The following is a 56904-nucleotide window of genomic DNA, read 5'->3' on the forward strand; positions in this document are numbered from 1 at the left end:
GGCTTCTCGCGCCCCCACGCACTGCCCCTCCGTGAGTGCCGGGGTGCTCCCACGTGCGGGCTGTCGGTTCTGGGCGAACGGGGACGGGGGGTAGTCGCACGTAGCTTGCAAGGCAACCTGACGCAGCAAGGCATCGTCGAGCAGGTCGGGGTGTAACAGATGAACGTGTCCCGGCCGCCTACCCGCGGGCCGGTCAAGCTGCGGATACAGCTCAGCGCCGTACCGGGAGGATCCGGTCGAGGGCACCCTCGCCGCACCTCACGGTAAGGCGCTGAGCTGGATCCTCAGCTTGGCCAGCGCGCGGGTCAGCAGCCGGGACACGTGCATCTGTGACACCCCGATCTGCTCGGCGATGCCCTGCTGGGTCAGGTTGCCGTGAAAGCGCAGTGCGACGACCCTCCGTTCCCGGTCGTCAAGGACCGCCAGCGCCGACGTGAGAGCCACCCTGAGCTCGGCGAGGGCGAGTTCGTTGTCGTCGCCGCCGAGAGTGTCGCCCAGTTCCCTGGAGGTGGTGCCATCGCCGAACGGGGTGGACAGCGAGACCGCGTTGTAGGCGCGGGCGCCTTCCAGCCCTTCGAGGATCTCCTCCTCGGTGAGGTCGAGATGTCGGGCGATGTCGGTGACGGTCGGTGAGCGGCCCAGCAGCTGGGTGAGGCTGTTGTTGGCCTCGCCGATGGCCATCCGCCGCTCCTGCAACCGTCGGGGAACGCGGACGTCCCAGGTGCGGTCACGGAAGTGGCGCTTGATCTCCCCCACGATGGTGGGGACCGCGTAGCTGACGAATTCGATCCCACGAGAAGGGTCGAACCTGTCGATCGCGTTGATCAACCCCAGTGCTGCCGTCTGGGTCAGGTCGTCGTTCGGCTCGCCGCGGCCGTTGTAGCGCCGGGCGAGGTGGTGGGCCAACGGAAGCCATGCCTCGATGGCCCGGGCGCGGGCGGCCGGCCTGGACGGATGGTCAGTCGGCAGCGCGACCATCACGGCGAGGAGGTGGCTGGCCGGCGACTCGGGCGTGGTGCTGCGGTCAGCCAAGCTGTTCGTGGGTGCGGGCCGGCCTGCAAAAGTGATGGACATGGGTTCCTCCGCTGTCCGGTGTGGGCATCGTCGCGACCCCTGCGTGGGGAGGCCGCGTCGTGCTCAGACCGGGCGGGTCGCCAGCCATCCGCAAACCTGTATCAATGGACATCAGGTGGGCCTTCACGGCCGCTGCGCTCGCTGGCTCGTCGGGTCACGTGCGGACCTCCCGAGACTCGGGATCGTGTCGGGCACGTGGCTTGACCCAGAGAAGAGCCTAGAACGGTCGGCAGGGTTCTGCCACTCGTCAGCAGCCGTGCAGGGGGCCGGCGCGGCCGCACCTGTTGGCGTCGTACCGGATGGCCCTTGGCGAATGGGTGTTCTTCGACCTCGACCCATTGTCGAACGTCCTCGGTCGTCGGCGGCCGACATGGCACGATGGCCGTGTCCTGCGCCGCCGGTGGCCGGGCATGTCACTGATGGAGTCGGGATGTCAGAGCTGGCCGGCCCGCCGGTGCCAGGGTTGGCGAAACTGTGGACGCACGACCCGGTCACCGCCGGCCCGTATCGCCTGGTCGGGCGGTTGGGCGCGGGTGGGCAGGGGGTCGTCTATCTCGGTGAGGACGACGCCGGTGACCGGGTCGCGGTCAAGATGGTCAACGTCGATCTGAGTGATCCACGGGCGCGGTCGCAGTTCGTGAAGGAGATCGCCGCCGCCCGCCGGGTCGCCCCTTTCTGCACCGCGCAGGTGCTCTTCGCGGAGGTGGACGGCGAGCGGCCCTACGTGGTCAGTGAGTTCATCGAGGGTTTGACCCTGCACCGGCACGTCCGCGAACGCGGTCCGGTGACCGGCAACGCCCTGCACCGGCTCGCGGTCGGCACCGTCACGGCGCTCGCCGCGATCCACAGTGCCGGGGTGGTGCACTGCGATCTGAAGCCGGACAACGTGGTGCTGGGCGAGGACGGTCCTCGGGTGATCGACTTCGGTATCGCCCGAGCGTTGGGCAACACGGAGACGGCGTCGAGCCGGGTCATGGGGACCACCGCGTACATGGCACCGGAGCGGTTCCGCAACGACGCGATCGGTCCACCCTGCGACGTCTTCGCCTGGGCGGCCACTATCGCCTTCGCCGCCGGTGGTCGGCCGCCTTTCGGCAACGACTCGCTCTTCGCCGTGATGCACCGGGTGCTGAACGATGCCCCCGACCTGCCGGCGTTGCCTCCCGTACTGGACGAGTTGATCCGGGAGTGCCTGGCCAAGGAGCCGGCGGACCGGCCGGCTGCCGAGCGCGTGCTGGTGCGGCTGCTCCGCCAGGACGGCAGGGTCACCGAGCCGCTACGTCGGGAGAGCCTGCTGGAGGTCGGCAACGAGACCGCGGGTGCCCCGACGCCGGACCACCCGCTCCCCCAGGTCACGCCGACGACACCGCAACCATCCTCGACGCAGCCGCAGACGCCGGCCCGACCGACGGTGCCAACCCAGGCCCGGCCGACCCAGCCGGCACACCTCCCGGTGCAGACGCAGCCGGCACACCTGCCGGCGACGAAGCACGGCGTTGCTGCTGCCGGCGACGGCGCCTTGCGGCGGCTGCGTCGTGAGGCACTTGACGCCTGGGGCATCTCGACAGCGCTCTTCCTCGGTTCGGTTGGCGCCGCCGCCGGCTACGTCGCGTCGAGCACGCTCGTCCCGGCCGCCGCGGTCGGGGCGGTCGCCTTCGTCGTGGTCTACCTGGTCCGGCTGCTGGTCGCGACGGCCCTGGGGAGACGGTCCGCCCGCGGGTGACCGGTGCGCCGGGGTCGGAGTCGCCGACTGGCACCGCATCGATAGGTTGACTGCCACCAGTCGCCCGCCGAGGAGGACGTCCCGATGGCCCCACCCGCTACGCGTACGCGGCAGTGGTTGCCGTACACCGCCGCCGTCACCGCCGGGCTGGTGGTCATCGCCGGAGCGTTCGTGTTCGTCCGGCAGCGCGAAGCGGGCACCGGAGACTGTGCCACCATCCTCCAGGTCAATTCCTCGACCGAGAAGGCAGCTCTGCTGGTCGACCTGGCCGAGCGGTACAACCGCAGCGACCGGTCGATCGAGGGCGGCGGCTGCGCCCAGGTGCACGTCAGCGCGTTGAACTCGGGCAAGGCGACCGAGGCGCTGGCTTCCGGCTGGACCCACACCGGTCTGCCGCAACCACAGGTGTGGCTGCCGACGTCGAGCCTGTGGACCGGCCAGCTCCGGCTGCTCGACGATGCCGCCGGGCGGGAGTTGCAGACTCCGGACCACTACCCGTCGATCGCCAACAGCCCACTGGTGATCGCGATGCCGCAGCCCAAGGCCGAGCTGATACGCAAGCGCGGGTCGCTGGGCTGGGGGGAGATCCTGGATCTGTCCGGACGGGACGGGTGGGCGGCCTTCGACAAGCCGGAGTGGGGCCGTTTCACCTTCGGCAAGGACAACCCGAACCTGTCCACCTCCGGGCTGGCGGCGACCATCGCCACCTACTACGCGGCGGTGCAACGGGCCAGCGACCTGACCCGGTCCGACCTGGCCGACCCGGACGTCACCCAGTTCGTCCGCCGGATCGAGGCCAACGTGTCGCACTACAGCGACGACTCGGTGGACCTGCTGCGCAGCCTCGCCGAGGCGGACCTGGCCGGCGGGGCGGGCAGTACGGACGACATGAGCGCCATCGTCCTTCAGGAGGAGTTGGTGGACCTCTACAACACGGGCGCGCTGAGCCCTCGGCAGGAGGGACAGGAGCGGGGCCGCCGGCCGAACGTCCCGCTGGTCGCCGTCCACCCCAGGGAGGGCACGTTCAACCTGGACCACCCGTTCGTGGTGCTGCCCTCCGCCGATGAGCGGCAGCGCGCGGCAGCTGCGGACTTCCAGGAGTTCCTGACCGAGGACGCCCAGCAGGAGAGCTTCGCCCGCCTCGGTTTCCGGGACCACGAGCGTCGCGCCTCGGCGGAGCTGCTCGCCAGTGTCGGTGCCGAGCCCAGCGGCGGGTTGACCTACTTCGAGCCGCCGGCACCGGAGGTGGTGAGCGCGATGCTGGACGGCTGGCGCACGCTCCGCAAGAAGGCCAACATCCTGATCGCCCTGGACACCTCGGGGTCGATGGAGGCCAAGGTCGGCACCCGTACCCGTTTCCAGGTGGCCTCGGCGGCGGCAGGCAAGGGCCTCGCGCTGCTCAACACCGAAGACCGGGTGGGGCTCTGGTCCTTCTCCTCGGAGACGCAGCAGCGGCCGAAGAACCCCTACCGGGAGGAGGTCCCGCTCGGCGGGTTCGACCAGAAGCGGATCAACAGCAAGATCGCCGGCCTGCGGGTCGAGGGCGGTACCGCGCTCTACGCGACGGTCCGGGCCGCACATCGAGAACTGCTCGACCGGTACGACCCGCAGCGGATCAACGCGATCGTGGTGCTGACCGACGGCAAGAACGAGTACAGCAAGGACAACGACCTGACCCGGTTGCTCGCCGAGGTCGCCCTGGACCCGCGGCGTCCGGTGAAGGTGTTCTGCATCGCCTTCGACCGGGAGTCGGACTTCGCCACACTGGACCGGATCGCCAAGGCATCGTCGGGCAAGGCCTTCGACGCCACCGATCCCGCCAAGATCGACGAGGCGTTCGTGAAGCTGGTCAGCAGCTTCTGAATCTCGACCAGAGGTCGAGCGGTCAACCCACAGAGGATCCCGCGCCTGGCTGATGCGCATCATCGGATCGCCGCCCACCTGAATCACCCCCGTGACCGGGTGGCACCACGGCGGGAGTACGCGCTGGTGCACGGTGAACTCGGATTTCGCCGAGCGGAACATCGCCAAGGCACTCGCCGCAATCTGATGCCTCCGGGGCAGATCGGCCAGGGTGTGTGCGGCCCAAGGTCTCGCACGCACCCTGGCCAATCCGGCGAAGGCCACCAGTGTCGTCAAGTTCGGCATGGCCCACCGGCTGTGCGGTCAGACCAGTCGGCGGCGGACCCACCAGAGGGAGAACAGGGACAGCACAACGGTCACCGCGATCAGCACGCCGAACTCCCGCCATTGCAGGCCCCAGAACTTGGAGCCGGGTACGTAGCTCACCTTCAGGCTGAGGTTCTGCTCGCCCAGCCATCTCTGGCACGTCTCACGCCCACCGGACGCATTCCGACCGCACTTGGTCATGTCGGCCGGACCGGTGAACTCCGCTCCGGTCGAGGTGATCGTGGTGCTCGACACGACCCAGTCACCCCTGCGGTCGGGCTCGACGTGGACCGTCATCCGCCCGGTGTCGGGGCTCATCGAGATCCCGAAATCACCGTCGAACGTCAGAGGGCTGACCGTGGTGACCGGCTGGGCCAGCCAGGGGCGCACCACGAACGGCGCGGCGATCTGGAGGCTGACCACCACCAGCAGGGTCACCGCCATCGCGCCCAGGGTGCGCCGCAGCAGCAGCCCGGTGGCGACACCCACCACGAAGGCCAGCGTCGCGTAGCCAACCGGGACGATACCCCGGGCCGCGAACACCAGCGGGTTCATCCGGTCCGCCGAGGCCCCGTCGATCGGCTGCGCCCATTCGGTCAGCACCAGGCTGAGCAGGCCGGCACCGAGCGCGGCGGCAGCGCCGCCGATCGCCAGTTTGACCAGCAGCCAGCGGCCGCGGCTGACGGACTGGCTGAAGACCATGCGGTACGTGCCGGACTCCAACTCCCGGGCCACCAGCGGCGCGCCCCAGAAGATGCCCACCAGGGCAGGCAGCAGGTAGAGGGCCCCGATGGCGGCGATGTGGACCTCACTCGCCCATCCCGGTTGCAGCGCCTGGAGGAACGACTCGGCGGCGGCGCGACAGGCATCGCCCTGGCAGCCGGCGTATCCGGTCTGCGTGGACAGCTCGGTCACCTCCGACCAGGTCAGCGCCAGAGCTACCAGCAGCGCCAGCAACAGGGTGCCGGTGGCCAGGGCCGGGGTGCGGAACTGCCGCCAGGTCATCCAGATCATCGCTGCCCCTCCAGAACCCGACCCGCACCGTCGCCGGTGGCACCGCTCATGTACGCCAGCACGATGTCCTCCAGGTCCAGCCGGTCGACCTGCCAGGACGGGTCGACGATCGGCGCGGTGCTGCGCACCACGAGGGTCGACTGCACCTCGGTGTGACTCTGCTCGACCAAGGCTCGCCCGGCGCCCAGGTCGGTGGTGTCGCGCCGCCGCCCGACCAGGCGGTGGTGGGTGGCGAGCAGGTCGTCCACGTCGCCGGCCACCCGCACCCGGGAGGCGACAAGCACTATCAGGTGGTCGCAGACCCGTTCCAGGTCGGCGACGAGGTGCGAGGACATCACGATGCTCATGCCCTGCTCGGCGGCCAGCTCCATCAGCCCTTGAAGGAAGTTGCGCCGGGCGAGCGGGTCGAGTGCCGCCACCGGCTCGTCGAGCAGCAGCAGATTGGGACGCTTCGCTGCGGCGACGGTCAGGGCCAGTTGGGCACGCTGGCCACCGGAGAGCTTGCCCGCCTTCTGTGCCGGGTCCAGACCGACCTGGGCGATGCGCCGCTCGGCGAGCGCACCGTCCCAGGACGGGTTGAGGTGCGCCCCCATCCGCAGGTGGTCGGCGACGGTCAGGCCGGCATAGACCGGGGTGTCCTGTGCGACGAACCCGACCCGCGGCGACCCGCTGACCGGCTGCGCGCCGAGCACCTCGATCCGCCCCGCGGTCGGATCGAGCAGCCCACAGGCCAGTTGCAGCAGCGTGGACTTACCGGCGCCGTTCGGCCCGACCAGGCCCACGACGTGGCCGGCCGGGATGTCCAGGGTGCAGTCCTTCAGTGCGGAGCGCCGCCCGTACCGCTTGGTCAGACAGTCAGTGATCAGTGCGCTAGTCATGCTCGGGCCTCCGAAAACGCCCGAAAGCTGCTGAGGAAGAGGGCCTCGATGCTCTCGTCGTCCAGGCCCGCCTCCCGTGCCTCGGTCAGCCAGCGCGCCAGGCCCTGCCGCAGCGGTTCGTGCTTGCTCAGCGAGTCGCCGACGAGCGTGCGGGTGACGAAGGTGCCCAGCCCGGGCCGAGCGGTGACCAGGCCCTCGTACTCCAGCTCGCGGTACGCCTTGGACACCGTGTTCGGGTTGATCGCGACCCGGGCCACCACCTCCTTGACGGTGGGCAGCTTGTCGCCTTCGTTGAGGACTCCGAGCCGGAGCGCGTGCCGTACCTGTCGGATGAGCTGCATGTACGGCGCGACCCCGGACCGTGCGTCCAGGTGAAACTCGATCACCTCGCCACCCCATTCCACTAGTTGCCTAGCACAATAGGGCCCCGGGTGGTCTGTTCGCTAGCGAATGGCGTCACCTCTCACCGACGTCATTACAGGCCCAGGCCCCGCAGGGTCGGCACGGTCTGGCCCACCCAGGCGAGGTCGGCGTCCTCGCGAGCACCCTGGGTGCGCTGTGTGCCGGCCAGGAACCACAGGAAGTAGGTGGTGTAGCCGGGCGCACTGACCACTGTGTGGTAACCCTCGGGCATCATCTGCATCACGTGGTCGCGGATGGTGACGTTCTCCTCGTACCCGTCGTCGGTGTAGACCCGGCTGATGCCGAACCCGTTCGCCGGGTTGACGCGGTAGTAGTACATCTCCTCGTGTGCGGCCTCGGCGGGCAGGTCGTCGACCTTGTGCCGGTGTGGCGGGTAGGTGCTCCAGTTGCCCGAGGGCGTGTAGGTCTCGCCGACGATGAGCCGGCGGGCGGGCAAGTCCGGCTGGGAGATCTCGGTGAGGATCTGGTGATAGGTACGGCCAAAGTTGGCCGCTCCCCAGCGGCCGCCCACGACCTGCTCCGGTGCGATGACATAGGGGTCCGTGGCCAGTTCGCTGGGTGCGCTGGGTAGGGCTATCTCCACGGCGGTGAGCGCCTCGACCCTCACCGAGGAGCCGGCCGGGATGTAGACGGAGTGCGGCTTGCCGGAGAAGACGTCCGGACGCTCGCCGACCTGCGGGAAGTGGCGGCCGGCGACGGTGAAGCTGGCCGTGCCACCGAGGATGACGGCCAGGATCTCCCGGTCACCGGACTCGCCGGTCCAGGACTCGCCGGCCGACAGCCGCAGCAGTGTGAAGTCCAGCAGCCGGCACGGATTGACGGGCAGCGTGTTCCGGCCGTCGGCGGCGGGAATGATGCAGTGGTAGCGGTAGTCCATGGTCACCTTTCGGGATGCGGGGCGGTGCGGGTCGGTGCGCTGTGGTCACCAAGGGCTGGTCCAGCCCGCAATGGTGGCGCGGGTCAGGGCTTCCAGGTAGAAGTAGTCGCCCCACAGGGTTCCCTCGTCGACGCCGACGCTCTTGGGTTTGTCGTAGACGCCATGCAGGATCAGCGCGTTCGAGACCGGATGGCCGTCGGTGGAGTAGTGGCCGATGAGTGAGCGCAGGATCTCGGCGGCGGCTGTCCGGTACCGGTCGGCGCTGGCCGGGTCGGTGAGGCCGTCCGCCAGTTCGACCAGACCGCAGGCGGCGATGGCGGCGGCCGAGCTGTCCCGCTCCTGGCCGCTGCCGTCGCCGAACTCCAGATCCCAGTACGCGACGTGGTCGTCGGGCAGGTGGGCGAGGAAGCGGTCGGCGCAGGTCCTCGCGGCGGCGAGCAGCGCCGGGTCGCCGATGTGCCGGTGGTTGAGGCTGAACCCGTAGATGCCCCAGGCCTGTCCGCGCGCCCAGCAGGAGTGGTCGGAGTGGCCCTGTTCAGTTTCCCCGCGTAGCGGCGCACCGCTGTCCGTGTCCCAGTAGAAGGTGTGGAAGGTCGTGCCGTCCGGCCGCAGGATGTGCTGGCGTAGCTGAGCGGTGTGCCGGCGGGCTGCGGCGGCGTAGCGGTCGTCGCCGGTGGTCTGGCTGGCCCAGAAGAGCAGCGGCGTGTTCATGAGGCTGTCGATGATCGTGCGCCCGCGTTGGCGAGGGTCGTTCAGGTCGCCCCAGGCCTGGATGATGCCGGCCGGTTCGAGGACGCGCGTCATCAGGTGGTCGGCGGCGGCGAGAGCCGCGTCTCGGGCCCGCGGGTCGCCGGTACGGCGGGCCGGGGTGACGCACGCGAGGGTGTAGAGGAACCCGAGGTCGTGGGTGTCCAGGTCGATGCCGTCGGTCACCCGGGCGGCGAAGCTGTCCACGTGGGAGAGCGCAGCCCGCAGGTAGCGATCGTCACCGGTCAGGTCGTGCGCCAGCCAGAGCATGCCCGGCCAGAAGCTGGTGGTCCAGCCGACGTTGGCGCCCTCGGGCTGGCCAGCACTCGGCGGCCGGAGCGGGTAGCGGTTGGCGTCGGTGGTGTCCGCGGGGTACCGGTCGCCGAAGGTGGCGATGTTCGCGTCGACGGTACGCAGCGCGGCGGCCACCGCGGCCGCCGAGCCTTCTGCGTCGGAGCTGGGACGGACGTCGGTCGCCGTCATGGATGCTGTTCTCCCTCGTGGGTCCGGTCCGGTGCCGGGCAGGTGTGTCATCGGCGTCCCGACTCGATGGCCGGGACGTGGTGTTCAGGTGCTCTGGGGTGCGGTCGTCGGCGGGTCGAGGGCGGCGCGCACTGTGAAGCGGCTGTTGGCCCACACGACGTAGAGCAGCGGCGCGGCGGCGAGGCCGAGCGCGATCGCGGGGCGGGCCGCCAAGATCTGGGCGAGCAGCACGAGCACGAGCAGGGACGCGGCGGTGAGGTACCACCGGCGTACCGCCAGATACACGCAGGCGCGGGCCACCTCGCGCAGCGGCGCGGTGGGTCGCTCGGCGACGGCCACCAACCCCAGCAGCGTGGTAGCGACGGTGAGGACGATCAGGGTCGCCAGCACCGGCAGGGCGAGTGCCCCGACCCGGTGGCCCCACGCGGCGCGGGCGTCGACGGCGAGCACGACCAGGGCAGCCATGGCCGCCGCCGTCCAGAGCATCGCGGGCCGGGCGGTGGCTCGCCAGGCGCGGCAGTAGGTGCGCAGCACGCCGCCGGAGTCGCCGGCCGAGTAGGCGGACATGACAGCGAAGGCCGCACAGAGCCCTGGCGCGCAGAGCGGGGCGGTCAGCGCGTACAACGGCCAGGACCGCGCCGCGTCGGTGGTGAGCGCGAGCGTCACCAGTGGCAGGCACCCGAGCACCAGCAGCACATTGGTGGCGAGCGCGGCGTAGATCCCGTCGAAGACGGCGGTGATGGTGTTGTGGCGCCAACGCATGGGCCTCAACCCTTCAGTCCGGTCGAGGCGACGCCCTCGATGAAGTAGCGCTGGCCGAGCAGGAAGATGACAGCGACGGGCAGCACTGACAGCACCGAGCCCGTCATGATCAGCGCGTACTCGGCGTTGTACTGGGAGATGAAGGTGTTCAGCCCCAGCTGGATGGTGCGCAGTTCCGGACTGCGCAGGTAGACGAGCGGGCCGAGGTAGTCGTTCCAGGTGGTGGTGAACATCAGCAGGGCCAGGCTGGCCAGCGCCGGCCGGGACAACGGCAGGATGATCCGCCGGTAGATGCCGTACTCGCTGAGCCCGTCGACCCGCGCCGCTTCGCTGAGTTCCTCGGGGATCGTCTCGTAGAACTGCTTCATCAGGAACACGCCGATCGCGCCGAACGCCTGGATCGCGACGATCGACCACAGCGTGTTCGACAGGTGCAGCTTCGACATGAGGATGAACTGCGGGATCATGTACGACTGCCAGGGCACCGCGATCGTCCCGACGTACGCCAGGAAGAGCAGGTTGCGGCCGGGGAAGCGGACCCGGGCGAAGCCGTAGGCCGCGAAGCTGCCGGTGAACACCTGCAGGAAGGTGACGATCACCGACAGCAGCAGGGTGTTCCACAGCCACGTCGTCATGTCCGAGCGCTGCCAGATGTCGAGGTAGTTTCGCCACACCACCGGATCCGGGAGCCAGGTGATCGGGATGGTGAAGACGTCGTTGTTGGTCTTCAACGACGCCACCACCATCCAGAAGAACGGCAGCAACAGCCCGGCCGCCGCCAGCGCGAGGGCGGCGTACCCGAGGATCCGCCCGCCCAGGGACCGGACCGGTCGACGGGGCGCGCGATTGCCGGGCGCGACGACGGCCGGGACGGGCGTGGAGAGGTCGGTCGCGGTCATCAGCTGTTCCTCCGCTTGTTGACCATGAACTGGATGACCGTGATGCCGAAGCAGATGGCGAACAGGACGATGGAGACCGCCGAGGCGTAGCCGAACTGGTTCTCCTCGAAGCCCTTCTGGTAGATGTACTGCGAGAGCACCAGTGTCGACTGGCCCGGTCCGCCGCCGGTCATCACGAGGATGAGGTCGAAGACCTTGAAGCTTTCGATGGTGAGCAGCACCGTGACGAAGAAGGTCGTGGTTCGTAACCCGGGGAGGGTCACGTGCACGAACCGCTGCCACGGTGAGGCGCCGTCGGTCTCGGCCGCCTCGTAGAGCTGGGCCGGGATGGTCTGCAGGCCGGCCAGGAACAACAGCATGTAGTAGCCCATGTACCGCCAGGTGCCGACGATGATGACCGCCGGCATCGACCAGGTCGCCGACGCGGTCCAGCCCGGGGGATCGTCCACCCCGACGGCACCGAGGAGAGCGTTGATCGGGCCGTACTCCGGGCTGAACAGCTGGTTCCAGACGACCGCGATCGCCACGATCGAGGTGATGTAGGGGAAGAAGGCGATGGTGCGGAAGAACCGCACGCCACGCAGTTTGCGGTTGAGTAGCAGCGCCAGCCCGAGTGCCGCCGCGAGGGTCAGCGGGATGTGGAAGGCGGCGTAGTAGACGGTGTTGCGCAGTGCGGTCCAGAAGCTCGAGTCGTCCCACATCCGCCGGAAGTTGGCGGTGCCGGTCCACTCGGCCACCCCGAAGACGTTCCAGTTGGTGAAGGCCACGTAGAACAGCACGACGACGGGTAGCAGGGTCAGCGCGGCGAAGCCGAGAAAGTTGGGAAGGATGAACGACCAGCCGGCGACCGTGTTGCGCGACACCAGCCGCCGGTTCCTGGGTCTTGTGCGCGGCAATGTTGCCATAGGGAGTCTCCGGAAGCGTTCGGCCTGGGGGCGGGACCGGCGTGCGGCGCAGGCGCGCCGGGCCCGCCATCAGCTCACTGGTTGAGGACTTCGTTCTTGGCGCGGTCCTGCGCCTTGCTCAGCTCCGCGTCGACGCCCTTGCTGTCGGAGAGGATCGCCGAGTGCGTCTCGTTGAGGAGGTTCTGCAGGCCGGCGGTGTGCTTCGACACCGGGTTCTCCGGCTTGATGGTGTGCTTGGCGTAGGCGAACTTCGACAGCTCGTCCTGCGGTACGCCGTCCAACCCGAACAGGCTCGCGGTGACCGCGTCGGTGACCTGGGCCGGAGTGATGCCGATCCCGGCCAGCGCCTTGCCGGCATCCGGGCCGGCGGCGTACTGGAGGAAGGCCTTGGCCGCGGCGGTCTTGGACTTGCTGATCTTCGGGTTGATCCCCAAGCCGGTCGGGTCACCGAAGGTGACAGGTGTGGCGGAGGTGCCGGTGGTGGACTTGTCGAACTGCGGCGCCGGGGCGATCCCCCACTGGAACTTGTCGGCGTCACCGCTCTGTCGCTGGTTGAGCAGCGTGGCCACGTACCAGGTGCCCATCAGCAGCATCGCCGACTGCTGCTTGCCGAACTGCGCCTGGTAGGTGAGTTTGTTGGTCTTCGCCGTGCCGAAGGTCGGCTGCGCGCCGGCCGCCTGCAGGTCCAGTGACCGCTCGTAGTACGGCTTCAGGTAGCCGAAGTCCCCGGAGAGCAGGTCCGCGTTGGGGGTCTGGGCGAGCGCGAATCCCTGCACTGTCGACTGGAAGGTGTGCTGGTAGGCGCCGGTCGCCTTCGAACCGGCCCCCTTCAGCCCGGTGTGCAGTCGCTTCGTCGCGTCGGTGTAGTCGTCCCAGGTCCAACTGCCGTCCGGCGGCGCCACCTTGGCCTTCGCGAACAAGTCCTTGTTGTAGAACAACACCCACGAGTCCTGCCGGTACGGCACCGCGTACGCCTTGCCATCCACCTGGTACGACGCGAGCGCCGGGCTCGAGCCGAGACCGGAGGTGGTGTCGGAGACGTCGAGCAGCTGACCACCGCTCTGGTACGTGTAGAAGTTCTTGAGGTTCTTCATGACGTAGACGTCCGGTGCGGTGCCGGCGGCCAGGTCAGTGATCATCTGGGTGTCGTAGTCGTTGCCTGGGGCGTACTCCTTGAGCTCCACAGTCACATTCGGGTGGCTCGCCTTGAAGCCGTCGGCGAGCGTCTTGAACTCGGGCGTGGACGACAGGCTCCAGCCGGCCAGCGTGATGGTCACCGGGGCGTTGGGGTCGACTGGCTCGTCTCCGCCGCCGCAACCGGCGAGAACAAGCGTCAGGGCCGTCGCAGCGCTGATGACGGCCGGTATCGCACGCTTCATCCCTCTCTCCTTAGGTCAAGGGGCCCGGACGGGCCCGCACTGCTACCAGGACGCCTGGGTGGGCCTGGCATGCTCCATGTCCAGACGGGTCGACGTGCTGATCCCGTCGGGCCAGTCGACCGCCACGTGGAGGCCTCGGCCGTCCTCGTCGACCACGGCCTGGCATGCCTGCCCGGCCGTGGCCACCGGCACCCTGGACAGCTCGGTGACTGTGGCGACCCATGCGCCCGGCCGGACGGGGTGGTCCAGCCAGGGCACGACCAGCCCGCCGTCCAGGGGCCCGCCGTACGGAACGGCGGTGACGCCGGCCGTTCCACCGCCGTGAACGCTTTCGAGCCGGCTGGTCAGGTCGGCCCCGGTTACGACCGCCACACCGCCGCCGGCGGTGGCCGTCGCATCCCCGGCAAGTGCCCAGCCGCCGATCCGTAGCCTCAGCGCAGCCGCCTCGACGCCGTCGGCGAGGCCGTCGACGCGGGTCAGACGTAGTTCCCAGGGGCCGCGGACCAGCGAATACACGGTGAGGTGCCCGGCCGCTCGGGACGGACCTTCGCGGCCGCCGCCGTGATCGCGCTGACCCGGATCCGGGTCGACCCAGTGGGCGAGGGCACGTGACCCGGCCACGCCCACGCCGTTGGCGTCGACGTGAACGGTCAGCAGGCGCATGCCGGCGCGGTGGGTGACCCGGCCCGCGTCGTCGACGAGAGTGACGGACTGGTCGAGCGGACCGGCCCAGCCGCTGTCGTCGAGGACCGGGGTGGTGGCTGTGGAGTAGCCCAGTCGGGCGTAGAGCGGGGAATCTGAGACGGTGGCACCCTCGACGGCGTGGTCGGTGCCGTGGTTGACGACGCGGACGATGCCGTCGGCACGGGTGCCAGAGATCAGCCAACCGGGCGCGTGCACCGCCCGCAGCGTGTCCCGCTCCTCGACCGGCAGCGGTTCCTCCGACGTCGTCCAGATCGGATGGTCGGCGGGTAGCGCGATGCCGAGCAGGCCCTTGCTGGCCCAGTACGGCGAGCCCGGCCCGGAGTACGACTGCGCCAGACGCGGCCACGGCCCGTGCCAGCCGACTGTGAGCAGGCCTCGTTCGTCCAGGGCGCCGTTGGCGACGAAGTGACGCACGATGCGGGTGGCCGCGCCGCGCAACCGGCCGAGGCTGACCGAGGGCACTCCGGCGATGGCGCCGACCCAGAACGGCGCCGCCGCGGCGAAGCGGTAGGTCAGACTTCGCCCCTGGATCAACGGTGATCCGTCGGCGCCCACGAGCGCTACCGCATCGCTCAGGAAACGGTCGAGGCCGGCCAGGTCCCGTTCGCGGCGCTGCTCGGCCAGGTCCGCGGCACCGGCCATCCGGGCCCACAACGTCGGGTACAGGTGCAGGGCCCAGCCCACGTAGTGGTCGTAGGCGCGGTGCGGCCCGTCGGACATCCAGCCGTCCGCGCGGGCGAAGCCGTCGTGCGTGCGCAGGTCCTCGGCCATCTCGTCGAGCGAGTGCGGCCCGCCAACCGAACGCAGGAACGTCTGTACGACCAGCCGGAACCAGACCCAGTTGATGCGTGGGTACGTGTCGTCGCCGACCGCCGGGCGCAGATAGTCCACTACCCGCTCCCGCACGGCGGACGGCAACCGGTCCCAGATCCACGGGCGGGTCAGGTCCAGGACCAGCGCGATGGAGGCAGCCTCCACCTTGGCCTGGGGATGCTCGTCCAGGCGCACCCAACGGTCCGGAGACCTCGGGTCGGTGCCGGCGGCGATACCAGCCGCGTACCGGTCCACGAGATCGTCCACGCCCACGCCCCGGGCACCGGCGATGCGGAAGCCGGCCAGCAGGAAGGTGCGAGCGAACCCCTCCAGGCCGTCGATGGCCCGCCCGTAACCGCCCTCTGGGCCGGGAAAGGTGACGAGGGCGTGGCCGGGCGACGCGAACGGCCGGGCCGCGGCGAGCATCCGGTCGGCGAGGGCCAGCCAGTCATCACGCTGCCAGGTCGCGGCTCCCGGGGCATCCGGGTTCGTCCCCGGTGCCAGCCGGTCGGCTGTCCCGAACGTCATCCGAGGTCCTGTCGCATCGGGCCGTCTCCGTGGAATGTGGCGAGCGGGGCGTTGCCCATGAATGTGACGTACAGACATCCGCCGGGTTTCCGAAGTAAAACGCTCACAACAGAGCAAGTCAATGCCGCTCTCAAACCAGTGTGGACACAACCGATCAAGAGAGCGCACAACACTGCCTTGATGCATCAAGCGCTCTGATACGATCACAATCGTTCACAGTCGCTCATCACCGCGTCCGGCCCAGCCGGCTAGCTCGCCCGCACCCTGCAAGAGCTCTCGCCGCACGAAGCGTTCCCCGGAGGCCCCCCATGACCAAGGACAGTCCTGTCGTCGCCACGGCGGAGGGGTCCCGAGGGCCGCTTCAGGTCGCCCGCCGCCAGCAACTGTTGGCAGCCCTGCAACGGGACGGCTCGATGCGCATCTCCGACCTGTCCCACGTGCTGGGCGCCGCGCCGGTCACCATCCGGCGCGACATCGCGGAGCTGGCCGCCGAAGGGTTGGTGCGCCGCGTCCACGGCGGCGTCTCCCTGATCCTGCCGGACGACGCCCCGGCAGCCGACGAGCCACCCGCCGCCGGCATCGGCCCGCTGGCCGGGCGCGTCCTCGGGATGCTCGTGCCCTCTCTGGACTACTACTGGCCGGACGTGGCTCGCGGTGTCGAGGGCGCCGCCCGTGAGCTCGACATGCGTGTCGTTCTGCGCGGCTCCTCCTACGACAGTGACGACGACCAGCCGCATCTGGCCCGCCTCGTGGAGCGGATGGGCGCCGACGCGCTGATCATCGCGCCGAGCATGGACACACCGAGCGCCGAACGCACCATCGAGTGGCTCGACCAGGTCGGCGTCCCGGTCGTCCTGCTGGAACGCACCGCCACGGTGGGCAGCCACCACGCGGTCATGGAGTCGGTGGTCACCGACCACGCGCTCGGCGCGGCCATGGCGGTGCGCCACCTCACCTCGCTCGGACACCGCAAGGTCGGCCTGGTGCTCGACGCGAACAGCCCCACCAGCCAGCACGTACGGCGCGGCTGGCTCGACGCCACTACCGAGTGCGGCCTCGACCCGGACGCGACGGTGGTGGCCGTGGCACCCGACGCACGGTCACCCGAGCGGGACACAGTGCTCAACAGCATCCTCGACCAGTGCCAGGCGACCAGGACGACGGCGCTGCTGGTGCACGCCGACGCGGAGGCGATCGCGCTGGTGCAGCACTGCGAGGAGCGGCACCTGTCGGTTCCCGGCGACCTCTCCATCGTGGCGTACGACGACGAGGTCGCCGGGCTCTTCAGCCCGCCGCTGACCGCGGTCCGACCGCCGCGACGCTCAATCGGGCGAGCCGCAGTGCGTCTCGTCGCCGACCGGCTCGCCGACCCCGACCGCCCCACCCACCGGGTCGTCATCAGCCCATCGCTGCGGATCCGAGGGTCGAGCGCGCCGCCACCGGCGTAGGCGGTCCTCCGCACCCTGTCGACGAGCGCGCACCTCACCGGATGCGATGACGTGAGCGCATCGCTACTATGGGTCAGCAGTCCAGAGGGAAGGGGTCGTGCCCGCGTGCGAAGTCCCGTCACCGAGACCGCGTCGGCGTCTGCGCCGGGCCGATCCGCGCCGCTTGTGGCCGGCCGGCTGCGCGGATTCGCCCGGCGGCTGGTGCTGATCGCCGCCGCCGTCGGGGCCGGTTTCGTCGTGGCCGCACTGTTTCAGGGCCCGGCCGCCGCCGACGGGTTGCGCAGCGGGTCCGGTGACGAGCCTCATCGGACGCTCGGCGGTCTGGTCGAGTCGGTCGCACGGTTCACTGTCGCCGAGCGCCCCAACCAGGGCCGCCACCGAGCCGCGGGCGCCGACGACAGTCGCCGCCACGGGCACCATACCCCGCTGGCAGGGCCGACCGGTGGCACCGTCGTCCCCCGCGACAGGCCCCTCTCGACGGAGTCTCGACGATTGACGGGTGCGTCGAGGGTCGGTGCACCCGTTCCCCCCGGCGCGGCGGCGGAGCGCAAAAGGCTCCGGCCGGCCTCCGTGGCTCGCGCGGCTCATCGTGTCGGGCTGTCGCGGCCGGCCGCCGATCCACCACGAAAGCCAGCCACCGCCGCACCCAAGCCGCCCGCGCTGCACGGACAAGGCGATCTGCCAGCGGTGGGCCTGATCACCGCCCCCCTGCCGTACGTCGTCGATGTCGTGAGCACCGTGCCGATCCGGCCCGTCGTCATGGCGCTCCTCCGGGTCGCCGATGCCGTTTTTCGACCCGCTGTCTGCCCCGTGACCGTTCCGGGGGCGACACCGCCACTGCCCTCTCCCCCAGCGCTCGGGCTGGCCGCCGTGCCGGTGACCCACCCGGCTCCCATACCGACAGTTCCGCCGCCACTGGGGGGTCCGGCGCTGACCCCCGTACCCGCCGCAGTGCCGCCGGCCCCGGCCACGCCACCGCGGTTGTCCGTCGTCGGTCCCACGCGTGCCACGGCCCCGACCGGGCGCCTCGCCGCACACCCGGCACCGGTGGAACCGGAGGGTGAGCATTCTGGCCAGCCGGTCGCGCCCGCCGACCAGGATGCCGCTGGTGTCGACAGTGGATCGACACCTGGACCAGGGCTGGTCCGCCCGCTCGATCGGCAGTCGCACCTCGCTGCCGGGCAGCCCTGCGAACTCGTGCCGCTTCTGGTCGAGAGCCGAACTCCGTCTGCGATCGCCCGCCCTGGCTGAGGCGGGTCGACCGACCCCGGTGGCTGGCCCGAGCGGCTGTTCCACCACTGGTCGGTCGATCAGTGTCCGCGCCCGTCCGCCGTGACGGTGCCGTGGGCCGACGCCCACCCGTCTGTAGCGCACGACCGCCCTGACCAACCCGTGGACGTTCCGGGGTCGGTGGCCGTCGTGACGCGTACCTGAGATCGGAGAAAACGTGGTGATCCACGTTGTCGTCGCCGAGGACATGGGTTTGCTCCGCGGGGCGCTCTGCGCCGCGCTGTCACGCGAGGAGGACATGGAGGTGGTCGCCGACGTCGAGGGAGTCGGCGAGTTGTTGACGGTGGTCCGGCGGTGCCGACCACAGGTAGTGGTGCTGGCCCTGACACCGGAGTTGCCCGACCCGGTGGAGATGGTCGCCCGGATCGACGTCGAGGCGCCGCACGCCGCCGTGTTGGCGATGAGCCCTCGGTGGAGTCCGGCGCTGGTGGAGGCGGCGCTGGCAGCCGGCGCACGCGGCCTGGTCGGCAAGGACAGCTCGCTGGCCGAGTTGGTGCGGGCGATCCGCGCGCTCGCGGCCGGGGAGCGGGCGATCGACCCGGCAGCGGCGGTCGCGGTGCTGAGTCCCCCGGAGATGCCGTTGACGCATCGGGAAATGGACGTGCTGCGGATGGCGGCCGAGGGTCTGCCCCTGAAGGAGATCGCCGTCCGCCTCTACCTGGCGCACGGGACGGTGCGCAATCACCTGTCGGTGATTCTGCGCAAGACCGGGGCTCGCAACCGGTTGGAGGCGGTGTCGCGCGCGCGGCGTAACGGCTGGTTGTGATCGTCGGGGCGGGTCCGGACATGTCCTCCGGACCCGCCCCCGTCGCCGTGCGGCCCCACCGGATGCGTGTTTGAATGTTGACGTTCTGTGATCACTCATCGGAGTGCGGGAAGGTTCATCGTGATCCGTACCCTGCTCGCCTTGGACGGCGCCCTGGTTCTGGGCGCGCTGTCGTTCGTCCTCGCCGCCGAGGAGGACATCCGTGTCGTGGCGGAGGTGGATCGCGGCGACGAGGTCTCCGCTGCCGTCCGCGCCCAACGCCCCGACGTGGTGGTGGCCGATCTCGATTTCGTCGAGGGAGTCGATCCCGACCGCCTCGGCCGGTGCCCCGTCCTGGTGCTGGCTCACCCACATCGGGCCCGGCGGCTGCGAGGCATGCTGTGCCCGACCAGGGCGGTCGGCATCCTGCGCAGTGACGCCGCCCCCCAGCGGGTCATCGACGGCATCCGTCGGCTCGCCCGCCGGGAGCCCGTCCTCGACGCGGATCTCGTCGTCGCGGCGCTGCGCTCGGACGGCCCCCTGACCAGCCGCGAGACGGAGGTGTTGCGGCTGACGGCAGCGGGGGCGCCGGTCGCGGAGGTGGCAGCGTCGCTCGGGCTCACTCGTGGCACCGTCCGCAACCATCTCGGTCGGATCGCCCGGAAGGTGGGCGCGCGTACCCGGGTGGAAGCCGTACGGATGGCCGGCGAGGCGGGCTGGATCTGACCGGCGCGGATGCGCGGGGTTCAGCCCTGCCGCGCCGCCGCCGCCGGGGACGGCACCGTCGAGTCGTCCCAGCAGCCGACGAGCGCCCGGTAGGTGGCCGAGCCGGCCAGCAACTGGTCGTGCGTCCCCACCACGGGCTCGTCGCCGTCGAGGACCAGCACCCGACCTGCCCGCAGCGCGGAACTGATCCGGTGTGCGATCACCACGAGGCTGCCGGGTCGCCGGGTGAAGGCGGTCTCGACAGTCGCTTCCAGCGCCGGGTCCAGGTGACAGGTCGCCTCGTCGAGGACCACCAGCGGGGCGGGTGCCAGCCAGGCCCGGACCGCCGCGATGAGTTGCCGCTCGCCGGCGGAGAGCAGGGCGGGCGCGACCGGCGCGCCCAGGCCGCCCAGTCGGGTCGCCAGGGGACGCGCGCCGAGCGTGTCGAGGGCGTCCTCCAGCGCGTGGTCATCGGCATCCGGGCGAAGGTAGCGGAGATTGTCGGCGAAACTGCCGGTGAAGACGTACGCCTCCTGGGGCACCAGCACTCGCATCCGGGCGAGAACGGCCGGCTCGACCTCGGCGACCGCCGTGCCGGCCAGGTGGACAGTGCCCGCCTGCGGCGGCACCAGACCGGCCACCAGGGCGGCCAGTGTGGACTTGCCCGCACCGCTCGGCCCCACCACGGCGAGATGCTCCCGATCGTCAAGTGTCAGCGAGAAGTTCCGCAGGACGGGCCGGGCGCGCGGGCCGTAGCCGAAGGTCAGTTCCCGGACCTCGACGGCTGGCGGGTTGCCGGCGGCACCGGTGGGTGGTCGGCAGCGGGGCATTCGGGCGGCGAGGGCTGACGGACGCTGGTCGTCGGAGACCGGATAGGCGCGCAGGATGTTCTCCAGTGTGACCGCGTAGCGGAGCCCGCCGCCGCCGAGGCCCTGCACCAGGGTGTGCAGCGCGGGTTGCAGACCGGTGGAGACGTAGATCAGCGCGCCCAGCACCGCGCCGGCGGTGAGACCACGCTCGACCAGCCACGGGGCGGTCACGACCAGCACCAGCAGTGGCAGCCAGCCGCCGATGCCGAGGCTGAGACTGCGGATCGCCGCCATCCGGGCGAGCATGCGTTCGGCGGCGGCCTGCGCCGACACCCAGCGTGCCACCTCCTCCGACACGCGTGTCTGCGCGCCGCAGGCCAGCACGTCACGGTGACCGGCCAGGGCGGTCGCGGCCGATTGGCCGAGCTGCTCACCGGCCCGGACGTATGCGCGCTGGTGCGTGACCATCGCCGGCAGCGCGGCGAGGAACACGACCAGACCGGCGACCAGCGGCGCGACCGCCAGCGCCGCCACCACCGGTGCCAGGGCGAACAGGCCGAGCAGGGCCGCGCCAGCGGAGAAGAGGAAACCGCGGGTCACCATCAGCAGACCGGCGAAGGTGTCGCGGATGATCTCCATCTGGTGCGTCAGCCGGGTCACGGCGGCGCTGTCCGGGCGGCCGCCCGCCCGGGTGGCGTCACGAAGCGCGCCCCGGATCACCTGGGCGGCCACGTCGTCGCGGAACGGCTCGACCACCCCGCCGAGGCTCCGGTACGTCCGACCGGTGGCCGCGGCGCCGACCAGGACGGCCACGGCGAGGACCCCCAACCAGGCCAGGCCGTTGAGCAGACGTCCGGCCAGGAAACCCTCGTCTACGGCGCGGGCGACCAGGTAGCCGGCGAGCAGCGCGGGCAGCGACTCGACGAGCGACCAGCCGCCGAGCCCGGCGAGCTCCCGCCGGCGGGCCCGCAGCGCCCGCCAGGTCACTCGGCGTACGCCGGGACGGCTCACGATCCACCGCCGGCCGGCTGGAAGACGGCACGGTAGTCCGCTTCGGCCCACAGGTGCCGGTGCGGCGCCACGCCGCGGAGCCGACCGCCGTCGAGCCAGGCGACGAGGTCGGCCGCCGCGGCCGCCGCGGTTCGGTGGGTGACCACCAGTCGGGTACGTCCCCCAGCGCGTCCGAGAACCGCCTCGGTGATCCGGTGTTCGGTAGCGGTGTCGAGGCTCGACGTAGCGTCGTCCAGGATGAGCAGCCGCTCAGCGGCGAACGCGCGGGCCAGGCCGAGGCGTTGGGTCTCGCCCCCGGAGAGCGGGGTGTCCACCAGCGGGGTGCGGTAGCCGCTGGGTAGACGGTCGATCACGTCGGCGACCGCCGCCATCCGGGCCGCCCGCAGAACGTCCGGCGTGGCCGGGCTCCGATCGGCCGGCGGTGCCGCCGAGTCGACCGGCAGCGCCAAGCCGATCGCGTCGTGGACTGTCGCGCCGATCAACACCGGCCGGTCGAAGGCGTAGCCGACGGCCCGGCGCAGCGTCGCCGCGTCCAGGTCCCGCAGCGGCACCCCGTCCAGTCGCACCTCACCGCCGTCGGGGTCGTACAGCCGTCCCGCCACGGCCGCCAGGGTCGACTTGCCGGCACCGGACGCGCCGACGACCGCCACTGTCGCGCCGGCCGGCACGTCCAGGTCGACGCCGTCCAGGATGGGCCGGCCGTCGTCGGCGTACACGCACACCCCCCGCAGCCGCAGAGCGCCGCCGCCGGGTGGAAGCCGGCGATCACCTGCCGGCGTGGCGGGCTGCGTCAGCAGTTCGGCGACCCGGTGCGCTCCCGCGCGGCTGCGGACCAGGTGGTTCAGGGTGGCGAGCACTGCACCGAGCCCGGCGCCGATGGCCGCGTACCGGACCGCGGCGACCAGTTCACCCGGCGTGAGCCAACCTGCGGTCAGGGCGTAGCCGCCGACCGCTATGACGCTCAGGTTCAGCAGCGGTGCCACGGCCGAGGTGCGCGCACTCGCGCGGGCCAGCAGTCGCCAGGTGCGCCGGCCGTGCCGGTCCAGCTCCGGTAGGGCCGCCAGCACCCGGTCCTCCTCGCGACGGGTGGTGCCGGCGGCGGCGATGGTGCGGGCACCGGTCAGCGACTCCAGTAGTCGGCCGGCGATGCTGCCGAGCACCCGTTGGTACCCGGCGGTCGCAGTCGAGGCGTCGGCCACGAAGGCGCGCATGAGGACGGCGAGCAGGCCGAGACCGGCGAGCAGGGTGACCCCGAGGACCGGTTCCATGATGGTGAGCGCGACGACGCTGCCGAGCGGCGGAAGCACCGCCACGATGGCCAGGACCACGGCGTTGCCGGCCTGTCCCGCGTCGGCGGCCTGGCCGACCAGTCGGCCGACGAGGTCACCCACCGGGTGTCGGCGGGTGGCGCGGACGTCCAGGGCGAACAGGTGACGCAGTAGCCGCCGGCGCAGCCCGGCGGTGGCGCGCGCCGCGCCGAACCCGCTGGCCAGGTCCGTCAGGGTATCGACGCAGATGAGGACGATGACGAGGGCGCAGGCGGACACCGCCCACCAGCCGGAGCCGCCGGTGAGGGCGGCGTCGACGGCGCGGCCCAGCGCCGCGGGTAGCAACAGTTCGGCGGCCGCACCGAGCAGCGCGACCGCCGCGAGTCCGGCGGTCCAGCCGCCGCCCGCCAGGACCGTCTGCCGCAGCAGCCTGTCCCCCACGGCGAACGTCGGCATCGGTCCTCCCGTTGGTACGCGGTTGCCCTGGGTCGGCACGTCTACCCACCCAGGGCCCCACGTGTGGTGGATCAGTTGCAGGTCGTGACGGAGAGCGAGCTGTCGCCGCAGAGCAGCAGGCTCGCCCGGCTACCGCCACCGGTGCGGTCGGCCGGAGCCATCTCCAGGCCCTGGAGGTCCAGAAGTGCCATGTCGTTCACCTCCCTTCCTTCCGTTCGCCGATCAGGTCGCCCCCGCTGTCGCGGGGGAGTCTCTTCGCGCCCGGAAGGGGCGCGAGGAAGGGCAGCACCGGCGGCCGGTCGTGTTGCGCGCTGGCCAGCGCGTACAGCACGCCGGCGGTGCCGGTGCCGAAGTCCATGGAGAGCCGCAGCAACTGCTCACCGGGGAATGCGATCCCCTCCCGGTACGGCAGCGCGTGCCAGGTCAGCCGGTCCAGCTGCGCGCGGAGTTCGCGGCGGTCGGCGTCGTCGGTCGAGGCGGCGAGGTAGGCGATGATCCCGGCGCGGCCGGCGAAGAGCCCGGACTGGGCGTAGAACGGTGAGCGCGCCGCGCGGCGGACCCCCGCGCTCGCCTCGGCGAACCGGTCGTCGGCGCGGTGGCGCAGGTACTGGTCGAGGACCAGCCCGATACCGACACTGCCGTGGGCCAGGTAGGGCATGGTGCGCCAGCCCTCATTGACCTCCAGGGCACCGTCCGGGCGCAGCACACACCGACGCAGATCCTGACGCAACGCCGTGGCGGCGTGCTCCAACAGCTCGTCGTCGCCGCTGAGCTCGTAGAGCCGCAACAGCATCAGCGCTGGTCCGGTCCGGCCCCGCAACAGCCCGGCGTACGGGTTGCGTCCGCCGCTGACGTCCGGGCCCGGGTCGTCGGCCAACCGCCCGATCACCTGTTCGGCGGCCCGCCACGCGGCGTCGCGCAGCGACACCTCCCCGGTACGCGCGGCCACCTCGGCCAGGTTGAGCGCGATCCCGGACAGGCCGCTGGCCAGGCTGTGGTCGAGCCCGTCCAAGGGTTCCCGCAGGCAGATGTCGAGAACGTCCAGCGCGTCCTGTCGGCGTCCGAGGTGGACGAGTGCGTAGGCGACGCCGTGCAGCCCGTCGTAGAAGCCGCAGCGGGTGCCGGACGGGGGCGATGTCGCCCGCCGCACCAGCCAGTCTTCGTGCTCGGGCCACCGGCCGGCACCGCTCTTGTCGAGCGCGTACAGCACTCCCGCCGCCCCGTGGGCGAGGTTGAGGCCGCCGCTGCGGAACTGCTCGATGTCACCGGGAAAGAGCCGGTCGTCGCGCTCGGGGGTGGCGCTGGCCACGATCGCCGTGGTCAGCCGATCCCGCATGGTGCGCCAGTCATCGGCGCCGAGAGTCCCTCGCGGGTCCGCTGTGACCCGCGGCTGACCGGTGATTTCCTCGACCGCCGGATCGAGGAAGGACCTCGGCACCGGAAAGTTCGCGGCGATGATGTCGGCCAGGTGAGTCACCTTCGCCGGGGCGAGCCGGACCAGTTGGGTCAGTGGCAGGAACAGCGCCAACCGCAGGCACGCCAGGGCGTACCGGTCGACCGCCGGCCCGCTGCGGTCCCTCGGTGCCGCGAAGCCCTGGTTGCGCAGCCCGGGTCGGCGGTGCCCGGCGATCGGAGCGGCCACCTCGAAGTCGACAAGGGCGACCCGGTCGTCCGGCCGAATCATGATGTTGAACAGGTGCAGGTCCCCGTAGACCAGACCGCGCTCGTGGATTGCCGCCACGACGGATTCGACCTGCTCGTAGATCTGGCGGGCCCATCGGGCGTACGCCGCCCGGTCGCCGTCGGTCGCGTCGGCGTCGATCAGCGGGTACCTGTCGACCAGCACCTTGTTCAGCGGTCGGCCCTCGATGAACTCGAGCGCGAGGAAGCGGTGCTCGCCGAGGACGAACTCGTCGTGCACCCGAGGCACCTGCGGCAGGTCGGCGAGTTGCCGCAGAGCCTGCGCCTCGCGGGCCAGCCGGGCGACGGCGTCGGTGCCGTCGGCGTCCAGGCCGGCGTCCGGTCGGGCCTCCTTCAGCACCACCTCGGTGTCGGTACGCAGGTCCCTGCCCACGTACAGCCCGCCGCCGTTCGAGAAGTGGATGACCCGCTCGATCCGGTACGGCACCTGGTTGGTGCTGGTGCCGCTCCGGGCGGCCAGGTGCGGGCCGAGGAAGTCGGGCACTGTGACCCAGGACGGTACGTGGAAGACGGGCTCCCGGCGGTCCGGCACCAGCGTGCCGCCGTCGTCCTCGATCGCCGGCACCACCTGGCCGTCGGGCGAGTGGCAGTAGCGGGCGGCGAAGCCGCCGTAACGCAGGTAGACCGGGCCGGCGCCGTAGCGGAGATCACTGAGGATGTACGGCCCGGTCTCGCCGGTGAGCAGTTCGTCGAGCTCCTTGCAGGCCAGCTCCAGCTCCGCATCGTCGCGCGGATAGACAGTGATGAACTTGCCGCTGGCGGCCCGGGCGGCGTACTTGGAATTGCGCAGCAGAAGCGTGCGCGGCCCGCGCAGGAACTTGAAGGACAGGCCGCGGGGGACGCAGTAGTTCCAGACCGTGTCCAGCACCCGCTCGGCGTTCGCCAGACCCGCCGACACATGAATCTTCCAGCCCTGCTGCGGCAGCGAGCCGCCGTCGGGCGCGTAGATCAGCCAGTCGTCGAGCGGCTCGCGGCGCCAGCCGGTCGGCGTCGGCCGGTCGGCGGCCGGGAAGACGGGCTGTGCGACGGCGCTGCCGAGCGAGTCGTAGAACAGCCGATCCGCGGCGCAGTAGCTGTCGTAGCGTTCGTCCACCGTCTCGCCGCCCCTCGAACTCGGCCGGCTGTTGTTCCGGCGTTGAATCGAGTCTCATCGACGGGACGTGGTGGGCTCCAGTGCGCTTAGTCACGACGTTCAATGCGGGGTGCACAGGTACTCATGACATTAGTCAGGCCCGCGCACCGTAGACGGCGGCTCCCATGGGCTTGTCGACGTCCAGGTCCGTGACCGCTGCGACCCGGGCGATCATCATGTACTGCCCGATCACCATCAGGAGTTCGACCACCTCGCGCGGGGAGAGCAGCCCGGTCAGTGCGGCGGTGGTGTCGTCGGGCGGGCAGACGTCACGGACGACCTCGGTGGTGAAACGCAGGACGATCCGCTGGTCTGACGTGAAGCATTCGTCCCCGATCTCGTCGCGCCCGAGCGCGTGGATCATCTCTTCCGTGGCGCCGACGGAGCGGGCGATGGGCTCGTGCTGAACCCACTCGTAGGTGACATCGCTCAGCTGGGCGACTCGCAGGATCGCTATTTCGCGCAGCAGTGGGTCGAGGGCAAGGTCCGTGAGCAGCGTGCCGCCCCAGCGCATCCAGTCCGGAAACGCCGTCTCGGCGTTCGCCATGACGCGGAAGAAGTTCAGGGGAAGCGCAGCCTGCAACGCGTCGCGGACCGGGGCCGGGGCATCGGCGGGGTTCACATAGGGCAAGCGGCTCATATTTTCCCCTCATGTACGGCAAGTAGGGTGTAACGGACCCTATCCGATCCCGGATGCGCTCGCCGCAGATCCGTTCGAGGAGGCCGGCGGCGGTGCGGCGATGAGCACTCGCGCGCGACGACGGTGCGGGCGGCCGGGTCAAATCCACGCTGATGCTTGTCGATGTTGCCAGAGCCGGCCCAGACGTGTTGGAATGGCTGATATCGCCGCAGCGCGGGGGCAACCGCGCTGGGAACGGCCAGCACGGGAGCATCGCAGCGCCGGCAGCGCGCCGCCCTTGGCGGACGCTCGCCTGCCGGATCGCCGGGCCATCTCTACGACGACGGGCGCCTTGCCGGGCAATCATCCTCGCCCGCCGTCGGTACACCCCGACACGTGTCCCCGACGACCGACGCGCTCGATGCCTGACCCGCCGGGGGGCGTCCGATTCGGCCTGCCAGCACCAGAACCGGCGACGAGGTGAGAAGCAATCATGATTTCCCGAGAGAACTTCGCGGGTTGGTACCGGAACCGCTTCGTGTGGGTGGCGGCGATCCTGCTGGTGGTGTCGGCCAGCGCGGTCGTACTGGTCAACCGGGCCGGCCCGGAGGCGCAGCCGGCGGATCTGCAAACGCAGATCACGGCCCGGATGCGCACCACGCTCGAGCAGGCGGACCCGGGGCAGCACAACCACACCGGACACGGAGCCCAGCAGGCGGCCACCACGGAGAAGCCGGCGGTGATCTGCGGGGTCCGCGTCTACGGCTACGAGCCGACCGGGGCCACCGCGCTCGCCGACGTGCAGACGGTCTACGGCTTCCACCTCTGCGGGGTCGCCGAACAGAAGCGCCCGTGGGACGTGGCGGTCAAACTGGCCGGTCCCGTGATCATGGACATGTCCACCGAGCCTGCGGGCATCCAGGTGGTCGAGGCGACCGAGGAGGTCATGTTCACCGACCGGGTGCGGCAGATGCTCCCGCCCAAGTACGCGGACCTGGCGCTCAAGGAGGCGCTGACCGAGTCGGAGATGGCCGACCAGCGCCGCCGATACGACGCCGCAGCAGGCCTGTGACCATTCCGGGCGGCCGATGGCGCGGTCGTCAGTCGCACCCGGATCCGAACCGGGCGGCTGCGGACACCCCGGTCACCTCGATCCACATCCGACCATAGATAGATAAGCATTGATATTTAATCCGATAGATGCAACAGTTGGTTTGGGAGCGTTCCCACACTGATCTGCAAGCCCGAAGAGCGGAGGATGAACAGTGCGTTCACTCAAGTCCGATCGATCCGGCGGACGATCCCGGTCACCAGTCCGTCGGTCCCTGCGAGCGTTCGTCATGGTGTTCGCCATCGTGGCCGGCATGCTGCCCTTCACCGGGGCGGCCCAGGCGCACGGCACGATCATCAACCCGATGAGTCGCGCCTACCAATGTTGGAAAGCCTGGGGCAACCAGCACATGAACCCCGCCATGCAGCAGCAGGACCCGATGTGTTGGCGGGCGTTCCAGGCCAACCCCGACACCATGTGGAACTGGATGAGCCAGCTGCGCGACGGCCTCGGCGGCCAGTACCAGGCTCGCACCCCGGACGGGCAACTGTGCAGCAACGCCCTGTCCAGGAACGACAGCGTGAACCAGCCCGGGGCGTGGAAGACGACCACCGTCAGCCGCAACCTCACGGTCCAGCTGTACGACCAGGCCAGCCACGGCGCTGACTACTTCCAGGTCTACGTCACCAAGCAGGGGTTCAACCCATCCACCCAGAAGCTCGGGTGGGGCAACCTCGATTTGATCACGACGACCGGGCGCTACGCGCCGGCGCAGAACATCTCGTTCAACGTCTCGCTCCCGTCGCGCAGCGGGAACCACATCCTGTTCGTGCTCTGGAGGGCGTCGCACCTGGACCAGACCTACATGTGGTGCAGCGACATCAACGTCACCTGACAGGCACGACCGACAGCTACAGAACAATCCGGCTCAGGGCGCCAACGCCCCGAGCCGGATTGTTCTGCCGGCCCTGCCCTCAATCCGCCGAGCTGTCATTCCGTTCAGGACCATCACCACGACTGCACCGTGCAGAAGGTGCGAAAGTTGAAGGAAAGGCCGAATCCCGACAGATGCTGCGGATCGCCTCTACATAGGCTCTGAGCAGGGAATTCATCCCTGCACCGTCGCCGGCAACGGCGTCGGATTCCGCCGAGGAGTCCGTCGGTGCATCTGATCAAGGAAGTGCCTCTCATGCACCGTACGCTTCGCCGAGGGCTGCTCGTAGCCGCCACGATGATGGTCGTCAGCATCGGGATCACCGCGACGCCAGTCACCGCCGCCCAACCAAGCCAGAGCACAGCAGCGAGCCTCCCGGGGCGCGGCCTGCCCGCATTGGCCAATGGGACCTGCACCCTGCTGTGGGACCTGCTGAACGCCGGAGGCCGCAACGGGCTCGTCGCCATCGGCCTCACCGACGGACAGCAGCTGATCAAGTTCGCCGCCAACCGCCCCGCCCTGGCCTGCACCATCGGCCCGGTCGACCTGCCCGGCAGCGAAGTCCTCATCGGCATCGACTTTCGCGTCCAGGACCGCCAGCTCTACGGCGTCGGCAACACCGGCGGCGTCTACGCGCTGAACACGCGCACCGCCGCGGCCACGAAGGTCAGCCAACTGACCGTCGCACTGAACGGCACCTCGTTCGGCGTCGACTTCAACCCCGCCGCCGACCGACTCCGGATCATCAGCGACACCGCCCAGAACCTGCGCCACAACATCAACCCCGGCGGCACGACAGTCGTCGACGGCCCCCTCACCTACCCGCCCAGCACCACCGCCGTCGGCGTCACCGGTGCGGCGTACACCAACAACGACCTCAACCCCGCCACCGCTACCACCCTGTTCGACATCGACACCACCCTCGACCAGGTTGCCCTGCAATCTCCCGCCAACTCCGGGCAACTGGCCGCCACCGGCGCGCTCGGAGTCAACGCGAACCTCCAAGCAGGCTTCGACATCCACAGCCAACTGAGTGGAGACCGCGCCGTGGCCAACAACGCCTACGCCGTCCTCAACGGCATCGCCGGCTCCCGGCTGTACCGGGTCGACCTGCTCACCGGCGCGGCTCAGACGACCGGCGCGTTCAACGGACACGTGGTCCTCGATCTCGCCCTGCTCCTGCGGCAGTGACCGGTCGCCGCCGCGTCAGTCAAGGCGAATGCTTGCGAGGGCCAGTCGTTGGAAGGGCTCGGTCTCGTTCCACTGGCTGTCCTGGGTGATCCAGGACAGGCTGTAGGCGCGGGCCCTGCTCTCGTTGACCAACAGCCGGCGGGCGTGCAGCCGCACCCCGCCGGCCTGCTCGCAGGTGTACTCCCACTCCGCAGCGCCGCCCGGGCGGATGACCGGCCCGATGCTGATCTTCTGGTAGCCGGCGAGCGCCCCGGAGGTCAGCGCGTCGCGCTCGGCGGCCTCCCACCGCTTCGACGGTACGGAAGACGCTGTGGCGGCGGGGTCGACGGCGATGGCCCGCACCTCGGCGGGGTCTCGGAAGCAGACCAGGACGCCCTCGGTGTGCCGGGTCCACCCCTCGGGCACCGCCAGCAGAAAGCCGGCGGGGTCCTGGTGCCACGCCCACCCGTTCGGCAGGGCATACGGCAGCGGCGTGCTGGGCTCCCGCAGAGGCTCGGCTTCGCTGGAGGCGGCATCGTCCAGGCAAGGGTGGGCCGGCGGTGCCGTCACGGTCGGCTCCACCACGCCGGCGGCCACACCGCCTGGTTCGGCCGCCGGAGGGCTGTCCTGGCCGCGCCAGCCGCCGATCACGGCGCCGGTTGCCGTGACGACGACGGCCACGACCCCCAGCAGGCCCACCACGGCGCCGGCGAATGCCCAGCCGGTCGTCCGATCGCGGGTGGTGGGCGCGAGGACCGGAATGACCATTGTGGTGATCGCGTCCGCAGCGACCGGAGCCGTCGGCGTGACGGCCCGGGGCCGACGGCGCGACGCAGCGCGTACCCGCGGCCAGCGGCGCGCTCGCGGTGCCGGCGCGGGCGTCGCCGCGGCCACCTGCTCCAGCTGGTCGCGGGCCTCCTGCGCGGAGAGACGTTGGCGGGGGTTGCGCAGCAGGAGACCAGTGATCGCGGGTTCGAGCGGCGCGACGGTCATCCGGTCCGGCGCCTCGGTGGCCAGGGCGGCGAGCATGGCCAGTGTCGACTGCCGACTCCACGGGGGGCGGCCCTCCGTGGCCAGGTAGAGCGTCGCGCCGAGGGCCCACAGGTCGGTGGCGGGGGTGGCCCTCCCGTCGCGGGCCCGCTCCGGCGCGGTGTACTGGACCGTCGACAGGCTCGCCGCGGTGACGGTCGCCGGATCCCGGGTGTCGAAGATCGACAGACCGAATCCGCCGAGCATGACCCGCCCATCGTCGGCGAGCAACACGTTCTGCGGCCGGATCTCCCGATGCGTCACTCCCCTCGCGTGGGCGGCACTCAGTGCGGCGATCAGGTGCAGGCCGACCCGCGCCACCTCCGCCGGTGCCAGCGGACCGTCGGTGGCAACCACCTCGGACAGGGACCGGGAGGGTACGTGCTCCATGACGAGCCACAGATATCCGTCGGTGCTCAGCACGTCCCACATCCCGAGCACACCTGGATGATCCAGAGCGGCCAGGCCGCCTACCTCCCCGAGCGTCCTGTCCCGCAGCCGGGACCGCTCGGCGTCGCTCACCCATCCCGGCAGGGTGATCTGCTTGAGCGCGACCTGCCGGTCGAGCACCTCGTCGCGTGCCAGCCAGACCCGCCCCGGGGTCGCGGTGTCCCCGATCAGCAGGAGCCTGCGGTACCGGCCGGCGAGCAACTCGTCATCCATGCGAGTGATTCGGAGCGGTCCGCCGTCCGGATGGGTGAGGGTGACCAGAAGCACCAAAGTTCGGGCAGCGGACAGGGCCGGGCCGGCTGCCGGTGTGACGGCAGCGCGGCCCAGCTCAGCTCAGCTTGACCGTACCCAGGATCCGCGTCGGCGTGACCGAGCCGCCGACGGGCTCATTGGACACCCCGAACGTGCCCGCCTCGCCGACCGGGCCGATGACAGTGGTCGACGCCGTGTCCCCCTCGGCGAGCTGTCCCACCTTGCGGGGCTCGCTACCACGGATGAGCCAGAGCTCGTAGATCCGCCCGGCACCGGGCGCGGGCAGGTCGCGCAGCAGCACCACACCGCGGTCCCGGTCGCGGGAGACCACCACTGTGGCAGCACCACCGGGCTGCAGCGACCGCTCGAACACCCGGGCGTCCGGGGCGTCCAGGACGGCCGCGATCTGCCGGGCCTGGTCGCTGCTTGCCTGCTCGTCACTGATCCGATCGTTGCTGACGGTCCAGGTGACCGCGCTCGCGCCGCCGGCCACGAGGACGGCCGCCGCGGCGGCCACGGTGAGCTGCCGCCACCTGCCTGCCCGCCGTCCGCCGCTGGCACCCGCGGCGCTGACGCGCAGCTGCGGGGTGCGGGCCGCCTGGGCGAGGGTCCGCTCCCGCAAGCCTGGCGGGGTCGCCTCGACGACGGTGTCGTCGGCGAGGCGTGCGACGGTCTCCCGCAACTCGGCCACCTCGACCCGACACGGCTCGCACTCGGCCAGGTGCCGCTCGAACGCAGCCCGCTCGACGTCGTCGACCGCGTCCAGGACGTACGCACCAGCGAGGGTGTGCACATCGGCGCTCATGCCCGTCCCTCCATCTCGATGCCCAGGCAGTCGCGCATCCGGATCAGTCCGTCGCGCATCCGCGTCTTCACCGTCGGCAGTGGCGTCTGCAACTTCTCGGCGACCTCTCGGTACGTGTGACCGCCGTAGTAGGCCAGGGTCACCGACTCCCGCTGCACCGGCGTCAACCGGTCCAGGCACCGGCGGACCTGTTCCCGCTCCAACCGGGCGGTCACATCCTCGACCACCTCGTCGTAGGGGACGTGTGTCTCGGTCGCGGCGACCTGCTGGGTGCGGTTGGTGTGGGCCTGTTCGGAGCGCACCCGGTCCACCGCGCGGCGGTGCGCCATGGTCAGGATCCACGCCGAGGCCGAGCCGCGGGCGGCGTCGAAGCGGCCGGCGGTGCGCCACACCTCGACCATCACCTCCTGCGTCACCTCCTCGGCCTGCGCCGGATCGCGGACGACCCGCCGGGCCAGCCCGAGGACCCGGCCCGCCATGGCGTCGTACAGCGTGGCGAACGCCGCCTCGTCACCCCGCGCCACCCGCTGCAGCAGCTCGTCGGCGGTCGGCGGGGTCGCGGTGTCCGGCGGCACCGAACGCAGCCGCCGCCCCTGTTCCGGGTCACCGCTCATTCTCGGCATGTCCTCTCCTGTGCTGGCGACGGTTCGGTGTGCCGCCGCACTCGTGCTTAGGCGGGATGAGCGTGGGCGAGGCGGGCGTAGACGATGACATTGTCGCGGTAGTGCTGGGTGGTGTCGTCGAACTCGCCGCCGCAGGTGATCAGGCGTAGCGCCGCGTGGTCGGTCGCCCCGTACACCCCAGCGGTGGGGAAGCGGTCCTTGGGATGCTGCTCGACCTTCGTGACGGTGAACATCGCGGTGCTGCCGTCCTGACGGTCGACGGTGATCCCGGCGCCGACGGTCAGCTTGCCCAGGTCGAAGAACGTCCCGCGGTGACCCTTCCAGTTCACGTGCCCGGCCAGCACGGCCGGGCCGAGAGCGCCGGGCGTCGGCGCCTTGGTGAACCAGCCCACGTCGGTGGCGCTGTCCGGAACCTGCATCGCGCCGTCCGCCTGCAGGCCGAGGGCGACGATGGTGGCGGTGGCCTTCAGCGACGGGATCGACACCCGCGTGGGCGGCGAGCCGGCCATCAGCGGTCCCGTGGTCAACTCCCCCGGCCCGCTCGCCGGAACAGGCGACGCGTTCGCGGCTGGGGCCGCAGCGGACGCGTCGGGTCGGGGTGGGTCGCCGCTCCGGTCGGCGACTGCGACACCGATCGTCAGGGCCGCTGTCACGGTGAGGATGCCGGCCGCCGCCAGGAGCGCGTGGCGCCCCCGGCGACGGCCGGCCGGCACTGGTGCGTCGCCGGTGTCCATCACGATCGCCGTCGGCTCAGCGCTCGCCGGCGAGCCGGCGACGCGCGACGATCGCACCGGCCGCGCCGAGCAGCGCGAGGCCACCCACGGCGTAGATCATCATCGGCGATCCGTCGGAGGTGCTGCCGTCGCCGGTGGCGACACCCCCTGCGGGTACGGAGCCGGCGGCCGCGCCGCTGACCATGCCGCACGTCGCGGGGTCGGTGGCCTCGGCGGGGATGCCGTTGACGCCGACGGACTTGGCGAACGTGGACTCCCCGAGCGCTTCCATGTCGTACTTGCCGTTGTTGTTGGCGTCGATGCCGTGCTGCACGAGGTGCAGGTCCTTCAGGTGCGCGATAGTGCCCTGGGGCAGGTCCGCGGCGGGGATGGTGCGCTCGTAACTGAGGTTGCCCTTCGCGTCGGCCGTCGGCATCCGGTCCACCGCCAGGCCGCTGGCCTTGGTCGTGTCCCCGGTGGTGGTCAACGAGATGAAGATGTCCCCGTACATCTTGAGGCCCTCTTCGGTGCTGACGTAGCCGTTGCCGTTGGCGTCGGCGGACTTGTCCGGGCAGTGGAAGTCCATGCCGTTCGCTGCGCCGTGCACGTGCTGGGCGTGCGGCGAGTTCGGTGTCATGCCCTTCGACCGGATCATGACCTTCAGGTCACCGCCGCTCGTGGCAGTCAACGTGGCGGTACCGGTCGCACCGGTCTCGTTGAGGTCCTGCAACTGGACCTGCACGCTCTCGTCGGCGTGCGCAACGCCCGGAAACGCGAGGACCAGGGCGGCCGCGGGCACGGTGAGCAGGGCTCGGGACAATCTCACAACAAATCTCCGTCTCCGCCTGGGTACGGCGTCGATGCTCAGGTGCTGTCGTGGGGGATTCGTCGCCTCCCGTCCAGCGGATTGGTCCCGGCCCGGTTTCTTTTCGGGGCCGGACGGCGACCCGTCCGGCGCACCAGCTCAGGTGATGGTGACGGTGGTGCTGTGCCAGCCGGTCGCGCCGTCCGGGAAGGGCGCGGCCCGTTGGTCGGTCTGGGTGGCGCCGGTGGCGTCGGTGGCCCGTACGCGCACTGTGTGGCTGCCGGGTGTGGCGTCCCAGCGGTAGGTCCACTGCCGCCACAGGTCCGGTGAGGGGCCGTCGGCGAGGCGGGCCTGCCGCCACGACCCGTCGTCGATCTGCACCTCGACGGCGGTGATCCCGCGACGTTGCGCCCAGGCGACACCGGCGATCATGACGGGGCCGGCGGGCCGTTGGGCGAAGGGTTTCGGGGTGTCGATGCGGGATGCGGTCTTGACGGGCGCCTGGGCGGCCCACCCGCGCTGTACCCAGTAGGGATCGAACGCGTCGAAGGTGGTCACCCGCATGGAGGTGAGCCACTTGCAGGCGCCGACGTAGCCGTAGAGGCCGGGGACGAGCATGCGGACGGGAAAGCCGTGCTCCAGGGGCAGGGGTTCGCCGTTCATGGCCACGGCCAGGAGCGCGTCGCGGCCGTCGAGGATCGCCTCGAGCGGGGTGCCGATGGTCATGCCCTCCACGGAACGGCTGACGAGCTGGTTCTGCCCGGCGCGGATGCCCGCCTCGCGTAGCAGCGGCGCCAGGGGGATCCCCGTCCAGCGGGCGGTGCCGATGTAGGGGCCGCCGACCTCGTTGGAGACGCAGTTGAGGGTGATGTCGCGCTCCACCAGGCCGCGGGCGAGGAGGTCGTCGAATGTCCAGGTACGGGGCCGGTCGACCGCTCCATCCACTGTCAGCCGCCAGGTTTCCACGTCGACCTGCGGGACGGTGAGGGCGGTGTCGACCCGGTAGAAGTCCCGGTTGGGGGTGAGAAACGCCGAGACGCCGTCCACGCCGGCGGAGACCCCGCCGGGTAGCGGCGGCGCGGGTTGCGTCGGCGGCGGTATGCGAAGGGCTGCGCGGGAACGGGCCCCTGCGGCGCTGCGGCGACCGACAGCCTGGCCGGTGGTTGCCGCGGCGCCGGCCGTGACAGCCGCCCCCGCGGTGGTGGCCAGAAACTGCCGGCGGTTGAGCAGCCGCGGCCGACCCGAGCCAGGTGCCGGGACCGTCCGGGCGGCGCGAGACACCACCAGCATCGCGGCCATCCCGATGCCGGCGCCGGCCAGGACCGGCAGGACGTCCACGAGTGTCGCCGTCGGGCGGGACAGGGCCGCGGCGACACCGACGGCAGCGAACGCGGCAAGGCCCGCCAGACCGTAACGGCGCCGTCGTAACGTCGCCGCGCCGAGCAGGACCGCGCTCACTGCCAGCAGGGTGTAGACACCGGCGAGGAGGGCGATCTTGTCGTTCGTGCCGAAGGTGCGGATGGCGAACGCCTTGACCGGTTGCGGTGCGAGGTCGACAGCGACGCTGCCGACTGCCAGCACCGGGTCGGCGGCCGGATTGACCAGCGCCGCGACGAGATGGGCCACGCCGAGGGTGACCCCGGCGCTCAGCACGCCGACGACGAGGCCCCGGGCGACGGTCATGCTTCGGGACGACCCCGGCCGGCGAGTCGCCGGCCGGGGCGCGATGGTGGTGGGCACCCTCAGCTCTTGGGCATCAGGACGGTGTCAACGATGTAGACGGTGGCGTTGGCCGTCGAGACGTTCCCACAGACCACCATCGAGGTGCCGTTGACGGTGAACGACGTGCCATTACCGGTCACCGTGACGTCGTCACCCTGCAACGTCTTGTGGGTGCCGGCCAGGGTGTCCGGGGACAGCTGGGTCGGCACCACGTGGTAGGTGAGGATCTTCTTGAGCATGGCGTCGTCGGCCAGAACCTTGTCCAGGTCGGCCTTCGGGATCTTGGCGAACGCGTCGTTGGTCGGCGCGAACACCGTCACGCCCTGCGCGCCGTTGAGCGAGTCCACCAGGTTGGCCTTCTTCACCGCCGTCACCAGCGTCGACAACAGCGGATTGCCGGACGCGGCGGTGGCCACCGGCACCTTCGCCATCGCCTCGAAACTCCCCGGGTTGGACGCGTCGGTCGGCACCGCCGCGCACCCCGGGCCGAACTGACCCGACATCATCATCGACGGCGAGGCCGAGGCCATCGGCGCGCTGGCGGACATGCTCGGCGCGGCACTCGCGCCGCTGGCGGTGTCCTCACTGTCGGTACCGCCGCAGGCGGACAGGGCCAGCACGGCGATTACGCCGACCGTGGCAAACAGGCGCCGCTTCATACGAACTCCTCAGATGCTTGTACTCGATTGCTGCTGTCATGAGGCATTCGAGGCCGACCCGCGGGCGGATGGGTACAAGATCGGAATTCTTCTGCTGCCGAGCACGACCGCCGGGTCCGGCCCGCTTGACCCCGCCTTCGGTAAGTACTAGCTTACCGTTCGTGGCGACTTACCAAGCCGACGACGGGTGGGACGCGCTCGGCGATCCAACGAGGCGCGCCATCGTCGCGTGCCTGGCCGAACGACCCCGCGCCGTCGGCGAACTCGCCGAAGTCCTGCCGATCAGCAGGCCGGCGGTCTCCCAACACCTCAAAGTGCTCAAGGACGCCGGCCTCGTCACCGACCGCGCCGCCGGCACCCGCAGGGTCTACCGGCTCAACCCGGCAGGTGTCGCCGCCCTTCGAGACCAGCTCGACACGTACTGGAACCGCGCCCTCACCGGCTTTCAGGACGCCGCCGAAACCCCCACCGAGGAGGAGTCATGACTGAAAGCGCCGAAGTCGTCGTGCGCCGGCACATCATCGTGCAGGCCCCCATCGAGCGAGCCTTCACCGTGTTCACCGAACGGTTCGGCGACTTCAAACCGCGCGAGCACACACTGCTCAGCGCCGGGATCGCCGAGACCATCTTCGAACCGAAGGTCGGCGGCCACATCTACGATCGCAGCGCCGACGGCGAAGAATGCCGATGGGCCCGGGTCCTGGCCTACGAACCCCCGAAACGCGTCGTGTTCAGCTGGGACATCAGCCCAACCTGGGAGGTCGAAACCGACCTGGCCAACACCAGCGAAGTGGAGGTCACCTTCATCGCCGAAACCCCCCAACGCACCCGGGTCGAATTGGAGCACCGCAACCTCGACCGGCACGGCCCCGGCTGGCCCGCGGTCCGCGACGGCGTCGCCCACGACGAAGGCTGGCCGCTCTACCTGGCCCGCTACGCCAACCTGTTCGTCGAGGACAACTGAACGCCGCCGGTCTGTCATGAGGAACTGAAGCATCGTCGACGGGTGAGCCGGGGCTACTCCCCGCCAACGACGCTCGTCTGGGGTTCCCGCCGGGCGCCGAACAGCGCATACGCGAGCACACCGACGCCCACGCTGACGGTCATCACCGCCAGGTACCGGGCGAGGAGGTACTGCGCCGAGGGTCCGTAGCGACCACCCGCGACGAGCCCGACGGCGACCGAGGCAAGGACCGCGACGACGACGACGACCGCCCAGCGGATCCGCCGCCCCCGGATCAGCGAGACGAGCGTGAGAGCCGCGGTGATCATCAACGCCAGCCAACCGGCGCACCACAGCGCGGTCGCCCAGTTGTGGCCGGTCTGGGCGTACGTCGATGCCACGTTGCCCAGGCCGACGACGGCGCTCGGCCGGTAGGAGGCACCGTGCTGGGGCCGGATGAGGCCGAAAGCGCTTGAGCTGCCATCGGAAACCGGGTCGAGCATCGCCGCCCCGGTCAGCGACACGACGAGGGCGACGACGACGGACACCAGCAGGCCGGGATGGCGCACCCCGCGCCACGCCCGCCGTCGGGGCGACCACGCCGGGCCGACCAGCGCGAACCAGAGCATCGGCGGCACGCTGACCGCCAGCCGAAGCAGAAACCCATTGGGACCTTCGGCGCTGGCGTTGCCGTCGAACCACAGGACACCGCTACGCACCACACCGTGGTCGTAGACGGTGTCGCTGAACAGCGTCAGGAGTGCCTGGCCCAGCGTGAGAGCCAGGACCGCGGCCATCCCGGCCGCCCAACGCCACTCCTGCACCCGCGCAGCCGTGAACAGTGCGATCGCCGCGACGACCGGGACCACGGCGAGCACGTTGATGCCGGTGAAGTTGCGGACATCGTGGCCGACGATCACCATCTCGACGGCCTGAACCACAGCGATCAGACCGACGGCCACCAGTACGGCGAACAACGTCGGATGCGCCACCGTCGCGGGCCACCGCCCAGGCGTCGCAGACGCCTCCCCCGGCCGCTCATCTCGAACGCGCTGTGCGGCTGCGGCCGGCTTCGGCGTGGGCTCTCTCCTGGGCGTCGATGCCGACGCTGGGGTGGATGCCGGGTCTGAGATGGCCGTCGGCGCCGCTGCCGGAGTGCGCGCCCGAGCCGGCCGTTGACTCGGTACCGGGTCAAGACCCGGCGCGGGGGCGGGCGGCGGGACCGGACTGGCCGTGCCATCCAGTGCGGCCGCCGCGGCCACCCGCACGCGCGCGCTGTCGTCCTCGTCGCGCAGACGACACAGTTCCGTCGAGGCCCGCTCGGCGAGATTCGCGTTCGGTCCGCCGCGAAGTCGACGCAGCGCGGTGACCGCCTCCAGTCGCAGGGCCACCCGCTCACTGGCCAGGTCGGCGAGCACCGCCTCGGGCAGAGCCGCAGGCCGGACGCTGCGGGCGACGGTCAGGCTGCCCTCGACGCCGAACGTCCACTTCATCGGCGTCTGACCCGGGGTCCGCTCACGGACCTGCCGGTAGGTGTAGTCGTAGAGTTCGTCGACCGAGATCTCGCCGTCGCCGCCAAGGTCCGCCTCGCCGGTTGCCAGCCCGTCGACCAGCGCCGTGGTGAAGACCGACGTGCCAGCCTCCGCGCGGGTCAGGTCGCCGCCCTCGAACGCGTACTCGGTAGCACTGGACGCGGTGAGCACGATCCGGCCGGTGCCGGTGTTGAACTCGTCGCCGATGTGGACGCTCCGGTCGGCGCGAGCGGCCACGCCCCGGTTGAAGGCGCCGCTGTAGCAGCAGTCCAACACCAGGATCACGCGCTTGGACCGGGTCTGCGCCAACTGATCGTTGACGAATGCGGCGGCCACCCCGGTGGCGCCCAGCGACGTCAGGTCGGTATCGCGCGCGGCGAGATAGAGCCGGCCGTGCGGATCCTTGACGCCGTGGCAGGAGAAATGCAGCAGCAGCAGGTCATCGCGGTCGCGGTCGGCGAAGAAACCCGCGACCCGCCGCCGCACGGTGCGCTCGTCGGCGTCCATCAGCAGCTCGACGTCGAAGCCACCGATCGCCGGGTCGCCGAGCACCCGGGCGAGCGCGTCCGCGTCGTGGGTCGGGGCGCGCAGGGCCGCGAGCGCCGGGTCGTCGTACCGGGCGTTCGCGACCACGAGTGCCCGCCGTAGCCCGGTCATGGGCCGGCCGGGTTGGGCCAGGAGCGCGGCCACGATCGGCGCGACGTCGCTGTCGGCGGCGACCTCCACCTCAACCCCGGCCACGGCCAGTCGCACGCGTCGGCGGCGGCCGGCGACGCGGGCGAGGCAGCCACGGATCGCCTCCACCACCTTGGTCATGGCCTCAACGGTCTGCACGGCGGCGACGATGAACGCGATTGCGCCGAGCAGCTCGATGCCGCGGGTGCCGTCCGGCGCGGTACCAGTCGTCGTCTGGTCGATCCGAGTGGCACCCGCCTCGGCCAGCGCGAACCGCAGCATCTCGGCCAACTCGTCGACGCCTTCTCCGCCCGTGCCGTCCTCGGCGGACACGACCAGAGAGAAGTCGGAAACGCGGGAGGCAGTCATGCGGACCTCGCCTGGAGACGGTGGTGGCGCGCGAAGACAACGCGAAGCGGCGCCCGACAGAGCGTAGTTCTCACAGGGCGGACGGCGTACCACTGCTGCTGAATTCCGACAGGTTCCCGACGACGAGTCAGACGCCGCCGTCCGCTGTGGCGGCGCGCAGCTCCTTGAGCACGTACGTGGCGGCCTTCTCGACGACGCGGATGCCCTCTTTCTGGCTCACCTGATGGTCGGAGAGCACGGCGATCAGCCAGTCGTGACGGGCCTCGACGATCCGCCCGATGCTGTTCACCAGCCAGCGACCCCCGTCGACGTCAGCGGTGTCCCAGCCGTTCTTGACGTACTCGGAACGGCTGCCCGGCTCCCGCGCGGCGGTGACTCCCCATCGCTGCTCGGGGATCACCTTCTTCATGAGGCCCATGACGAAGGTACGGTCCTGCGGGGTCAACGGTCCCGTCGGCGACGTCAGCGCGGTCAGCAGCCGGAGCTGGTCGGCGACAGTGGTCGTGGTGAGTCCCCAGTGCGTGTTGGGCTTCGTCTCGCGCAGACCGAGCACCCGGTTGGCGGCGTTGAGCCCCCGCGAGCCCTCGATCCGCTGCCACAGGGCCACCGCCGCGTCGTTGTCACTGGACACGATCATGGCTTCGGCCAACCGCCGGGTGCCAGAACCCAGGGCCTTGCCCGGCGGGTTCTGACGCAGCAGAAGAGCGGCGAGAATGTTGACTTTGACGATGCTGGCGGTCTCGAACCGCTTGGCGCCGACCGTCACCGCAGCCGTCCCCTGTCGATCCAGTGCCGCGACCGCCAGGTGGCCGTCGTAGCGCTGCACGTAGGCCTTGATGCGCGTCCTCGCCTGGTCGATCCGGTCGATGGCCGGCGTCGTGGGGATCGGACTGGAAGGGGAAGAACCGTGCGATGGTCCGACCCCGTCGCCGTCGCGACCGCGCGTGGCGCCGAAGGCGGCCGTCGCGACGCCGGCCAACGACATGGTGGCCGCGGAGATGACCCAGCGGCGCGGCACCTGCCGACTCCGCTCAGCCAAGGCGGGCCACCGCCCTCGCGGCGATCTGATCCACCACGACCTGGCTGCCCGGATCGGGCAGGCGGACCGTCGAGACCGTCTCGCCTCGTCTCAGCATCACGAAGTACGTGACGGTGTTCGGGGTGTCCGCATGCGCGATGCGACCTCGAACGAGCATGCCGGTGCCCTCCAGATAGTGCGGATCGACGACGTCGAACGAGACCTTCGATCCGAGGACCAGATAGCTCGCGCACCGCAGGAGGACCCGACGGACGTCCTCGACGTTCCGCTCGGCCCATCCAGGTTCGTACGTCTCCACGACGTGGTGCGCCGGCGACGAGCCGTCAGACAGCCGGTAGTAGCGCTCCACGGCAGCGCGCCGGTGCGACTTGGCCGGGTAGTCGCTGCTCTTGTAGTGGGGGCAGCTGTCCTGCTCCCACGGCCAGGACGCCAGACCGGTTCGCGCGTCGTCCTCGTGCCAGTCCGCTCCCAGATCGCCCGCCCCCAGCAGCGGGCTCGGATAACTCCGTTCCGCTTCTGCGGAGTGCAGCTCGTCGGGGCCGACACCGGACTCCCCCCGATGGCACCCTCCGGCCATCACCATCAACGCCGACAGGACCGCCGGCACGGCGGCGAGCGGACGTCGGCCTCTGCCGCGAATCCGGCCCCGGCTCGTCCTGGAGCTTGATACGGACACCGCAAACCTCCCCAACACAGATACTTGCCACAGCAGGTGGCGCTTCAGCCGACGACGCGTGGTGGCACGTTCGTCGCCGCCGCAGCACCGGCGCGGCGGTTGCCGGCCGCCGGCTCGACACCACCGGGATTCGCCGCACCCCGGCGAGAGTCGAAACCCGTCAATGGCGTTCCTCGGCGAACAGCTCGGAACGGGTCTCGCCGAGCAACTCGCGCAGGCGGTTGAGGGAGCGCATGCTCTGGCTCTTGACGACAGCGATGGAGACGCCCACGACCTCGGCGGTCGTCTCCACGCTCAGGTCGTCCCAGTAACGCAGGACGATGATCGCCCGGTCCCGCAACGGCAGGGTGGCGACCGCGTCCAGCAATGTCATGCGCAGCTCGGCCGGATGTTCCTCGCTGCGCTCCGGAGGCGCCGACATCGCCAACTCGCGGCTGGAGCGACGCCGTTGCTGGTCGATCATGCAGCGCAGCAGGATCTTCCGGGCGTACGCGTGGGGGTCGTCGGCCCGGCGGACCCGTCTCCAGTTGGCGTACACCTTGGCCAGCGTCGTCTGGGTGAGGTCCTGCGCGAGATGCCAGTCGCGGCACATCAGGAACGCGGCGTCGCGCAGCCGGGCAACGGTCGCCTGCGCGAACTCCACGAAGTCTTCGTCAGCCATTCGACCGGGCCAGTTTCGGGAACCTCTTGGTTCCGCTGATGACGTACTCGGCCGGCAGTGTCGTCCCCCAGCTCGGGTTCGCGGCGATCTCGATCGCCTCTTTCACGGAGAGGACGGGCGGTGCCGGCACGGTTCCCTTGGCGTCCCAGATCAGGCAGGTGGAGATCATGAGATCGACCTGGAGGCCAGCGCGGTGGTGCACGGTGACCATCTTGTTCTGCACGCAGTTGTCGGGTACTTCGGTCAGCTCCACCGTGCCCGGGGCAGGGTCGCCGCCGAGGCGGTCGCGGTAGATGGAGAGCCGCAGCATGCCCGGCCCATCGCCTCGGTCCAGGTAGAGCTGGACCGACGGCATGCCGGGGCCGGTCCCGCTGCTCTCCAGACTCGCGTAACCGCTGGTCTTCCCCTTGGGCAGAAGCCGGGTCAGCAGTTCCAGCGCGCCCTGCGGCGTGGTGGTCAGCAGCTCACCGTCCGGCCCCGCCCCGATCCGCACGGTGTCGATCACGGTGGTCGAGGGAGTCGGCGGCACCGACCGGAAGGGGTCTCTGTCGGTGCCGTCCTCGAACCCGCCCACCACGCCGTCCGAGGGCTCTGCCGGGGACGGCGTGGTGGTGTCCGCCGACCCCGCCGGCAAAACCACGTTCGGCCCGCCGGGCTGACCGGCGTCATCCGCCCCGACGTTGAGCGGGCCGGCGGCCAGGCCGATCACGAGCAGCATCGCCAACGCCGTTCCGCCGGCGCCGAACTGCGCCAGGCGGCGCTGGCGGCGCAGTCGGCGGCCCTGCACCACCGACTGTTGGACCAGGTCACCCAATGGCGGGGCGGGGTGTCGGGCCAGGTCGTCCCTGAAACGCCCACGGACGTCGCCCATGTCCCTTATCCCTCCTCGACCGGCCGCCCGCAGTGGCGATCCATCACTCACACGACGGGTTGGCCGGCCAGTTTGGTTACCCCTTTTCGGCGTGAAGTTTCGGCCACGCGCGTCGGTGGAACGCGGTGTCTCCAGTACGTGTGCGGCCATCTCCGTAGCGTCACGCTCCCCCTGCCGGGGGTGTTACCGCGAGCGGCTTGATGAGCTGAAGCCTGCTGGCGGTCCCGGCCCCTGCTGCGCGGGCGACATGAGTCGGTCGACGCACAACCCGCAGAGCGTCCTAGGAGGTTAGGTCGTCGGCATGGAGCCTGCCGACGTCGACCGGTCGCGCCACCAGATCACCATCAACGGCGGCGGTCGACGCACTCCTGCGTGATTGACCCTCGTCGAACCGGTTCCCTAGGATGACCATCGATGAGGATCACGGGTTGGAGTCGCGCCACACCAGCCGAGGCAGCGGCGCTGGCAACACTCTTCCAGCGCGCCGAGGCGGTCGCCCCGGTCGGCATGGAGCAGCGCGCTGAGGACGTCCGGAACCGACTGGCCACTCTCGGGCCGGACAGTGCCGGACGTACCCGAGTTGGCCGCGACGACACCGGCAGCGTCACCGCGTACGGTGAGGTCGCCGACATGGGAACAGCGGACGACGTGCTCCGGATCCGCCTGACCAACGTGTTTCATCCCGACATCGCGGGTGACGTCCGCGCGGAGCTGCACCACTGGCTCATCGACCAGGCGAAGCAGTTACGGGACAACCGAAGATCGGCACAGGCCGTCCTCGGTATCCGGTGTGCCGAGAACGACCAGGCCGGCCGCGAGCTGTTGATCCGTGGCGGCTTCGCGCTGGTCCGGCACGAACGGGACCTCGTCCTGGCGGTGCCTGATGAGTCGCCGGCTCCCGTGCTTCCGCCCGGCCTGGTGCTGACACCTGTCGACGAGCGCTACGACGAGCTGGCCCGACTGGCCCACAATGAGGCCTACGTCGACAGCCCGGCAGCGGTTCGACCAGACCAGCTCACCTGGCCCCAGCACGCGACCGGACACCCGCGGTTCCTGCCCGACCTCTCCTGCCTGGTGCTCGCCGAGGCCGACCGAAGCGACAACCCGGTGGCCGCCTTCCTCTTCGCGCTCGCCGACGGCAGCACTGACACGCCGACGGCGGTTCTGCACTGTCTGGGCACCCGAGCAGCCTGGCGGCGCAGTGGCTTGGCCACAGCGATGATCTCGCGGGTCCTGCACCGTGCGCATTCGGCCGGCTTCAGACAGCTCCGACTCAAGGTCACCGACAGCAATCACCCCGCTCTGGCGCTCTATCGGAAGCTGGGTTTCGTGGAGTCGGGGCAAGGGTTCGCGGTGCTGATGCGGCAACTCACGCCTGAGGTCGACGAACAGCCGTAGGCCCAAACGGTTCGTCGACTCGCGCTCCGCGCCGCGTACGAAGAACACCACCAGGCCGGCGACCACCTGGAGCATCATCTTCCGGACTTCGCTCATCGCGCAGCCGGTCCTGCGCCGGGACGCTCGCGCCGGCGAGATCGTGTCCAACAATCACGCCTGGCGAGGCGACGAACGCCGTGTCGAGAACGGCCAGCCGCCCTACCGCGCTGATCCGTAACAGGCCCGAAACTACCGGTTGAAAACTCTGGAATTTTCTGCCAGCCTGAGAGCCATCGACAGGTGTGAACGTTAACAAGATCACCTCAGCACCGGAGGCGCTCCAGCGGACGCCTGACGTGGTCCTGGCCCGCTCGGGCGGACTCACCATCGTGGCCGCCGCCACCCGAGCGGGGCCCCCAACGGAACAGCTACCGGAATCTCCTACCCCACCACAGGAGGATCAGCATGGTCTCCCGGACCCGTCCCATCGGACGCAGCCGACTGCGAACGCTCACATTTTCCGGAACAGCCGCGATAATTCTGGCCTTGGTCGTGTCGCTGCTGCCCAATCTGGCCCAGGCCGCCGAGACGACCCTCGGCGCCGCCGCGGCCACGTCCGGCAGGTACTTCGGTGCCGCCGTCGCCGCCAACAAACTCAACGACAGCGCCTACACGACGATCCTGAACCGCGAGTTCAACAGCATCACGCCCGAGAACGAAATGAAGATCGACGCGACCGAGCCGCAGCAGAACAACTTCACCTTCAGCAACGCGGACCGGATCGTGAACCACGCCATCTCCCGGGGGTGGAAGGTCCGGGGCCACACCCTGGCCTGGTACTCGCAGCAGCCGGGCTGGATGCAGAGCATGGAGGGCACCGCGCTGCGTAACGCGATGCTGAACCACGTCACCCGGGTGGCCACCTACTACCGGGGCAAGATCTACTCGTGGGATGTGGTGAACGAGGCGTTCGAGGACGGCAACAGCGGCGCCCGGCGCAACTCGAACCTCCAGCGGACCGGCAACGACTGGATCGAGGCGGCGTTCCGCGCCGCCGACGCGGCCGACCCGAACGCCAAGCTCTGCTACAACGACTACAACACCGACAACTGGACCTGGGCCAAGACGCAGGCCGTGTACAACATGGTGCGCGACTTCAAGTCTCGTGGGGTGCCGATCGACTGCGTCGGATTCCAGTCGCACTTCAACGCCAACTCGCCGTACAACAGCAACTACCGCACCACGCTGTCCAGCTTCGCCGCTCTCGGGGTGGACGTGCAGGTCACCGAGTTGGACATCGAGGGATCCGGCACGACGCAGGCCAACACCTACCGCAGTGTGGTCAACGACTGCCTTGCGGTGGCTCGCTGCAACGGGCTCACGGTGTGGGGGGTGCGGGACTGCGACTCGTGGCGCTCGAGCGGCACTCCCCTGCTCTTCGACTGCAGCGGCAACAAGAAGGCCGCCTACACGGCCACCCTTGAGGCGCTGAACAGCGTCGGCCCCACTCCCACGCCCACCACTCCAACGCCGACCCCCACGGTGCCGCCCGGCTCCGCCAGCGAGATCGTCGGCACGCAGTCCGGCCGGTGCGTCGACGTACCCAACGCCTCGACCACCAACGGCACCCGGGTTCAGCTCTACGACTGCAACAAACAGACCAACCAGGCATGGACCTACACCTCGGGCAAACAACTCCAGGTGTACGGCACCATGTGTCTCGACGCGGCAGGCACCGGCAACGGGGCTGCGGTGCAGATCTACAGCTGCCACAGCCAGACCAACCAACAGTGGAACGTCAACTCCAACGGCACCGTCAGCAACGTCCAGTCCGGACGATGCCTCGACGCCTGGAGCACCGCAAACGGAGCCCAGATCCAGCTCTACGACTGCCACGGACAGACCAACCAGCAGTTCCGTCTCGCCGCCCTGGGCGGTTCCACCCCGACGCCGACCACGACCCCAACCACGCCGCCGCCGACCGGCGGCACGTGTGACCTTCCCTCGTCGTACCGATGGTCGTCGTCGGGTGTGCTGGCGCAGCCGAGGTCCGGGTGGGTGTCGCTGAAGGACTTCACCGTCGCGCCGTACAACGGCCAGCAGCTCGTCTACGCCACCACCCACGACACCGGCACCACGTGGGGCTCGATGAACTTCGGCCTCTTCAGCAACTACTCCCAGATGGGCTCGGCCAGCCAGAACGCGATGAACTCGGCGACCGTCGCGCCGTCGCTGTTCTACTTCGCGCCGCGCAACATCTGGGTGCTGGCCTACCAGTGGGGTGGGCCGGCCTTCTCCTACCGGACGTCGACCGACCCGACCAACGTGAACAGTTGGTCCGCGGCGCAGACGCTGTTCACCGGAAGCATCTCCAACTCCAGCACCGGCCCAATCGACCAGGCAGTCATCGGTGACGACCAGAACATGTACCTGTTCTTCGCCGGGGACAACGGCAGGATCTACCGGGCCAGCATGCCCATCGGGAACTTCCCGGGCAGCTTCGGGTCGAACTACACGACGATCATGACCGACTCGACGAACAACCTGTTCGAAGGGGTTCAGGTCTACAAACTCCAGGGTCAGAACCGGTACCTCATGCTCGTCGAGGCGATCGGCGCGAACGGGCGCTACTTCCGATCGTTCACTGCCACCAACCTGGGTGGTACGTGGACGCCGCAAGCCACGTCCGAGAGCAACCCCTTCGCCGGCAAGGCCAACAGCGGCGCCACCTGGACCAACGACATCAGTCACGGCGAACTGATCCGCAGCAACGCCGATCAGACCATGACCGTTGACGCCTGCAACCTGCAACTGCTCTACCAGGGGCGTTCCCCCAGCTCCGGCGGCGACTACGGCCTCCTGCCGTACCGGCCGGGTCTGCTGACGCTGCAACGCTGACGACCGGACATCGCCGGGACGGGCGGGCTCGGCACCACACCGAGCCCGCCCGTCCCCCACCCACCTACTCACCCCACCACCAGGAGGTACCGACAGTGCGAGGACACGGACACCACCCCCCGCCCTCAGGGGACGCCCGCCCAGCCCGGGTGTCGGCCCGATTTCGGGGACGGGTGATCAAGCTCGCCGCGGCCGGGATCGCCGTCGCCGTCGGGTTGTTCACCATCACCGTGGCGACCGGGTCGGCGTCGGCCGCCGACAACCCGTACCAGCGGGGCCCGGACCCCACCCAGACCAGCGTCACCGCGGTGAACGGTCCCTTCGCCAACACGTCGGTCAGCGTCCCGACCGGGTACGGCTTCAACGGCGGCAGGATCTACTACCCGACCGACACCAGCCAGGGCACCTTCGGGGCCATCGCGATCTCGCCGGGCTACACCGCGTTGTTCTCCGCCGAGTTGGCCTGGATGGGGCCGTGGCTGGCCTCCCACGGCTTCGTCGTGATCGGCATCGAGACCAACAGTCGCAACGACTTCGACACGGCCCGAGGCACGCAGCTGCTCGCCGCGCTGGACTACCTCACACAGCAGAGTCCGGTCCGTGACCGGGTCGATCCCAACCGGTTGGCGGTCGCCGGTCACTCGATGGGCGGCGGTGGCGCGTTGAGCGCAGCCACCCGACGCCCGTCGTTGAAGGCAGTGGTCGGCATCGCGCCGTACTCGCCGTCGTCGAACCTGGCCAACGACCGGGTGCCCACCATGATCTTCGCTGGGCAGGCGGACACTGTGGTCACCCCGTCCTACGCCACCGGCCTGTACAACAGCCTCCCGGCCACGACGGAGAGCGTCTACGTGGAGGTCGCCGGCGCGGACCATGGCTTCATGGTCGGACGGTCGAACCCGGTGATGGTCCGCACCATGCTGCCGTTCGTCAAGATGTTCATCGACAACGACACCCGGTACAGCCAGTTCCTCTGCCCACTGCTGAACTCCAGCGGCGTGGTCACGTACCGCAGCACCTGCCCGTTGCTGCCCTCGACGCCGACCACCCCGACGCCGACCCCCACCGACCCGCCGACCGTCCCACCAGGCGCCGCTAACGAGATCGTCGGCACGCAGTCCGGCCGGTGCGTCGACGTACCCAACGCCGCAACCACAAACGGCACCAGGGTCCAGCTCTACAACTGCAACAAGCAGACCAACCAGGCATGGACCTACACCTCGAACAAACAACTCCAGGTGTACGGCACCATGTGCCTCGACGCGGCAGGAACCGCCAACGGCGCGGCAGTGCAGATCTACAACTGCCACAGCCAGACCAACCAACAGTGGAACATCAACTCCAACGGCACCATCAGCAACGTCCAATCCGGACGATGCCTCGACGCCTGGAACACAGCCAACGGAGCCCAGATCCAGCTCTACGACTGCCACGGACAAACCAACCAGCAGTTCCGGCTCGCCTCCCTCGCACGTTGATCACGAACGGGCGGACCCGGCGTCGCGCCGGGTCCGCCCGCCTCACGTGGCCGGAGGGCGGCGACGCCTGGCGTCCCGCAACAACGTCAGGGCGATGACGAGAAGGCCAAGCAGGGCTACGACGGCGTTGGCGGTCGTGAGACCTCGTCCGCGGGAGCGCGGAACGCGTCGAACATCTCCCTTGGCCGCGTGCTGGCCCGCCAGAGCAGGCCGATGGCCACGGCCGGAACCACCGCGAGGACCGCGAGGCGCAGGCCCACTGGTTGCCCACCCAACCAGGACAACCAGGTACGCCCGGCCAGGCAGCGCGACGGGCCCATGCACTTCCACGCGATCAGGTCCAGCGCGACGCCGGCGAAGGCAAGCACGTAGAGCGCGGTGAGCGTGAGCGCCAGCAACCGGCACAGGGATCTGACCATCGCATCGGAGCCAGGGTTCGCCGGTCGCATCCAGATCGCGAGGTTGGACAGCATGAACGGCAGGAGGAACACCAGCGTCAGTGTGCGGACCACGCTTCCGGCGGGCAGGTCACCCCAGCGGTACGCCTCCGTCACCCGCTCGCCGCTACGGCACGAACAGCGGCGGCGGGGCCGGTAGAAGCCGCCACTGCGGTCGCCCGCGACCTGCTCGACCTGCGACACGTTCAACACCTGCGCGGCGCTTGCGCTGGCGGCCCCGTGTACCCGCAGCTCCACCACGTCATTGGACATCCCCGGCCCGCGTGACCGCGCTGATGCACCCGACATCGGCCCCTCCGAAGCACCTCCGGTGGCCAAGCCTTGTGAACCAGCCCCCGCGCCACTCGCGGCGGTGTACCCCGCCCGGCCGAGACCAACCGTGGGCCTGCCGCACTGATGGCTGGGCGCTTGCAGGTCCTCGGGCCGCCCAAAATTCCCGTGTCGATGTGGTAGGCGGTGGTTAGCGTACGCGGATGAGCACTGTCCCGAGGGCCGGACTGCGGCTGCGATTCTGCGCCGATCCGGGCGAGTTCCTGGCCGCTGCCGGTGACTACCTGAGCGCCGATCCGGTCGTCAGCACGGTCGTGACCACCATCGCGAACCGGCACGTGTCGCAGCGGTCCGAGGGGATCGCGCAGCCCGACCGCTACTGGTGGCTGGTGGTCAGCGACAACTCCGGTGCCGTGGTCGGTGCCGCAATGCGCACGGCGCCGTACGCCCCCTGTCCGCCGTTCCTGCTGCCCATGCCCGACGAGGCGGCCGTTGCGCTGGCCCGCGCACTGCACGAGCGCGGGGAGGAGGTCCTCGCGGTCAACGGTGCCCTGCCCGCCGTTGACCTGTGCGCCGCCGAGCTGACCCGCCTCGACGGCGGTCGAGTCCAGGTCAACCAGCACACACGGCTGCACGAGCTTGGCGAGCTGACGTGGCCGCCACCGGTGCCGGGCGGCTTGGTGGTCGCGACCGAGGGCGACGTGGGACTGGTCACGGAGTGGTCCGCCGCTTTCATGGGCGACGCCGACGAACAGTCGGGCCGCCCGCGCGGTGCCAGCGCGCACGAGGTGCCCGACCGCGCGGAGATGCTGCGTCGGCTCCACGCCGGACGGCTGTGGTTCTGGGTCGACGAAACTGGGGAGCGGGTGCACCTCACCGGCGCCAACCCACCGTCGTTCGGGGTGGCCCGTCTGGGCCCGGTGTACACACCGCCGGCCCAGCGCGGACGCGGGTGGGCCAGCAACGCGGTCGCCGAGGTTTCCCGGCGAATCCAGGCCGAGGGCGCACGGGTCTGCCTGTTCACCGACCAGGCCAACCCGACGTCGAACAAGATCTACGCCGCCCTCGGCTACCGGCCGGTCGTCGACATGGCCAACCTGGTCATCGTGCGCGAGGCACTGAGCTCGCGGACCCACGTCGACCGCGGTGGGCCTGAATGACTACCGACGGCGGGCGGGTTCGTCGTCGCCCGGCTCGACGGAACGGCTTTCCGGAGGGCTGCCCGCTGATCGGCGGCGGTAGGAAACGGTTGTCCCCACCAGCAACACCGCTCCTGCGAAGAAGTAGGTGTTGATGCCGATGCCGGTCCAGAACTCGCCCGTGGAGATGTCCGCCGCCCCCACGAAACCACCGCGACGGATACCGGTGACCATCAGGATATTCTCGACCATTCCTGGAACACCCCGGACGACGAGCAGCACGCTGCCGGACAACAGTGGCGTCAGGAGTAGCCACCGGGGAAGGTGTCGAGCCGGCGGGCGGACTGTGGCGAGAACGACGGCTGCTCCGATGGCCGACATGAAGATGAGCACCAGGTTGAAGATCACGTAGGCCCTCATACCCCACGGTCCATCACCGGTTGGATCATCCCCGGGGAAGAACACCACGATCACGTGGGACACCACAAAGAAGATCAACCAAGCGAAGGCGCCGTACGCCCAGCGACGACCTCTGAAAGTGGGCATACCAGCACCCTCGCCGAGCCAACGCCGTGACGCCTCCCTCCCTGGGTCGATTCCACTCCCCCGGCAGAGCGAGGTGCGGGAGGTGTCGACGCACCAAACCCGGCAGCGAAGGCGCTACCGGGGTGCCACTCTCGGCATGATTCTCCGTTCACCGGTGGCGGCCATCGAGTGCACCGCCAGGCGGCGACGGAGTCATACGACTGATCCACGGGTACTTCCCCACATCTGCTGTGGACATCGGAGGCTCTGGCGCCGCCTGCCGCTGTCACGTGAACTCGTCCCGCAGCGGTCCGTCCGGCATTGACGACTCGGGTCCGCACGTCCACGGTGGATGTTCATCGACATACCCGGCGCCCCCGGCTGACAGCCGGGATCGCCGCCTGACCTCCTGTTCAGGGCCACGCCGTCGCGGCATCCGAGCGCGGGCCTGTCGGGCCATGCGCGACGGCCAGCAGGTCGTATCCCTGCTGGATGTCCTGCCCGCCTCGTTCGAGGACCTGCCTGAGACGTTGGACGCGGCCACGAAGACCGAGGTCACCCGCCGGCTGGTGCTGATGCCGATCACGGTGTAGTAGCCGAACAGCCAGGGGTCGGCCGAGGTGTGGACCACGGCGGATCGCGGTCTCGGCCGCCAGGGCGTTAAGGGCGTTACAGCCAGTCGTGTTCGCGGGCGTAGCGGGCCGCTTCGTGGCGGGTCCGGGTCTGGGTCTTGCGCATCGCGTTGGAGAGGTAGTTGCGGACGGTGCCCGGGGCGAGGTGGAGCCGAGCGGCGATGTCGGCGACCGAGTAGCCCTCACCGGTGACCCGCAGGACGTCGGCTTCACGGTCGGTGAGGGGGGAGTCGTCGGTGACGGCGAGCACTGACACGTCCGGGTCGATCCAGCGTTTCCCCGCGTGCAGGGTGGCGATGACCGCTGTGATGTGGGCTGGCTCGGCGGACTTGCTGACGAAGCCCTGGACGCCGAGCTTCAGCGCCTTGCGCAACACCCCGGGGCGGGCGTGCCGGGTCAGCATGAGGATCACCTGCTCCGGTCGCTCCCGGCGGATCTCGGCGACCGCGCCCAGGCCGTCCACGCCCGGCATCTCCAGGTCGATGACCAGCACGTCGGGCCGGTGCCGCAGGGTGGCGGCGATCGCCGTCCGGCCATCCTGCGCCTCGGCGAGAACGGTGATGTCGCCCTCCATCGGCAACAGCGCGGCCAGGGCCGTGCGTAGCAGCGCCTCGTCGTCGGCGAGCACGATGGTGGTCATCGGCCGTCCCCCGCAACGGTCGGGGCCGCGTCGGCCCGAGCGGGTGGGAAGACCGCTGCGGTCAGGAACCGCCCGTCCTTCTGTTCCACTGTCAGCTCACCGCCGTCGCCTGCCACCCGTTGCCTCAGTGCCGCCAGTCCCCGGAGCTCGGGGGGCGTGCTGGCGGTCACGCCGTCGTTGGCGATGGTGATGCCCGACGCGGCGAGCGTGATCTGCACCTGGGTGGCCTGCGCGTGCCGCAGGATGTTCGTGGTCGTCTCCCGCAGCACCTGCCCGAGCAGTTCGCTGGCGCGGGCATCGACCTCGGCCTCCCGGGTCACCCGGACCCGGATGCCGGCGGCCTCGAACAGGTTCTTCGCGTTCTCGATCTCCGCGGTGAGGTTGAGCCGGCGTTGCGCGTAGGCGAGTTCCTTGGTCTGCGCGATGGTGTCGCTGACCAGCGTGTACGTCTCCCGCAGCTCCTTCTCCGCCCGAGCGGTGTCGCGCAGCAGCAGTCGCTGGGCCAGGGCGATCTTCAGTTTGACCACGTGCAGGGTGTGGCCCTGGATGTCGTGCAGGTCGCTGGCGAACCGCACGCGCTCCCGGACCACGGCCAGCTCCGCCTCGCGTTCCCGAGTCTGTTCGAGCTCCCGGATGAGGTCGTAGAACCGCTCGCCCACCACTGTGAAGACCGTCACGACGACGGTGAGAGCGGTCGGGATGAGAACGTAGGTGAGCAGCACTGCACCGATGTCGTCCCGCTGCACCAGCAGCCGCGCCGCGCCGACGGCGGCGACGTAGGTGAACAGCCCGGCCATCGTCCGAGCCCGGTGCCGTCGCACCTCGCGTAGGGCAAGCGAACCTACGGCGCAGACACCCCAGTAGGCGTTGGGGCTGCCGGTCACGAGGACCCCGAGCGGCCAGACCGCTCCCGCTACGACCACGCAGGGCAGCGCGACCCGGGCGAGGTCGTTGGCCGTCCACCGTTCGAAGGCCACCACGGCCGCCACGGCCCCGGGCGCCAGGACGACGATGTGCCACCAGGCACGCGCGTCGGTCCAGAGCAGGACCACAGCGGCGAACACCACCGGTGGCAGTGACGTGGCGAGGTTGAGCCGGCGCAGCCTTCCCTGCGTCGACTCGGTGAAGCGCGGCGATCTCGCGGTCACCATGTCAGTATCCGGCAGCCAGGGGCCCCGACCAGTGACACCACGTCACATGCGGTGATGACGTGGTGCCACTGACAGGTTGGCCGCGACCGCGCTGTCATTGGTCCATGTCCACCACACCCGTCATCGAAGTCGAACGGCTGAACCTCACCTACGGCGAGTTCCACGCCGTGAAGGACCTTTCCTTCGAGGTACGACCCGGAGAGCTCTACGCACTGCTGGGCACCAACGGAGCCGGGAAGACCTCGACCCTGGAGGTCGTCGAGGGTCACCGGAGGCCAACCTCGGGCACCGTACGCGTCTTCGGGCGCAGCCCCGACGACCGGCGAGCGGTACGCCCCCGAATGGGCGTGATGCTCCAGGAGAGCGGATTCTCCCCGGACCTCACCGTCCGTGAGTCCGTCGGTCTGGTCGGTCGGCTCACCCGACGCAGCGACGACGTCGACCGGGTGCTCGACCTGGTCGACCTCACCGGCCGAGCCGGCCGCAAGGTGTCGCAGCTGTCCGGCGGGGAGAAGCGGCGGCTGGACTTCGCCACAGCGGTCTACGGGACCCCGGAGTTGCTCTTCCTGGACGAGCCGACCACCGGCCTCGACATTCAGTCCCGCGATGCCGTCTGGGCGACGGTGGACCGGCTCCGGGAGAACGGCGCGACCATCGTGCTCACCACCCACTACCTGGAGGAGGCGCAACAGCGCGCGGACCGGATCGGACTCATGCACGAGGGCGCCTTCCACCGGGAAGGCACCGTCTCCGAGCTGACCCGCACCCTGCCCGCGGTCATCCGCTTCTCCCTCCCGGCACCGGCGCCGACGCTGCCGGTGCGGGCCGCCGTCGACGCCGACGGCAAGGTCATGGTCGAGACCTTCGAGCTGCAGAAGGACCTGCACCTCCTGCTCGGCTGGGCGCAGGACCACGCCGTGGAACTGCGGGACCTGGCGGCCGGGCCGACCCGGCTCGACGACGTCTTCCGCGCCATCAACAGTTGATCCGATCTTCCGCGAGGAGCCTCACCGTGTTGTCCATCGCGTCCAGCGAACTGATCCAGATCTTCCGCAACCGGCTGGTGCTGATCACCAGCCTCATCATCCCGGCCGCGGTCTGTGTGTTCTTCGTCCGTCAGCACGAGACCTACGCCGCCATCGGGAGCCTCGGCTACATCGCCGCGATCGTCCTGTTCACTGTGGCCGCGTTCGGGCTCTATGCCACGGCCGTCACCACTCTGGCCTCTCGACGGCAGAATCTCTTCCTCAAGCGGCTGCGCTCCACCGCCGAAGGCGACGCCGGCATCCTTGCCGGCCTGCTGCTGCCCGTACTCATTCTCGCCGTGGTGCAGGTGACCGCGATCCTGACCGCCCTGGCAGTGGTCGCCGGCGGACCGGCGAACGTCGCCCTGCTGGTGGCGGCGGTCCTCGCGACAGTGGCCATGATGATCGGCTTGGCGCTCGCCACGGCCGGGCTGACGAACTCCCCCGAACACGCCCAGGTCACCACCCTGCCCGTTACCCTCGGGGTGATCGCCATGGCCAGTTGGGTGGGCATCTCCGGCACCGAGAACCTCGCCTGGCTCAAGCGGCTGCTGCCCGGTGGTGCGGCCACCGAACTGACGATGAACGCCTGGAACGGCGGCGTCGCCGTGACCGACTCCCTGCTCCTGCTCGCGCCCACGCTCGGTTGGGTCGTCATCGCCGTCGCTCTGGCCACCCGACTCTTCCGCTGGGAGCCCCGCCGATGACCACCGAAGCCCGGTCGGATGCGCCGACCCTGGTGGAAGATCTCCTGCTGCTCCTGTTCCAACCCAGGTCCGGGACCATCGCGGGAGAGAACACCCTCTTCTACGTCCTCGGCGGAGCCGTTCTGGCGGACCTCGCCCTCGGCGACCACCTGACCACGGCGGACCGGGGTCGGCTCAGGAGCGTGGCGGATCATCCACCGTCGGACGGCCTCCTGCGCCCGGCCTGGGACTACCTGGCCGAGAAACCGAGGGGGGTACAGACGGCCCTGGCCGCTGTCGGTCCCGCCCTGCGCCAGCCGGTGCTGGAGCGGCTCATCGAACGAGGCGACATCGACCAGGAGCCCCGCAAGGTGCTCGGCCTGTTCCGGACGACGGCCCTGCGGGACGGCAGAACCGAACGACGGGCCCGCCTGCTCGCCGACGTTCGGCGGGTCCTCGTGGACGGCGCGGAGCCGCAGGCGCGGGTCGCCGCGCTCGCGGCGCTGCTCTCGGCGAGCGGGACGCTCCCGCAGTTCGACCGTGAGATCCCGTGGACGTCATCGGTGATCAGCCGGGCCAAGGAACTCGAGCGGGGCAACTGGGGTGCCGACGCTGCGGCGGCAGCCGTGACCCGCACCGTGACGGCCACCGTCGTCAACAGCGCCATCGCGGCCATCACAGTGCTTCCTCGAAGCTAGGACGCGCGAGACCAGACCGGTCCGGTCATTGCGAGCCGGCGGACGTGTGCGCCTCGGTGACAGCTTCCCCGCTCACAGCCTGGAATTGGCCGGGTGCGGTCGTTCGGGCGGTTTCCCCCTGGCGTGCATGGCGTCGGAAGCGGCGATGCCGGCGAGGACGATGACGGCGATGACGGCCACGGCCAGCGGCGGCAGAAGGATCATGAACGGCGAGGCGCCGGCAAGCGCCACAGCGCCGACGATCCGAGAGCGGGACACCCGGGCGAATACGGCATGTTCCACCAGGGCCCGCCCGATCAGGAAGAGCATCGGTCCGCCGAGGACAACGAGGATCCACGCCGCGTTGGTGTGCCCGAACGGATGTTCGATCACGATCTCGTATCCG

51 protein-coding genes (1 of these 51 only partly in view) are annotated in these 56904 nt (G+C 70.2%); 18 read left to right on the forward strand and 33 right to left on the reverse strand.

Going from position 1 to position 56904, the window contains the following annotated elements; all coding sequences use genetic code 11:
• Positions 1-258: 258 nt before the first annotated feature.
• Positions 259-1074 carry a SigB/SigF/SigG family RNA polymerase sigma factor gene (locus NIE79_RS24600; protein ID WP_372471792.1) on the reverse strand — a complete coding sequence of 272 codons (816 nt, stop codon included), beginning with the start codon at positions 1072-1074 and terminating at the stop codon, positions 259-261.
• 430 nt (positions 1075-1504) lie between these two features.
• On the opposite strand from NIE79_RS24600, the gene NIE79_RS24605 reads away from it, so the two are divergent.
• Entirely contained in the window at positions 1505-2797 is a 1293-nt protein-coding gene (locus NIE79_RS24605; protein ID WP_238680823.1) for a serine/threonine-protein kinase, read from the forward strand.
• Positions 2798-2881: 84 nt separating this feature from the next.
• Positions 2882-4660, forward strand: coding sequence for a vWA domain-containing protein (locus NIE79_RS24610; RefSeq protein WP_238680824.1), 1779 nt, complete (start codon positions 2882-2884; stop codon positions 4658-4660).
• 303 nt (positions 4661-4963) lie between these two features.
• On the opposite strand, the gene NIE79_RS24615 is transcribed toward NIE79_RS24610, so the two are convergent.
• From NIE79_RS24615 to NIE79_RS24660, 10 genes are all read right to left on the reverse strand, one after another.
• On the reverse strand, positions 4964-5980 hold the full coding sequence (locus NIE79_RS24615; protein ID WP_238680825.1) for an ABC-2 membrane transporter-related protein: 1017 nt from the start codon (positions 5978-5980) through the stop codon (positions 4964-4966).
• A complete protein-coding gene (locus NIE79_RS24620) occupies positions 5977-6858 on the reverse strand; it encodes an ABC transporter ATP-binding protein (RefSeq protein WP_238680826.1) in 882 nt (293 codons plus the stop codon). The genes NIE79_RS24615 and NIE79_RS24620 overlap by 4 nt, the downstream gene beginning before the upstream one ends.
• A complete protein-coding gene (locus NIE79_RS24625; RefSeq protein ID WP_238680827.1) occupies positions 6855-7244 on the reverse strand; it encodes a GntR family transcriptional regulator in 390 nt (129 codons plus the stop codon). Before NIE79_RS24625 ends, NIE79_RS24620 begins: the two co-directional genes overlap by 4 nt.
• 89 nt (positions 7245-7333) lie before the next feature.
• Positions 7334-8158: a 5-deoxy-glucuronate isomerase gene (iolB, locus tag NIE79_RS24630; protein ID WP_238681165.1), complete on the reverse strand. Its 825-nt coding sequence runs from the start codon at positions 8156-8158 to the stop codon at positions 7334-7336.
• A gap of 45 nt (positions 8159-8203) precedes the next feature.
• Positions 8204-9388, reverse strand: a complete 1185-nt coding sequence (locus NIE79_RS24635) for a glycoside hydrolase family 88 protein (RefSeq protein WP_238680828.1) — start codon at positions 9386-9388, stop codon at positions 8204-8206.
• Between the two features lie 84 nt (positions 9389-9472).
• Positions 9473-10150, reverse strand: a complete 678-nt coding sequence (locus NIE79_RS24640) for a hypothetical protein (protein ID WP_238680829.1) — start codon at positions 10148-10150, stop codon at positions 9473-9475.
• A 5-nt stretch (positions 10151-10155) separates the two neighbouring features.
• On the reverse strand, positions 10156-11049 hold the full coding sequence (locus NIE79_RS24645) for a carbohydrate ABC transporter permease (RefSeq protein ID WP_238680830.1): 894 nt from the start codon (positions 11047-11049) through the stop codon (positions 10156-10158).
• Positions 11049-11912 carry a carbohydrate ABC transporter permease gene (locus tag NIE79_RS24650; protein ID WP_238680831.1) on the reverse strand — a complete coding sequence of 288 codons (864 nt, stop codon included), beginning with the start codon at positions 11910-11912 and terminating at the stop codon, positions 11049-11051. The genes NIE79_RS24645 and NIE79_RS24650 overlap by 1 nt, the downstream gene beginning before the upstream one ends.
• Positions 11913-12028: 116 nt before the next feature.
• Positions 12029-13333 carry an ABC transporter substrate-binding protein gene (locus NIE79_RS24655; protein ID WP_238680832.1) on the reverse strand — a complete coding sequence of 435 codons (1305 nt, stop codon included), beginning with the start codon at positions 13331-13333 and terminating at the stop codon, positions 12029-12031.
• 42 nt (positions 13334-13375) lie between these two features.
• A complete protein-coding gene (locus tag NIE79_RS24660) occupies positions 13376-15379 on the reverse strand; it encodes a DUF2264 domain-containing protein (RefSeq protein WP_238680833.1) in 2004 nt (667 codons plus the stop codon).
• Between the two features lie 308 nt (positions 15380-15687).
• Between NIE79_RS24660 and NIE79_RS24665 the strand changes: the two genes are divergently transcribed.
• From NIE79_RS24665 to NIE79_RS24675, 3 genes are all read left to right on the forward strand, one after another.
• Positions 15688-16827, forward strand: coding sequence for a substrate-binding domain-containing protein (locus NIE79_RS24665; protein WP_238680834.1), 1140 nt, complete (start codon positions 15688-15690; stop codon positions 16825-16827).
• Between the two features lie 1447 nt (positions 16828-18274).
• Complete coding sequence (locus tag NIE79_RS34075) at positions 18275-18883, forward strand: response regulator transcription factor (protein ID WP_238680835.1); 609 nt, start codon at positions 18275-18277, stop codon at positions 18881-18883.
• A 120-nt stretch (positions 18884-19003) separates the two neighbouring features.
• Positions 19004-19588: a response regulator transcription factor gene (locus tag NIE79_RS24675; RefSeq protein ID WP_238680836.1), complete on the forward strand. Its 585-nt coding sequence runs from the start codon at positions 19004-19006 to the stop codon at positions 19586-19588.
• A gap of 20 nt (positions 19589-19608) precedes the next feature.
• On the opposite strand, the gene NIE79_RS24680 is transcribed toward NIE79_RS24675, so the two are convergent.
• The 5 genes from NIE79_RS24680 to NIE79_RS24700 form a co-directional block, all read right to left on the reverse strand.
• A complete protein-coding gene (locus tag NIE79_RS24680) occupies positions 19609-21387 on the reverse strand; it encodes an ATP-binding cassette domain-containing protein (protein ID WP_238680837.1) in 1779 nt (592 codons plus the stop codon).
• Positions 21384-23111, reverse strand: coding sequence for an ABC transporter ATP-binding protein (locus NIE79_RS24685; RefSeq protein WP_238680838.1), 1728 nt, complete (start codon positions 23109-23111; stop codon positions 21384-21386). The genes NIE79_RS24680 and NIE79_RS24685 overlap by 4 nt, the downstream gene beginning before the upstream one ends.
• A gap of 71 nt (positions 23112-23182) precedes the next feature.
• Positions 23183-23302, reverse strand: coding sequence for a SapB/AmfS family lanthipeptide (locus NIE79_RS24690; RefSeq protein WP_013734295.1), 120 nt, complete (start codon positions 23300-23302; stop codon positions 23183-23185).
• 5 nt (positions 23303-23307) lie between these two features.
• Entirely contained in the window at positions 23308-25905 is a 2598-nt protein-coding gene (lanKC, locus tag NIE79_RS24695) for a class III lanthionine synthetase LanKC (protein ID WP_238680839.1), read from the reverse strand.
• A 133-nt stretch (positions 25906-26038) separates the two neighbouring features.
• A complete protein-coding gene (locus tag NIE79_RS24700) occupies positions 26039-26584 on the reverse strand; it encodes a carboxymuconolactone decarboxylase family protein (protein WP_238680840.1) in 546 nt (181 codons plus the stop codon).
• Between the two features lie 472 nt (positions 26585-27056).
• Between NIE79_RS24700 and NIE79_RS24705 the strand changes: the two genes are divergently transcribed.
• From NIE79_RS24705 to NIE79_RS24715, 3 genes are all read left to right on the forward strand, one after another.
• Positions 27057-27635, forward strand: a complete 579-nt coding sequence (locus NIE79_RS24705; protein WP_238680841.1) for a hypothetical protein — start codon at positions 27057-27059, stop codon at positions 27633-27635.
• A 268-nt stretch (positions 27636-27903) separates the two neighbouring features.
• On the forward strand, positions 27904-28509 hold the full coding sequence (locus NIE79_RS24710) for a lytic polysaccharide monooxygenase auxiliary activity family 9 protein (protein WP_238680842.1): 606 nt from the start codon (positions 27904-27906) through the stop codon (positions 28507-28509).
• A gap of 294 nt (positions 28510-28803) precedes the next feature.
• Positions 28804-29739, forward strand: coding sequence for a DUF4394 domain-containing protein (locus tag NIE79_RS24715; protein ID WP_238680843.1), 936 nt, complete (start codon positions 28804-28806; stop codon positions 29737-29739).
• 15 nt (positions 29740-29754) lie between these two features.
• Here NIE79_RS24715 and NIE79_RS24720 read toward each other — a convergent pair whose 3' ends face one another.
• The 7 genes from NIE79_RS24720 to NIE79_RS24750 all read right to left on the reverse strand — a co-directional run bounded on the left by NIE79_RS24720 (position 29755) and on the right by NIE79_RS24750 (position 36776).
• Positions 29755-31410: a serine/threonine-protein kinase gene (locus NIE79_RS24720; RefSeq protein ID WP_238680844.1), complete on the reverse strand. Its 1656-nt coding sequence runs from the start codon at positions 31408-31410 to the stop codon at positions 29755-29757.
• A 115-nt stretch (positions 31411-31525) separates the two neighbouring features.
• Positions 31526-32254 (reverse strand): anti-sigma factor, encoded by a 729-nt coding sequence (locus NIE79_RS24725; protein WP_238680845.1) that lies wholly within the window; start codon positions 32252-32254, stop codon positions 31526-31528.
• Complete coding sequence (locus NIE79_RS24730) at positions 32251-32877, reverse strand: sigma-70 family RNA polymerase sigma factor (protein ID WP_238680846.1); 627 nt, start codon at positions 32875-32877, stop codon at positions 32251-32253. Before NIE79_RS24730 ends, NIE79_RS24725 begins: the two co-directional genes overlap by 4 nt.
• Positions 32878-32924: 47 nt before the next feature.
• Positions 32925-33668 (reverse strand): class F sortase, encoded by a 744-nt coding sequence (locus NIE79_RS24735; protein WP_238680847.1) that lies wholly within the window; start codon positions 33666-33668, stop codon positions 32925-32927.
• Positions 33628-34416 (reverse strand): GVDTG sorting domain-containing protein, encoded by a 789-nt coding sequence (locus tag NIE79_RS24740; protein ID WP_238680848.1) that lies wholly within the window; start codon positions 34414-34416, stop codon positions 33628-33630. The genes NIE79_RS24735 and NIE79_RS24740 overlap by 41 nt, the downstream gene beginning before the upstream one ends.
• A gap of 138 nt (positions 34417-34554) precedes the next feature.
• Complete coding sequence (locus NIE79_RS24745; protein ID WP_238680849.1) at positions 34555-36078, reverse strand: molybdopterin-dependent oxidoreductase; 1524 nt, start codon at positions 36076-36078, stop codon at positions 34555-34557.
• Positions 36079-36137: 59 nt separating this feature from the next.
• Positions 36138-36776 (reverse strand): fasciclin domain-containing protein, encoded by a 639-nt coding sequence (locus tag NIE79_RS24750; protein ID WP_238680850.1) that lies wholly within the window; start codon positions 36774-36776, stop codon positions 36138-36140.
• Between the two features lie 161 nt (positions 36777-36937).
• Between NIE79_RS24750 and NIE79_RS24755 the strand changes: the two genes are divergently transcribed.
• Both NIE79_RS24755 and NIE79_RS24760 read left to right on the forward strand, forming a co-directional pair.
• Positions 36938-37261: an ArsR/SmtB family transcription factor gene (locus tag NIE79_RS24755; protein ID WP_238680851.1), complete on the forward strand. Its 324-nt coding sequence runs from the start codon at positions 36938-36940 to the stop codon at positions 37259-37261.
• A complete protein-coding gene (locus NIE79_RS24760; protein ID WP_238680852.1) occupies positions 37258-37740 on the forward strand; it encodes an SRPBCC family protein in 483 nt (160 codons plus the stop codon). The genes NIE79_RS24755 and NIE79_RS24760 overlap by 4 nt, the downstream gene beginning before the upstream one ends.
• Positions 37741-37793: 53 nt before the next feature.
• Here NIE79_RS24760 and NIE79_RS24765 read toward each other — a convergent pair whose 3' ends face one another.
• From NIE79_RS24765 to NIE79_RS24785, 5 genes are all read right to left on the reverse strand, one after another.
• The gene (locus NIE79_RS24765; RefSeq protein ID WP_238680853.1) at positions 37794-40295 is read right to left on the reverse strand and encodes a caspase family protein; all 2502 of its coding nucleotides are present in this window, start codon (positions 40293-40295) and stop codon (positions 37794-37796) included.
• A gap of 127 nt (positions 40296-40422) precedes the next feature.
• Positions 40423-41334, reverse strand: a complete 912-nt coding sequence (locus NIE79_RS24770; RefSeq protein ID WP_238680854.1) for a serine hydrolase — start codon at positions 41332-41334, stop codon at positions 40423-40425.
• On the reverse strand, positions 41327-41941 hold the full coding sequence (locus NIE79_RS24775; protein WP_238680855.1) for a hypothetical protein: 615 nt from the start codon (positions 41939-41941) through the stop codon (positions 41327-41329). The genes NIE79_RS24770 and NIE79_RS24775 overlap by 8 nt, the downstream gene beginning before the upstream one ends.
• A gap of 229 nt (positions 41942-42170) precedes the next feature.
• Complete coding sequence (locus NIE79_RS24780) at positions 42171-42671, reverse strand: SigE family RNA polymerase sigma factor (protein ID WP_238680856.1); 501 nt, start codon at positions 42669-42671, stop codon at positions 42171-42173.
• The gene (locus NIE79_RS24785; protein ID WP_238680857.1) at positions 42664-43542 is read right to left on the reverse strand and encodes a hypothetical protein; all 879 of its coding nucleotides are present in this window, start codon (positions 43540-43542) and stop codon (positions 42664-42666) included. The genes NIE79_RS24780 and NIE79_RS24785 overlap by 8 nt, the downstream gene beginning before the upstream one ends.
• A gap of 414 nt (positions 43543-43956) precedes the next feature.
• On the opposite strand from NIE79_RS24785, the gene NIE79_RS24790 reads away from it, so the two are divergent.
• The 3 genes from NIE79_RS24790 to NIE79_RS24800 all read left to right on the forward strand — a co-directional run bounded on the left by NIE79_RS24790 (position 43957) and on the right by NIE79_RS24800 (position 49295).
• Positions 43957-44940, forward strand: coding sequence for a GNAT family N-acetyltransferase (locus NIE79_RS24790; protein WP_238680858.1), 984 nt, complete (start codon positions 43957-43959; stop codon positions 44938-44940).
• 444 nt (positions 44941-45384) lie between these two features.
• A complete protein-coding gene (locus NIE79_RS24795; protein ID WP_274524614.1) occupies positions 45385-47817 on the forward strand; it encodes a non-reducing end alpha-L-arabinofuranosidase family hydrolase in 2433 nt (810 codons plus the stop codon).
• Between the two features lie 173 nt (positions 47818-47990).
• Positions 47991-49295 (forward strand): poly(ethylene terephthalate) hydrolase family protein, encoded by a 1305-nt coding sequence (locus NIE79_RS24800; protein ID WP_238680859.1) that lies wholly within the window; start codon positions 47991-47993, stop codon positions 49293-49295.
• Positions 49296-49411: 116 nt separating this feature from the next.
• Here NIE79_RS24800 and NIE79_RS24805 read toward each other — a convergent pair whose 3' ends face one another.
• On the reverse strand, positions 49412-50005 hold the full coding sequence (locus NIE79_RS24805) for a hypothetical protein (RefSeq protein ID WP_238680860.1): 594 nt from the start codon (positions 50003-50005) through the stop codon (positions 49412-49414).
• 221 nt (positions 50006-50226) lie between these two features.
• Here NIE79_RS24805 and NIE79_RS24810 point away from each other — a divergent pair, with 221 nt between their 5' ends.
• Complete coding sequence (locus tag NIE79_RS24810; protein ID WP_238680861.1) at positions 50227-51183, forward strand: GNAT family N-acetyltransferase; 957 nt, start codon at positions 50227-50229, stop codon at positions 51181-51183.
• On the opposite strand, the gene NIE79_RS24815 is transcribed toward NIE79_RS24810, so the two are convergent.
• On the reverse strand, positions 51184-51708 hold the full coding sequence (locus NIE79_RS24815) for a hypothetical protein (protein ID WP_238680862.1): 525 nt from the start codon (positions 51706-51708) through the stop codon (positions 51184-51186). It lies immediately after the preceding gene.
• A gap of 437 nt (positions 51709-52145) precedes the next feature.
• Here NIE79_RS24815 and NIE79_RS33785 point away from each other — a divergent pair, with 437 nt between their 5' ends.
• Complete coding sequence (locus NIE79_RS33785) at positions 52146-52280, forward strand: hypothetical protein (protein ID WP_274524615.1); 135 nt, start codon at positions 52146-52148, stop codon at positions 52278-52280.
• A gap of 76 nt (positions 52281-52356) precedes the next feature.
• Here NIE79_RS33785 and NIE79_RS24820 read toward each other — a convergent pair whose 3' ends face one another.
• Entirely contained in the window at positions 52357-52959 is a 603-nt protein-coding gene (locus NIE79_RS24820; protein ID WP_238680863.1) for a response regulator transcription factor, read from the reverse strand.
• On the reverse strand, positions 52956-54110 hold the full coding sequence (locus NIE79_RS24825; protein WP_238680864.1) for a sensor histidine kinase: 1155 nt from the start codon (positions 54108-54110) through the stop codon (positions 52956-52958). Before NIE79_RS24825 ends, NIE79_RS24820 begins: the two co-directional genes overlap by 4 nt.
• Positions 54111-54214: 104 nt before the next feature.
• Between NIE79_RS24825 and NIE79_RS24830 the strand changes: the two genes are divergently transcribed.
• Genes NIE79_RS24830 through NIE79_RS24840 form a run of 3 tightly spaced genes read left to right on the forward strand, consistent with a single transcriptional unit; the run spans position 54215 to position 56519 of the window.
• Positions 54215-55096 (forward strand): ABC transporter ATP-binding protein, encoded by an 882-nt coding sequence (locus NIE79_RS24830; protein ID WP_238680865.1) that lies wholly within the window; start codon positions 54215-54217, stop codon positions 55094-55096.
• Between the two features lie 26 nt (positions 55097-55122).
• A complete protein-coding gene (locus tag NIE79_RS24835) occupies positions 55123-55842 on the forward strand; it encodes a hypothetical protein (protein ID WP_238680866.1) in 720 nt (239 codons plus the stop codon).
• Complete coding sequence (locus tag NIE79_RS24840) at positions 55839-56519, forward strand: GOLPH3/VPS74 family protein (RefSeq protein WP_238680867.1); 681 nt, start codon at positions 55839-55841, stop codon at positions 56517-56519. Before NIE79_RS24835 ends, NIE79_RS24840 begins: the two co-directional genes overlap by 4 nt.
• Before the next feature lie 72 nt (positions 56520-56591).
• Here the strand turns inward: NIE79_RS24840 and NIE79_RS24845 are convergent, their stop codons facing one another.
• On the reverse strand, positions 56592-56904 hold the final stretch of the coding sequence (locus NIE79_RS24845; RefSeq protein ID WP_238680868.1) for a low temperature requirement protein A. The gene runs 1019 nt beyond the window's last position; 313 of the gene's 1332 nt are visible here — the last part of the coding sequence; the start codon falls outside the window, past its right edge; its stop codon occupies positions 56592-56594.

Source organism: Micromonospora trifolii (assembly GCF_022229005.1).
Taxonomy (GTDB): Bacteria; Actinomycetota; Actinomycetes; order Mycobacteriales; family Micromonosporaceae; genus Micromonospora; species Micromonospora trifolii.

What these genes read in the sequence shown, in the direction of transcription:
- NIE79_RS24760 (WP_238680852.1), top strand. Translation starts at nt 37,258, where the DNA reads ATGACTGAAAGCGCCGAAGTCGTCGTGCGCCGGCACATCATCGTGCAG.
- NIE79_RS24805 (WP_238680860.1), bottom strand. Translation starts at nt 50,005, where the DNA reads ATGTCCAATGACGTGGTGGAGCTGCGGGTACACGGGGCCGCCAGCGCA.
- NIE79_RS24705 (WP_238680841.1), top strand. Translation starts at nt 27,057, where the DNA reads ATGATTTCCCGAGAGAACTTCGCGGGTTGGTACCGGAACCGCTTCGTG.
- NIE79_RS24720 (WP_238680844.1), bottom strand. Translation starts at nt 31,410, where the DNA reads ATGGATGACGAGTTGCTCGCCGGCCGGTACCGCAGGCTCCTGCTGATC.
- NIE79_RS24660 (WP_238680833.1), bottom strand. Translation starts at nt 15,379, where the DNA reads ATGACGTTCGGGACAGCCGACCGGCTGGCACCGGGGACGAACCCGGAT.
- NIE79_RS24645 (WP_238680830.1), bottom strand. Translation starts at nt 11,049, where the DNA reads ATGACCGCGACCGACCTCTCCACGCCCGTCCCGGCCGTCGTCGCGCCC.
- NIE79_RS24790 (WP_238680858.1), top strand. Translation starts at nt 43,957, where the DNA reads ATGAGGATCACGGGTTGGAGTCGCGCCACACCAGCCGAGGCAGCGGCG.
- NIE79_RS24725 (WP_238680845.1), bottom strand. Translation starts at nt 32,254, where the DNA reads ATGAGCGCCGATGTGCACACCCTCGCTGGTGCGTACGTCCTGGACGCG.
- NIE79_RS24635 (WP_238680828.1), bottom strand. Translation starts at nt 9,388, where the DNA reads ATGACGGCGACCGACGTCCGTCCCAGCTCCGACGCAGAAGGCTCGGCG.
- NIE79_RS24745 (WP_238680849.1), bottom strand. Translation starts at nt 36,078, where the DNA reads ATGACCGTCGCCCGGGGCCTCGTCGTCGGCGTGCTGAGCGCCGGGGTC.
- NIE79_RS24730 (WP_238680846.1), bottom strand. Translation starts at nt 32,877, where the DNA reads ATGCCGAGAATGAGCGGTGACCCGGAACAGGGGCGGCGGCTGCGTTCG.
- NIE79_RS24795 (WP_274524614.1), top strand. Translation starts at nt 45,385, where the DNA reads ATGGTCTCCCGGACCCGTCCCATCGGACGCAGCCGACTGCGAACGCTC.
- NIE79_RS24605 (WP_238680823.1), top strand. Translation starts at nt 1,505, where the DNA reads ATGTCAGAGCTGGCCGGCCCGCCGGTGCCAGGGTTGGCGAAACTGTGG.
- NIE79_RS24600 (WP_372471792.1), bottom strand. Translation starts at nt 1,074, where the DNA reads ATGTCCATCACTTTTGCAGGCCGGCCCGCACCCACGAACAGCTTGGCT.
- NIE79_RS24810 (WP_238680861.1), top strand. Translation starts at nt 50,227, where the DNA reads ATGAGCACTGTCCCGAGGGCCGGACTGCGGCTGCGATTCTGCGCCGAT.
- NIE79_RS24780 (WP_238680856.1), bottom strand. Translation starts at nt 42,671, where the DNA reads ATGGCTGACGAAGACTTCGTGGAGTTCGCGCAGGCGACCGTTGCCCGG.
- NIE79_RS24785 (WP_238680857.1), bottom strand. Translation starts at nt 43,542, where the DNA reads ATGGGCGACGTCCGTGGGCGTTTCAGGGACGACCTGGCCCGACACCCC.
- NIE79_RS24765 (WP_238680853.1), bottom strand. Translation starts at nt 40,295, where the DNA reads ATGACTGCCTCCCGCGTTTCCGACTTCTCTCTGGTCGTGTCCGCCGAG.
- NIE79_RS24640 (WP_238680829.1), bottom strand. Translation starts at nt 10,150, where the DNA reads ATGCGTTGGCGCCACAACACCATCACCGCCGTCTTCGACGGGATCTAC.
- NIE79_RS24820 (WP_238680863.1), bottom strand. Translation starts at nt 52,959, where the DNA reads ATGACCACCATCGTGCTCGCCGACGACGAGGCGCTGCTACGCACGGCC.
- NIE79_RS24710 (WP_238680842.1), top strand. Translation starts at nt 27,904, where the DNA reads ATGGTGTTCGCCATCGTGGCCGGCATGCTGCCCTTCACCGGGGCGGCC.
- NIE79_RS24685 (WP_238680838.1), bottom strand. Translation starts at nt 23,111, where the DNA reads ATGCCGACGTTCGCCGTGGGGGACAGGCTGCTGCGGCAGACGGTCCTG.
- NIE79_RS24615 (WP_238680825.1), bottom strand. Translation starts at nt 5,980, where the DNA reads ATGATCTGGATGACCTGGCGGCAGTTCCGCACCCCGGCCCTGGCCACC.
- NIE79_RS24620 (WP_238680826.1), bottom strand. Translation starts at nt 6,858, where the DNA reads ATGACTAGCGCACTGATCACTGACTGTCTGACCAAGCGGTACGGGCGG.
- NIE79_RS24825 (WP_238680864.1), bottom strand. Translation starts at nt 54,110, where the DNA reads ATGGTGACCGCGAGATCGCCGCGCTTCACCGAGTCGACGCAGGGAAGG.
- NIE79_RS24610 (WP_238680824.1), top strand. Translation starts at nt 2,882, where the DNA reads ATGGCCCCACCCGCTACGCGTACGCGGCAGTGGTTGCCGTACACCGCC.
- NIE79_RS24715 (WP_238680843.1), top strand. Translation starts at nt 28,804, where the DNA reads ATGCACCGTACGCTTCGCCGAGGGCTGCTCGTAGCCGCCACGATGATG.
- iolB (WP_238681165.1), bottom strand. Translation starts at nt 8,158, where the DNA reads ATGGACTACCGCTACCACTGCATCATTCCCGCCGCCGACGGCCGGAAC.
- NIE79_RS24830 (WP_238680865.1), top strand. Translation starts at nt 54,215, where the DNA reads ATGTCCACCACACCCGTCATCGAAGTCGAACGGCTGAACCTCACCTAC.
- NIE79_RS24840 (WP_238680867.1), top strand. Translation starts at nt 55,839, where the DNA reads ATGACCACCGAAGCCCGGTCGGATGCGCCGACCCTGGTGGAAGATCTC.
- NIE79_RS24700 (WP_238680840.1), bottom strand. Translation starts at nt 26,584, where the DNA reads ATGAGCCGCTTGCCCTATGTGAACCCCGCCGATGCCCCGGCCCCGGTC.
- NIE79_RS24750 (WP_238680850.1), bottom strand. Translation starts at nt 36,776, where the DNA reads ATGAAGCGGCGCCTGTTTGCCACGGTCGGCGTAATCGCCGTGCTGGCC.
- NIE79_RS24655 (WP_238680832.1), bottom strand. Translation starts at nt 13,333, where the DNA reads ATGAAGCGTGCGATACCGGCCGTCATCAGCGCTGCGACGGCCCTGACG.
- NIE79_RS24815 (WP_238680862.1), bottom strand. Translation starts at nt 51,708, where the DNA reads ATGCCCACTTTCAGAGGTCGTCGCTGGGCGTACGGCGCCTTCGCTTGG.
- NIE79_RS24665 (WP_238680834.1), top strand. Translation starts at nt 15,688, where the DNA reads ATGACCAAGGACAGTCCTGTCGTCGCCACGGCGGAGGGGTCCCGAGGG.
- NIE79_RS33785 (WP_274524615.1), top strand. Translation starts at nt 52,146, where the DNA reads ATGCGCGACGGCCAGCAGGTCGTATCCCTGCTGGATGTCCTGCCCGCC.
- NIE79_RS24690 (WP_013734295.1), bottom strand. Translation starts at nt 23,302, where the DNA reads ATGGCACTTCTGGACCTCCAGGGCCTGGAGATGGCTCCGGCCGACCGC.